Below are 57,671 nucleotides of genomic sequence, written 5' to 3' on the forward strand. Positions count from 1 at the left end.
CCGGGGACCTGGGCTGGCTGCGGAAGGCGCCCCCCACGGCGGCGTCCGCCACGGGGGCCGCCTTCCGCAGCCAGCCCAGGTCCCCGGCGTCCGTGTTCATCGAGACGACCTCGGGCCGCCCCGCGCCGTAGCGGATGATCGACACCGACGCCGGTCCGACGCTGAGCCTCTGGAACAGGTCGAGGTGCATGCCGAGCGCGTCCGCGAGGATCGCCTTGATCGTGTCTCCGTGGCTGACCGCCGCCCACACCGCGCCGGCCCCGTGCTCCTCCGCCACCGCCGCGTCGTGCCGGCGGATCGCGGACACGGCCCGGGCCTGCATCGCGAGCATCCCCTCGCCGCCGGGGAACACCACCGCGGAGGGCTGGTTCTGCACCGTCGCCCAGAGCGGCTCCGTCGCGAGATCCCGCAGCGAGCGCCCCGACCAGTCGCCGTAGTCGCACTCGGTGATGCCCTTGTCGATCACCGTCGCCGGCGATCCCGTCTGCCGCTCGAGGACGAAGCGCGTGGTCTGCCGGCACCGCTCGAGCGGGCTCGACACCACGGTCGCGAGCTCGACCGCCGCCAGCCGCTCCCCGGTGCGCGCCGCCTGCGTGCGTCCGACGTCGTCGAGCCGCACTCCGGCGGTGCGTCCGGCGAGGATCCCCGCGGTGTTCGCGGTGGTGCGTCCGTGCCGGACGAGGAGGAGCGTGGGCATGGGGCCAGCGTAGGCGGCCGTGCTCCGCCCCGCCCCGTCGAGCCGCCGGGGCCGCGCCGGTGCGTTCCGCGCGACTCCATCGCGGGACGGATGCCCCGACCGCAGCGCCTGCCTAGGGTGGAGGAGCGGCCGCCCACCGCGGCCCGGAAGGGACACACATGGACGGGACGACGCCCCCCGGCATTCCCCAGGACGGCACGGACACCGAGAGCCACGCCGCGCACACCGCCGCCGACGGCACCGCTGATCACGCCGACTCCGCGCACACCGACTCCGCGACCCCCGCATGGGCCGCCCCCGAGGCCTCCGGCCGCCACGGCGAGGTCGCCCTGCGGATCCGCGGCCTCCGCAAGCGCTTCGGCGACAAGGAGGCCGTGAAGGACATCGACCTCGACGTCCCCGCCGGCTCCTTCTTCGGGCTCGTCGGCCCCAACGGCGCGGGCAAGACGACGACCCTCTCGATGGCCACGGCCCTGCTCCGCCCCGACAGCGGCGTCGTCACGATCCACGAGGTCGACGTCTGGAAGGACACCCTCGAGGCGAAGCGGCTGATCGGCGTCCTCGCCGACGGCGTCAAGCTGTTCGACCGCCTCACCGGTCTCCAGCTCGTCACCTACTACGGCCTGCTCTGCGGGCTCGAGCGCTCCGTCGTCGTCGAGCGGACCGACGACCTCCTCGCCCTGCTCGGCCTCGATCCGGCCGACCGCACGCTCGTCGTGGACTACTCCGCGGGCATGACCAAGAAGATCGCGCTCGCCTGCGCGCTCGTGCGCGCCCCGCGCCTCCTGGTGCTCGACGAGCCGTTCGAGTCGGTCGACCCGGTCTCGGCGGCGAACATCCGCGACATCCTGACCGGCTTCGTCGCGTCGGGCGGCACGGTCATCGTCTCGTCCCACTCCATGGACCTCGTCGAGCGGATGTGCGACCGGGTCGCCGTCATCGCCGACGGCCGCGTGCTCGCCTCCGGCACCCTCGAGGAGGTCCGCGCCGGCTCCAGCCTCGAGGAGCGCTTCGTCGAGCTGGTCGGCGGCCGCACCCACCAGGAGGGACCGGCATGGTTGCGCATCTCCTGAGGCTGCGGCTGCTCCTGCTCCGCAACTCGCTGACGCGGAACGTGTGGCAGCTGATCGGCGTGATCCTCGGCGGTCTCTACGCGATCGCAGTGCTCGGCCTGGTCGCGGCCGGCCTGGTCGCGCTCGGAGGCACGGACCCGGCGTTCGCGAACGTCGCGATCGTCCTCGGCGGCTCCGCTCTGATCCTCGGCTGGGTGCTCGGGCCGATCTTCCTGTCCGGCTCCGACCAGAGCCTCGACCTGCCCACCCTCGCGACCTTCCCGATCCCGCTGCGCACCCTCCTCCTCGGGCTCGCCGCCGCGGGCCTCGCGGGCATCCCCGGCGTGGTGACCACGCTCGGGTCGCTCGCCTCCGCGGCTGCCTGGTGGAGCCGTCCGATCGGCATCCTGCCCGGCCTCGTCGCCGCGGTGATCGGCGTCGCGACCTGCGTGGTCGCGTCGCGCCTGATCGGCGCGCTCACCACGGGCCTGGGCTCGAGCCGCCGCTACCGCGAGGTGATCGGCGGCGTCGTGCTCGTCGTCGTCATCCTGCTCGGACCGCTCTTCTTCGGCCTGACCAACGTGATCCGCGACGGCCTGGACGTCCTGCCCGTGATCGCGGGCGCCCTCGGCTGGTCGCCGCTCGGCGCGATCTGGGCCGTCCCCGGATCCGTCGTCGCGGGCGACTGGGTCGCGGCGATCGCGCGCCTGCTGATCGGGCTCGCGACGCTGGCCGTCCTCGTCTGGGCGTGGGCCCGGGCGCTGCGGCAGGCGCTCGCGGAGCCCGCCGCGTCCGGCGCGCACTCCGCCTCCGGATCCGCGGGCCTCGGCCTGTTCGGGCGCTTCCCCGGCACCCCGACCGGCGCCGTCGCCGCGCGTGCCCTCGGCTACTGGTGGCGCGACCCGCGCTACAGCCGCGGGCTCCTCGTCATCCCCGCCGTCGTCGTCCTCGCGGTGTTCTACTCCGCGATCGGCAGCGGCGGCGACACCTTCGTGCTGCTCTCGGCCGTGCTCGTCGGCCTGATCTTCGGCGTGACCCTCTGCGCCGACGTGTCGTACGACGGCACCGCCTGGGCGGCGCACGTCAGCTCCGGAGTGACGGGGTCGGCCGACCGCGCCGGTCGCGTCGTCGCCGCCGCGATCATCGGCGTCCCTGCGGTGGTCGTCGTGGCGGTGGGCACCGCGCTGTACGCGGGACGCGCCGACGCGATCCCGGCCGTGCTGGGCATGGCGCTGGCCCTCGTTCTCAGCGGGTTCGGAGTGTCGAGCGTCGCCTCGTCGCTCGTCGTCTACCCCGTGCCCGGGCCGGGGGACAGCCCGCTGAAGACGCCGCCGGGCTCCGGGATGATCTCGAGCGTCGTGATGCTGGGGAGCATGGCCGCGACCGGTCTGCTGGCGCTCCCGTCGATCGTCCTCGGCGCGATCTCGCTCATCGGCGGCGACCCGGCCTTCGGCCTGATCGGACTGGCGGCCGCCCTCGTGCTGGGCACCGTCTTCGCGCTGGTGGGCATCCGCGTCGGCGGTCGGATCGTCGACCGCCGAGCGCCGGAGCTGTTCGCCGCCCTCGTGACGATCGGCTGACGCGGGTGGCGGGGCGCGGGGCCGGCGGTGCCCGCCCGCTCCCCGTCTCCGCCCCGCTCCCCGCCCCCGCGAGTGCGCGGAAGTCGTCGCACTCGAGCTCGAGTGCGACGACTCCTGCACACTCGCGGGAGTCGTCGAGGACCGTGCGCACCCGCGAGTGGCCGCGCGCCCGCGAAGGCCCGCACACAGGAGCCGCGGCAGAATGTGGACATGCGCAGCCTCGAAGTCCTCCTCGATCCGGAGTCGGAGGCTCGCGTCCGCACCCAGTGGGAGGCGCTCGAGGCGGCCGGCATCCCGAGCCTCGCCCTGCACACGTCCGCCAGCAACCGCCCGCACCTCACCCTGGTCGCCGGGCCCGAGCTGACCGCCCCGGAGCCGGGCGCGCTCGGTCCGCTTCCGGCGACGGCCGACCTGGGCGCCGTCCTCCTCTTCCCGCACGCCGGGCGCTTCGTCCTCGCCTGGGGAGTGGTCCGCTCGCCCGCCCTCGACGCGCTGCACGGCCGTGCCACGCGCCTCGTGCCGGGCGGCGTCGACACCTCGCTGCCGGACGCCTGGACGCCGCACATCAGCGTCTCGCGCCGCCTCCGCGCCGAGCAGCTCGGCGACGCCGTCCCCCTCCTCGGCGAGCCGTTCACCGTCGGCCTCGCGGGCGTCCGCTTCTGGGACGGCGACACCCGAACCCTCACCGACCTCTGATCCGGGCGCCGCAGAAGCCCCCCGACGCTCCTTGCAGCCGCCTCCCCAGCTCCCTCCCTGCAGCCCTTCTCCACAGTTCCCCGGACCCCCGGGGCGGCGTCGGAGGCGGCGGGTAGAGTTCCCCGGGTGACAGAGCCCACCGCGACAGCCCTCCCCGCCCCGCCGCTCGCCGACCCCTCGGCGGAGTCCCGCGGCGGCGTCCGGAGCGACGCGGCGAGCGGCGCCCCGGGATCCGGATCCTCCGAGGCGCAGGCGATCCTCGAGAAGGTCTTCGGCTACGGCTCCTTCCGCGGCGAGCAGCAGGCCATCGTCGAGCAGGTCATCGGAGGCGGCGACGCCGTCGTCCTGATGCCCACCGGCGGCGGCAAGTCGCTCTGCTATCAGATCCCCGCCATCGTGCGCCCCGGCACCGGCGTGGTCGTGTCCCCGCTCATCGCGCTGATGCAGGACCAGGTCGACGCCCTCCGCGCGAACGGCGTCCGCGCCGAGTTCCTCAACTCCACCCAGGACGCGGGCGAGCGCAGCCGCGTCGAGCGCGCCTACCTCGACGGCGAGCTCGACCTGCTCTACGTCGCCCCGGAGCGCCTGGGCAACGAGGGCATGAAGCAGTTCCTCGCCCGCGGCCGGATCGCCCTCTTCGCGATCGACGAGGCCCACTGCGTCAGCCAGTGGGGCCACGACTTCCGCCCCGACTACCTCGCACTGGGCGAGCTCGCCGAGCGCTGGCCCGACGTCCCGCGCATCGCCCTCACCGCGACCGCCACCGAGGCGACGCACCGCGAGATCACCTCGCGCCTGCACCTCGGCGCCGCCCGCCACTTCGTCTCGAGCTTCGACCGCCCGAACATCCAGTACCGGATCGTCAACAAGGTCGAGCCGCGCAAGCAGCTGATCGACTTCCTGCGGCGCGAGCACGCGCACGACGCGGGCATCGTCTACGCCCTCTCCCGCAAGAGCGTCGAGGCGACGGCCGAGGCGCTGCGCTCGGCGGGCTTCGACGCCGTCGCGTACCACGCGGGCCTCGACTCGCGGGTGCGCGCCGCCGCCCAGTCGCGGTTCCTCCGCGAGGAGGGCGTCATCGTCTGCGCGACCATCGCCTTCGGCATGGGGATCGACAAGCCGGACGTGCGGTTCGTCGCGCACATCGATCTGCCCAAGTCGGTCGAGGGCTACTACCAGGAGACGGGTCGCGCCGGCCGCGACGGACTGCCGTCCACCGCCTGGCTCGCCTACGGCCTGCAGGACGTGGTGCAGCAGCGCCGGATGATCGACGAGTCGCCGGGAGACCTGGCGCACCGTCGGCGGATGTCCGCGCACCTGGACGCGATGCTCGCGCTCTCCGAGACGGTCCAGTGCCGCCGGGTGAACCTGCTCGCCTACTTCGGCCAGGAGAGCACCGCCTGCGGCAACTGCGACACCTGCCTCGAGCCGCCCGCCTCCTGGGACGGCACCGTCGCGGCGCAGAAGTTCCTGTCGACGGTCGTCCGCCTCAAGCGGGAGCGCAACCAGCAGTTCGGCGCCGGACACATCATCGACGTCCTCCGCGGCAAGACCACGCCGCGCACCACCCAGCACCAGCACGACGGCCTCGCCACCTGGGGCATCGGCGCCGAGCTCAGCGACACCCAGTGGCGCGGAGTCGCCCGCCAGCTCCTCGCGCAGGGCCTTCTCGGCGTGAACGACGACGGCTTCGGCACGCTCGTGCTCACGCCCGCGTCCGGCTCCGTCCTCAGCGGCGAGCGGAAGGTCGAGCTGCGGCAGGAGCCGGAGAAGCCGGCTCGCTCCAGCGGATCCTCCCGCTCCGGACGGTCCACCGTGGCCGAGCTGTCGGGCGAGGCTCAGCCGCTGTTCGAGCGGCTCCGGGAGTGGCGCGCCGCGCAGGCCCGCGCGCAGGCGGTCCCGGCCTACATCGTCTTCAACGACGCGACCCTCCGCGAGATCGCGACCGCCGAGCCGGCGACGATGGACGCGCTCAGCATCATCGGCGGCGTCGGCCAGAAGAAGCTGCTCACCTACGGCGAGGCCGTGCTCGCCGTCGTCGCGGGGGAGAGCCCCGAGATCGCCGTCCCGGAACCCGGTGAGGAGGCTCCCGCTCCCCGCCGCGCGCCGGTTGCCCGTGGCGGGTCGTCCCGCTCGCAAGGGGCGAAGCCCTCGTTCGGCCGCGAATCGTCCGGTCCGCCGGTGTCCGCCGCGCAGCCGCCGGAGGACGACTGGGTGCCGCCGGACGAGCCCGACTGGGAGCCCGGCTGGGACAGCTACTGATCCATCGCTGAGGCGCGCGGTTCACCGCCCGCGACGGAGGCGGGCGCCGGCGCGAGCGATCGTGTTCCGGCGCCCGCGTCGGCGATCGTGCCCACCTCGGCACCGACGCGAGCGTCCTCGGTCCGAGGCGTCGGCGAGCGCCCTCAGCCGTTCGCGCCGGTCGACGCCATCCAGCCGCCGAGCAGCGTGCAGCAGAACGACACCGCGAGACCCGCCACCGGCACCCAGAACGCGATGCGCCGCCGCACCAGCAGCACGATCGAGACGACCAGCGCCGCGACGAACGGCACCCACACTCCTCCTGCGGCGAGGACCATCCCGCCCTCGATGAGGCCGATGTCGCAGGCGTTCGATCCGCCGCACGAGTCGCTGGCCATCGCGAAGAACAGCCCGAAGAACGACAGCAGCAGCGTCACCGCGGAGGCCACGAGGATCAGCACGATCGTCAGCACCAGGTCCCAGACGCGGACCGGGCGCCGATGCGGCACCCCGGATCCCGGCGCGGCCGGAGGCGCGGGAGGCGCGGCCGCGACGTCCACGGGCGGCGCACCCGGAGTCCGGGGAGGCGCTGCCGCGACGTCCGCGGGCGGGCCGGCCGCCGGGTGTCTGGCGGGCGGAGGGGGAGGCAGCGGCGGCTCGCTCATGCCGAGAGACTAGCGACGCGTCCTCCGATGAGGCGCCCTCCTCGGCAGAAGCAGCCCGTTCAGCACACGGACGAGCCGCCCCCTCCTCCGCTCCCGTCGGCAGGGACAGCCCTTCCAGCGCACAGACGAGGCGCCCCGCCTCCGCCTGGTCGGTTCCGACAACGCGCTTCCGCCTCCGCCCGGCGCCGTTTGTGCCCGGGCGACGGAACGTTTCCGCCGCGCCTTCGCGCGACCTACCGTGCGAGGACCGCCTCCGCTGCCGCGCCCGTCGGCGCACGACGCACCGGGAGCGGCCCGAACCGCAGACGGTCGAAGGGACACGAACACCATGGTCAGCACCGCTCCCCACCCCCGCTCCGCCGCCGACGCCGCCGACCGGGCGGCCACCGGACGCACGCGGGCCCGGCGCTCCCGCTCGGGCTCCATCGCGCCCACGCCGCCGGTGGACTCCCTCGGCTCCGAGGTCGACGCGCGCCTGGACGAGGACGGCGCCCCCGCTGTCGACGTCGCCGCCCTCGGGGAGACCCTGCTCGGCGCCTGGCGCGAGCAGCGCCTCGCCAGCCGCGCTCTGACCGCCCGCCCCGAGCTGCACCGCACCGACGGCCTCCCGATGAAGGAGCACCGCCTCCGCGTCTCGGAGCAGATGCGCGTGCTCGCGGCCGAGGGCGGCGTGCACCGCGCCTTCCCGGTCGACCTCGGCGGCGAGGCCGATCACGGCGGCAACATCGCCGGCTTCGAGGAGCTGGTCACCGCCGACCCCTCGCTGCAGATCAAGTCCGGCGTGCAGTGGGGGCTCTTCGGCGCCGCGGTCCTGCACCTGGGCACCCGCCCGCACCACGAGAAGTGGCTGCCGGGGATCATGAGCCTCGAGATCCCGGGCGCTTTCGCGATGACCGAGACCGGGCACGGATCCGACGTCGCGTCGATCGCCACGACCGCCACCTACGAGGACGGCGAGTTCGTGCTGCGGACGCCGTTCCGCGCGGCCTGGAAGGACTACCTCGGCAACGCGGCGGTGGACGGGCGCGCGGCGGTCGTCTTCGCGCAGCTGGTCACCCTAGGGGTGAACCACGGCGTCCACGCCTTCTTCGTCCCGATCCGCGATGAGCAGGGCGCGTTCCTGCCCGGCGTCGGCGGGGAGGACGACGGCCTCAAGGGCGGTCTGAACGGGATCGACAACGGCCGCCTCCACTTCGACGGCGTCCGCGTCCCTCGCGAGAACCTGCTGAACCGCTACGGCGACGTCGCCGCCGACGGCACCTACTCCTCGCCGATCGCGAGCCCGGGCCGCCGCTTCTTCACCATGCTCGGCACGCTCGTGCAGGGCCGTGTCTCGCTCGACGGAGCCTCGGTCGCCGCGGCGAAGATCGCGCTGACGGTCGCCGTCACCTACGGCGATCAGCGCCGCCAGTTCACCGGCGGCGGCGAGCGGGAGGAGGTGCTGCTCGACTACCAGCGGCACCAGCGCCGCCTCCTGCCGCGCCTGGCCACCACCTACGCCGCCGCCTTCGCGCACGAGAAGCTGCTGACGGCGTTCGACGAGGTCTTCTCCGGCGCGAACGACACCGAGCAGTCGCGGCAGGACCTCGAGACCCTCGCCGCGGGGCTGAAGGCGCTCTCGACCTGGCACGCTCTCGACACGCTGCAGGAGGCGCGCGAGGCCTGCGGAGGCGCGGGCTTCCTCGCGGAGAACCGGCTCACGCAGCTGCGCGCCGACCTCGACGTGTACGCGACCTTCGAGGGCGACAACACCGTGCTCCTCCAGCTGGTCGCCAAGCGCCTGCTGACCGACGTCGGACGCCGCTTCAAGGGCGCCCAGCCCGCGGAGCTGGCGCGGTACGCCGCCTCGCAGGTCGCGGGGGCGACCGTCGACAACTCGGGTCTGCGCCGTCTGGCCCAGGTCGTCGCCGATCGCGGATCGACGGCCCGCTCGGTCGGCCAGCTGCGGGAGGACCAGCGCGAGCTGCTCACCGGCCGCGTCGAGAGCATGGTCGCGGGGATCGCCTCACGGCTGCGCCCGGCGTCGAAGCTGCCCTCCGACGAGGCGGCACGCCTGTTCAACGCGCACCAGAGCGAGCTCATCGAGGCGGCGCGCGCGCACGCCGAGCTGCTGCAGTGGGAGGCGTTCACGGAGGCGCTCGCCGGCGTCGAGGACGCGGGCACGCGCACCGTCCTCACCTGGCTCCGCGACCTGTTCGGCCTGGGCCTGATCGAGAAGCACCTCGACTGGTACCTCATCCACGGGCGCCTGTCGTCGCAGCGAGCGGTCGCGGTGACGTCCTACATCGACCGCCTGCTCGCGCGCATCCGCCCGCACGCCGCCGACCTGGTCGCGTCGTTCGGCTACGGGCCCGAGCACGTGCGCGCGGCGATCGCGACCGGCGCCGAGGCGGAGCGCCAGGAGGAGGCGCACGCCTGGTACGAGGCCGCCCGCGCCTCCGGCACCCTCCCCACTCCGGAGAAGCGCCGCTGAGCCCCTCCGCGGGATGCCGCTCCGGTACGCGACACGCCGCGCGAGGCGCACCGGAGTGGCATCCCGCGGAGACAGGACGGGCAGGGGCGCGTCAGGACGCGAGGAACGCCAGTGCCTGGTCGCGCTCGGCGCGCAGCTCGAGCACGGACTCGTCGATGCGCGCGCGGGAGTGCGCGTCGATCTCGAGTCCCTCGACGATCCGCCACTCGCCGTCGACGGAGCGGACCGGGAACGAGGAGATCAGCCCCTCCTCCACCCCGTAGGAGCCGTCCGACTCGACGGCGGCCGAGGTCCACGACGTGCCGTCGACCCAGTCGCGCACGTGGTCGATCGCGGCGGAGGCGGCGGACGCGGCCGAGGAGGCGCCGCGGACCTCGATGATCTCGGCGCCGCGCTTGGCGACCCGCGGCTCGAACTCCGTGTGCAGCCACTCGGCGTCGACCAGCTCGGGCACCGGACGTCCGCCGACGGTGGCGTGCGTCGCGTCCGGGTACTGCGAGGCGGAGTGGTTGCCCCAGATCGCGACGCCCTCGATCGCGTCGACGGGGGCGTCGAGCTTCGCGGCGAGCTGCGCGACCGCCCGGTTGTGGTCGAGGCGCGTCATCGCGGTGAAGCGGCCGGCGGGGATGTCGGGGGCGCTGCGCCGCGCGATCCAGGCGTTGGTGTTCGCCGGGTTGCCGACGACCAGCACGCGGATGTCGGAGGCGGCGTGCGCGTTCAGCGCGGCGCCCTGGGGTCCGAAGATGCCCGCGTTCGCGGCGAGCAGGTCGGCGCGCTCCATGCCCGCGCTGCGCGGCCGGGCGCCCACCAGGAGGGCGACGCTCGCGCCGTCGAACGCGGCGGCCGGGTCGTCCGTCGCCTCGATCCCGCGGAGGAGGGGGAAGGCGCCGTCCTGCAGCTCGAGCGCCGTGCCCGCGGCCGCGCGGAGGCCGGAGGGGATCTCGAGCAGGTTCAGGCGGACGGGGACGTCCGGCCCGAGGAGCTGACCCGAGGCGATGCGGAACAGGAGCGCATAGCCGATGGCGCCCCCCGCTCCCGTGACCGTGACCGTGACCGGAGTGCGCTGCTGGTTCATGCGCCGAGCGTATTCCCGCCGGCTGGGGGAGGGGGAGGAGTCAGCCGGACGGCGGGCCCTCGGCGGGAGGCGCCGTCGACCCGCGGAGCACGAGCTTGTTGCGCAGCCGCACGTGCGGCTCGGCCACGCTCCCGCCGTCGATCAGCGTCAGGAGCGCCCGGGCGGCCGCGCGCCCCACGCGGTGCAGCGGCTGCCTCACCGTCGTGAGCGCGGGGACCACCCGGGAGGCGTCGGGCACGTCGTCGTAGCCCACGACCGACAGCTGCCCCGGCACCGAGAGGCCCAGCGCCCGGGCCGCCTCGATCACGGCGATGGCGGAGGCGTCGTTCGCGGCGAAGACCGCGGTCGGGCGGTCGGGCAGCAGCAGCAGCTCGTGGGCGGCGAGGAGGGAGGGGTCGTGCCGGTAGTAGCCGACCCGTACGAGCGCGGGGTCGTAGGGGAGGCCGGCGTCCGCGAGCGCCCGTTGGTAGCCGGCGCCGCGCCGGTGCGACGACTCCAGGTCGGGGCGGCCCGCGACGAAGCCGATGCGGCGGTGGCCGAGCCCGATCAGGTGGCTCGTCGCCAGCTGCGCTCCGCCGAAGTCGTCGGTCGCCACCGAGTGCAGCTCGGTCTGCGCGGTCAGCGGATCCACGACGACGAGCGGCAGGTCCGACGAGGGGATCACGCCGGAGGGAGTCACCAGGATCGCTCCCGCTACGTGCGCCTCGGTGAGGCGCCGCAGGGACTCCTGCTCCCATCCCGCCCGGCCCCGGCGGCTCGCCCCGCTGCCGGCGAGGAGGTCGAACCGGGTCCCCCGGAGCGCCGTCGCCACTCCCTGCAGCACCTCCGTGCCGAACGGCTCGAAGTCGCCCAGGAGCACGCCGATGACGCCCGAGCGCTCCGTCGTCGCGACCTCCTGCTCGGCCTCCGCCGTCGCCGCCCCTGCGGACATCCTCGTCCCCTCCCGCCGTCCCCGCCCGGCCGCGGCGGAACGCGGTGATCGCCTCGCTGCGCTGCTCCGGACGGTTGAGAACACGTCCTTGCAATCGGGAATGTTCCCGGTAACATTGCCCGCAAGACTAGCTGAGGGAAAGCTCAGCAGTCGAGAGAGACGAGTGTCGGGCAGCCTTTCTCCCCTCAGTGCTGAGGGGGTCGAGAGCTGGAGCTCGCGTGGCCACGCTGTGGAAGCCGCCGCGCACGAGCCGTCCGCCGCTCTCCGCGCGTCCTGCGCTCCAGGCGCGGCCGAACGCCCTCGGGCTGCGCCGCGCTCCGTCCTCTCGCGGCCTCGGGCCGCGCCACCACTCCGCGCCGTCCGGCGCTCGACCTGATCGGCGACGGTGCCGATCGAGTGAGGAACACCATGTCCACGCGACGCACCCCCCGACCCCTCTGGCTCGTCCGCTCGGGCGCCGCTCTCGCCGGCTGCCTTCTCCTGTCCGGCGTCGCCGCCGCGGCCGCGGCCGCCGACACCGAGTACGGCTCCGACGACGTCGACGTGAACGTCAGCATCGAGGAGCTGGAGCAGCCCGGCGCGCTCTCGATGTCGATCGACGGCACCTCCGCCACGCTCGCCGAGGAGGGCTCCACCCCGACCGTGCGCGCCTTCACGGGGCAGCTGCCCGACGTGACCGTGACGGACACCCGGACCGTCGACGAGATCCCGGCCGGAGCCGGCTGGTACGTCCTCGGCTCGGCGAGCGCCTTCACCGGCGACGCGGACCAGGAGGACATCTCCTCCGACCACCTCGGCTGGACGCCCGTCCTCGTGGACGGCGGCGAGTCGGGCCTCGTGTCCGAGGGCGACCCGGTCGACACGATCCTCGACGAGGGCGCCGACGCCGTGGGCCTGTTCGACCAGGAGCTGCTCGCGCTGTCGCTCGACTCGCAGGAGACCGCGACGGACGGGTCCTGGACCGTGTCCGCGGGCCTCACCCTGAAGACCGAGGCCGACGTCGCCCCCGGCGACTACTCCTCCGTCCTGACGCTGTCGCTGTTCGAATGACCCCGATGCGCGCAGTCGCCTCCACGGCGATCGGCGCCCTCCTCGCGGCGGGCCTGCTCGCCTCCGGCGCGGCTCCGGCGACCGCGGCCGGCGCCTGGTCGCCGAAGGCCTCCTACACGTCGACGGACCGCGGCGACGGCACCTACTCCGTGCCGCTGCTGAACGCCGACGTGCCCGACGTCAGCGTCGAGCGCGTGCCCGCGTCCGAGAACGACGAGGGCCGCGACATCTACTACATGATCAGCACCACGATGCACCTGAGCCCGGGCGCCCCGATCATGAAGTCCTACGACCTCGTCAACTGGGAGATCGTCAACTACGTCTTCGACCGGCTCGAGATCGGCGACCGCTTCTCGCTCCGGAACGGGCAGAACTCCTACGGCAACGGCCAGTGGGCCTCGTCGCTCCGGTACCACGACGGCCGCTACTACGCGGTCTTCAACACCAACAACCTCGGCGGCTCCTACCTCTACTCGACCGACGACATCGAGGACGGAGCCTGGACCCGCACGGCCCTCGGCCGCGCCTTCCACGACCCGTCGCTCTTCTTCGACGACGCGGACGGCGGCACGCCGTACATCTTCTACGGCTCCGGATCCACCAGCGCCGTGAAGCTCAGCGAGGACCTGACGACCGTCGTCGCCGAGTACCCGAACATCCTCCGCACCTCCGACTACCCGGGAGCCGGCTACCTCGGCGGCCTGTTCGAGGGCGCGCAGGTGCAGTACATCGACGGGCAGTACTACATCGTCATCATCACCTGGCCCTCGGGCCAGGGCCGCCAGGTGGCGCTGTTCCGCTCGTCCGAGCTGCTGGGCCGCTACGCGACCGCCGACGGCAGCAACCCCTACGAGGGCAAGGGCGTGCTGAACTCCAGCGGGTTCGCCCAGGGGAGCCTCGTGCCGATCGCGAAGGAGGACGGCTCGACCGCCTGGCACGGCATGTTCTTCCGCGACAGCTTCCCGACCGGACGCATCCCCGGGCTCATTCCGGCGACGTGGAAGGACGGCTGGCCGACGTTCGGGACGAACGGCTCGGTGCCGGTGGGCGGGAGCTTCCCGAAGCCGATCCGCCTCAGCCCCGAGGAGGAGCTGTTCGAGCGGCAGAAGAGCATCGTCGTCTCGGACGACTTCGACAACGACGCCCCGGCGAAGGCCTACCAGGACGAGTCGTGGACGATCCCGCCCGCGCCCGCCTACGACGCGTCGCTGCTCGGCGTGCAGCTGCTCCAGAACCCGGGAGCGGAGTCGGGGACGGCGCCGTGGGCAGGCCAGTTCGGCGCGACGCTGTCGGCCGACACGACCGACCCGGCGTCCGGTACCGCCGCGCTCCGCGTGGGCACCCGCACGCTCAACGGCTCAGGCCCGAGCCAGGTGCTGGCGAACAAGCTGCAGCGCGGCGTGACCTACACCGTGTCCGCGAAGGTGAAGTACACGACCGGCCCCGCGTCGGTCCGCTTCAACCTCTGCGCCGACTTCGGCGCGGGACCCGTGACGATGGCCTCCGCCGCCGTCACGCAGGGGCAGTGGACGACGATCACGGGGACCTACACGGTGCCCGAGACCGCGAACGTCGGCAGCGTGAAGTTCGCCGTCGAGACGCCGTGGGGCAACCCGCAGCCGGCGTCCTCGAGCACCGAGTACCTGCTCGACGACGTCTCGCTCGTCGGAGCCGCCCCCACCCTCGAGCGCCCGACGGCCGCCGAGATCCAGCCGAACGGCTCGACCCTCGCCCTCCCCTGGCAGTGGAACCACGCCCCCGACAACCGCTACTGGTCGCTGACCGAGCGCGAGGGCTGGCTCCGCCTCACCAACGGGAAGGTGCTCAGCGGAACGGCCGCGCACACGCGTCTCTCGGGCTCGCCCGAGATGACGTACCTGGAGGAGGCGCGCAACACGCTCTCCCAGCGCATCGTGGCTCCGAAGCAGTCGGCGGAGGCGGCGTTCGACGTCTCCGGGATGAAGGACGGCGACGTCGCCGGCCTCGCGGCCTACAACCGCGGCTTCTCCTACGTCGCGGTCAAGCGCGTGGACGGCGTCACCACCGTCGGCGTCGTGAACCGCAGCCAGCCGTTCGCGACCACGTTCGACCAGGCGGCCGTGGAGTCCTTCCTCCCCGGCTCCACCGCCGCTCTCGGCGACGCCTCGCAGGTGCGCCTGAAGGCCGATCTCGAGCTCTCGGCCCCGGCCGGACAGCTCTGGACGACCTTCTCGTACAGCCTCGACGGGACGAGCTGGACGAAGCTCGGCAGCCGCGTCGGCCCGCAGACCCTCGACGGTCAGCTCACGCACTTCATGGGCCACCGCCTCGGGCTGTTCAGCTACGCGACGAAGACCGCCGGCGGCCACGTCGACGTCGACGAGTTCCTCCTGAGCGACACCCTCTCCTCGGAGGGGAAGGCGCTCGACCGCTCGCAGCTCGACGCGGCCGTCGCCCACGCGGCGACGCTCCGCTCCGACGACTACCCGGCCGACGCCTGGTCCGACCTCCAGTCGGTCCTCGCGAAGGCGCAGGCGGTCGGCACCGCGGGAACGCAGAACCAGATCGACGCCCCGGAGCGCGCGCTCAGCTACCAGCTGGCCCGCCTCGGGACGCTGAAGGAGGCGTCGCTCGATGTGACCGCCGCCGCCGCGACCCGCTGCATCGCCGGGAAGGTCGTCGTGACCGTGCGGGCGACCAACGCCGACGACGTGCCCGTCGCCCTCCGGATGGAGAGCGCCTCCGGCACGAAGACGGTCGCCGCGCTCGCACCCGGCGCCACGACGAGCCACGCCTTCACCACGCGGGCGGCCTCGGTCCCCGCCGCCGAGGTGGTCGTGACCGCGACCGCCACCCTCGACGGCGAGCCGGTGACGACCACGGTGAGAGCGCCCCACCCGGCCGCGTCCTGCGGCTGAGCACCCCGGGGGCGGCCCGCGCGGCCGCCCCCGCCCCCGAACGCGTCAGCGGCACCCGTCGCCGACGATCTCCTGCACGACACGATCAAGGAGGATCCGTGAGATCACCACAACGAGAAGCCGCTCCGAAGGGGCGGTTGCGGCTGAGGCTGCTGGCCACGGCCGCGCTGACCGCGCTCCTGGTGGCACCCTTCGCCGCCCAGACCTCGTCCGCCGCTGAGGCGGAGCTCATCGTCAACGGCGGCTTCGAGAGCGGCATCAGCAGCTGGTTCGTCAACAACGGCAACGCCGCCGACGCCGGCACCATCGCGACGACCACGGACGCGCGCACCGGCTCCGCCGCAGCGCTCGTCACCGGCCGCACGACCACCGGCGCGGGCGCCATGCAGGACCTCAGCGGCAAGGTCGTCGCCGGCCAGACCTACCAGGTCAAGGCGCAGATCAAGTACGAGAACGCCGCGAGCCCCGCGACCAAGCAGTTCTTCGCCACCATGCACTACGGCGGAGGCACCTACACGAACCTCGCGAGCGTCACCGCCACGAAGGGGCAGTGGGCGACGATCAACGGATCGTTCACCATCCCCGCCGGGCAGAGCGTCGCCACCGCGCGCCTCTTCTTCGAGACGCCGTGGACCGCGACTCCGTCGGCCGCGCCCGAGACGCACCTCATGGACTACAAGCTCGACGACGTCTCGCTGGTCGGAGCGGCGCCTCCCGCGCCCGCCTCGCGCACCATCGAGGTCGTGGGCAAGATCCCGGGCGACCACAACCCGCTCATGGGCTGGAAGTTCGGCGCCGACGGCTTCGGCTTCGTCGAGAACGGCCGCGTGTACATGTACATGACGAACGACACCCAGGGCTACGCTCCGAACCCCGCCACGGGCGTCTCGGCGGGCATCGACTACGGCAAGATCAACCAGATCACCGTGATCTCCTCGGACGACCTCGTCAACTGGACCGACCACGGCGAGATCCAGGTCGCCGGCTCCACCGGAGTCGCGCCCTACACCGGCAACTCGTGGGCTCCCGGCATGGCGAAGAAGACCGTGAACGGCGTCGACAAGTACTTCCTCTACTACGCCAACGGCGGCGGCTCCAGCAACGTGATCACCGGCGACTCGCCGGTGGGCCCGTGGACCAGCCAGCGCACCTCCACGCTCATCAACGCGTCCACCCCGGGCGCCGAGGCGGTCGCGTGGAAGTTCGACCCGGCACCGCTCGTCGACGACGACGGCCAGGGCTACCTGTTCTTCGGAGGCGGACCCGCCTCGACCGCGCTCCCCGCGGCCGAGCGCTTCAACAACCCGAAGAACATCCGCGTGATCGAGCTCGGCGACGACATGATCTCGACCCAGGGCACCTCCGCCGTCGTGGACGCGCCCGTCGCGTTCGAGGCGGCCCAGGTGTTCAAGCGCCAGGACAAGTACTACCTCTCGTACTCGTCCCACTTCGGCGGCAACGACTTCGGCGGCAACCAGACCCGCGAGCCCGGCTACCCGGGCGGCGGCGAGATCGGCTACATGATCTCGGACGACCCGATGTCCTGGCCCAAGGAGAACTACGCCGGCGTGATGTTCCCGAACCAGAGCCGCTTCTTCGGAGCCGGCACCGGCGGCAACAACCACCAGTCGGTCTTCGAGCTGGGCGGCAAGTACTACTTCACCTACCACGCGCCGACGCTCAACAAGCGGATCAACGGCGACACCACCCAGGGGTACCGCAGCCCGCACATCCAGGAGCTGCAGTTCAACGCCGACGGCACGGTGCAGCAGGTGGTCGGCGACTACAAGGGCGTCGACCAGGTGAAGGACTTCGATCCGTACCGCACCTTCCCGGCCGAGACCATCGGCTGGAGCAAGGGCATCGCCACGGCGCCGCTCGGCACCCCCGCCGCGGGCGCGACGCAGAACCTCGTGCTGAAGGACCTCGACAACGGCGACTGGACCGCGCTGTCCGCCGTCGACTTCGGGGACACCGGAGCCGCGACGTTCACCGCGAAGGCCAAGGCGCTGCAGGCCGGCGGCACCATCACCGTCCGCCTCGACTCCGAGACCGGGCCCGTCGCGGGCACCGTCGCGGTGAACGGGACGACCGGTGAGTGGACCGACGTCAGCGCCGCGCTGACCGGAGCGACGGGAGTGCACGACGTGTTCTTCAGCTACTCCGGACCCTCCGGCGACCTGTTCGAGCTCGACACCTTCGCCTTCACCGAGGGCGAGGCGGCTCCGGCGCTCGACATCACGGCGAGCGCGGCGACCCGCTGCATCGCGGGCAAGGCGATCGTCACCGTCCAGGCGAGCAACGGCTCCGACGTCCCCGTCGGCGTGACCTTCACGTCGACGTCCGGCACGAAGTCGTTCACCTCGGTGGCGCCCGGCAAGACCGTGTCGCACGCCTTCACCACCCGTCAGGCGAACCTGCCCGCCGGTGCGGTGACCGTCGAGGCCACGGCCACGATGAACGGCGCCCCCGTCGAGACGGAGGTGAGCGCTCCGTACGCGGCGCGCCCGTGCTCGTAGCGCACGGCTGAACCACCGGGGAGCGCCCCCGGCCCTGCGGGGCCGGGGGCGCTCCTGCGCGTGCGGGGGGATCTCGATACGCCCTCCGGGGCTGCTCGATCAGCATGTCCGCCGTCCTGCTGGTCGAGCAGCGGCGCCTCTAGACCCCCGCTCGGTCAGCGGCTGTCGGCCAGGCGCATCGTGCCGCCGGCCTGGGCGGCGAAGGCGCGGGCGGTCGCCGTGATGGTGCGCTGCATGACCCGCGCCGCGGCGGTCGGCGCGAGGTCCGCCGGGCGCGCGAGGCTGATCGTCCGGGTCAGCGTGGGCTTCTCGAGCGTCGGCTCCTCGATGCGGATCGAGCGCAGGCCCGGGCGCCCCTGCAGCACCATCGCCGGGACGACCGCGACGCCGAGGCCCCGCTCGGCGAAGCGCAGCACCGCGTCCATCTCGGCGCCCTCCAGCACCACGTCCGGCTCCAGGCCCGCGGCGGCGAACGCGGCGTCGGTCGTGCGGCGCAGGTCGTAGCTGGAGTTGAAGACGATCTGCGGGAGGCGGGCGACCGCCGCCAGATCGAGCGCGCCGGTCGCGGCGAGGGGAGGCTCCGCGGCGGAGGAGACCACGACGAGCTCCTCGACGAGCAGCGGGGTCACCGTGAAGGCGCCGGGAGCGGCCGCGGTCGAGGTCGTCACCAGCGCCAGGTCGAGCTCGCCCCGTGCCAGCCGGTCGAAGAGGCTCCGCGACCCGTCCTCGGCGAGGTGCAGCTCCACGGCGGGATGCGCGGAGTGGAACGCGTGCAGCACCTCCGCGACGAGGCTGATGCAGAGCGTCGGCGTCGCGCCGAACCGCACCCGGCCGCGCTCGAGTCCGGCCAGCTCGGCCAGCTCGCGGCGCACCGATCCGGCGTCGGCGAGCATGCGCCGGGCGAGCGGCAGCAGCAGCTCCCCGGCCGGTGTGAGGGTGCTGCCGGAGCGCGCCCGGTGGAAGAGCTCGGAGCCGAGGTCCTGCTCCAGCGCGGCGATCCGGCGGCTCAGCGAGGGCTGCGCGAGATGCAGCTCCTCGGCGGCGCGGGTGAAGCTGCCGAGGCGGGCGACCTCGACGAATCCGATGAGCTGCTCGAGATCCACATGCATACCCTATGCGCATGGCCGTGCCCAGCATTATGCATTGGAGTAATCGAAGCGCCGTGCCTAGCGTGGAGGCATGACCACTTCAGAGACCACCGCACCGGAGCGTCGGATCTCCACCTCCGTCCTCGTCATCGGCACCGGCGGATCGGGCCTGCGCGCCGCGATCGAGCTCGCCGAGGCGGGCGTCGACGTCCTCGCGCTCGGCAAGCGCTCGAAGTCGGACGCGCACACCTCCCTCGCCGCCGGCGGCATCAACGCCGCCCTCGCCACGATGGACCCCGACGACAGCTGGCAGCAGCACGCGGCCGACACCATCACCGAGTCCTACCAGCTCGCCAACCCGCACACGGTCGAGATCGTCACCTCCAACGCCGCCCGCGGCATCCAGGACCTCGAGCGCTACGGCATGCCGTTCGCCCGCGAGGACGACGGCCGCATCTCGCAGCGCTTCTTCGGCGCGCACACCTACCGCCGGACCGCCTTCGCGGGCGACTACACCGGCCTCGAGATCCAGCGCACGCTCGTCAACCGGGCCGCCCAACTCGAGATCCCGATCCTGGACACCGTGTACGTCACGCGCATCCTCGTCAACGAGGACGGAGCAGTGTTCGGCGCCTACGGCTTCGACCTCGTCGACGGCACCCGCTACCTGATCCACGCGGATGCGGTGATCCTCGCCGCGGGCGGGCACAACCGCATCTGGCGCCGCACCTCCTCCCGCCGCGACGAGAACACGGGCGACTCGTTCCGCCTGGCCGTCGAGGCCGGCGGCCGCCTGCGCGACCCCGAGCTCGTCCAGTTCCACCCGTCGGGCATCATCGAGCCCGAGAACGCGGCCGGGACGCTGATCTCCGAGGCCGCGCGCGGCGAGGGCGGCATCCTCCGCAACGGCCTCGGCGAGCGCTTCATGGGCAAGTACGACGCCGAGCGCCTCGAGCTCTCGACCCGCGACCGCGTCGCCCTCGCCTGCTACACCGAGATCAAGGAGGGTCGCGGCACGCCGAACGGCGGGGTCTGGCTCGACGTCTCGCACCTGCCGCGCGAGACGATCATGACCCGGCTGCCGCGGGTGTACCAGACGATGCTCGAGCTGCAGATGCTCGACATCACGAAGGACCCGATCGAGATCGCGCCCACGGCGCACTACTCGATGGGCGGGGTCTGGGTGCGCTCGGACGACCACAGCACCGACGTCCCCGGGCTCTACGCGATCGGAGAGGCCTCCAGTGGACTGCACGGCGCCAACCGCCTCGGCGGCAACTCGCTGATCGAGCTGCTGGTGTTCGGCCGCATCGTCGGGCAGGCGGCGGCGGAGTACTCCGCCTCACTGACCGCCCAGACGCGCTCGGCCGCGTCCGTCCAGGTCGCCCGCGACGAGATCGCCGGCCTGCTCGCGGCCGACGGCACCGAGAACGTCCGCGCCCTGCAGCGCGCGATCCGCAACACGATGACCGAGCACGCCGGAGTCGTCCGCGACGAGGAGGGCCTGCTCGCCGGGCTCGCCGAGCTGGACGCGATCGAGGCGCGCATCGCCGACATCGGCGTGCACCCGGACATCGCCGGCTTCCAGGACCTCGCCCACGCCTTCGACCTCAAGTCGGCCGCGATGGCCGCGCGGGCCACCCTCGAGGCAGCGCTCGAGCGCCGGGAGAGCCGCGGCTGCCACAACCGCAGCGACTACCCGGACATCGACCCGGCCCTCCAGGTGAACCTCGTCTGGTCGCCCTCCACGGGGATCACGCGCGAGGAGATCCCCGCGGTGCCGGAGGAGATCCAGGCGCTGATCAGCGGCGAGGTCGCCACCGCGGGCAAGCTGCTCGAGTAGCCGGAACCGCGACGGCACGACGCCGGTCGCCCTCACCGCCTGCTCGCCGGGCACCACCGGCGCCCAGGCGCCCCCCGGGATCCTCCTGGGGACCACGGACAAGGTCACCGCCCTGGATCCCGCCGGCTCCTGGGACCTCGGCTCGGCGACGCTGCAGAACCAGGTCTTCTCCTGGCTGCTGACCTCCGCCCCCGGATCGACGGATCCCGTGCCGGACCTCGCGGCCTCGGCCGAGTTCACCGACCCGACCCACTACCGCGTCGCCCTGCGCGAGGACGCCGCCTTCGCCAACGGCAATCCGCTCACCGCCTCGGACGTGGTCTTCACCTTCGAGCGCCAGGTGGCGATCGCCGCTCCGAACGGCCCCTCGTCGCTGCTCTCGGACATGGTCTCGGTCGAGGCGGAGGACGACTCCACCGTCGTCTTCACACTGGCCACCCCGGACAACGCCCTCTGGCCCCAGATCCTCACCAGCCCCGCCGCCGCGATCGTCGACGAGGACGTCTTCTCGGCCGACTCCCTCACCACCGACGACGACATCGTCGCCGGCGACGCCTTCAGCGGGCAGTACTCCATCACGAGCTACAAGCTGAACTCGCTCGTGCAGCTCACCCGCAACGACTCCTACGACGGCCTCCTCGGCGCCGCCGCCAACGAGTCCGTGATCGTCCGCTACTACGCGGACGAGAGCAACCTCAAGCTCGACATCCAGCGCGGCGAGATCGCGGTCGCCTACCGCACGCTGAACGCGACCGACACGGAGGACCTCCGCGGCGAGGAGGGCCTGACGGTGCACTCCGGTCCCGGTGCCGAGATGCGCTTCCTGGTCTTCAACCCCGAGACCATGCCCTACGGCTCCGCCACCTCCGAGGCCGACGCCGACAAGGCGCTCGCCGTCCGCACCGCCGTCGCCGACCTGATCGACCGCGACGAGCTGTCGGACCAGGTCTACAAGGGCACCTACGCGCCGGTCTACTCGATCGTCCCCAGCGCCCTGACCGGATCGACGCCGGCGTACGAGCAGGCCTTCGGTGACGGGAGCGGCGGTCCCAGCGCGGACGAGGCCGCCGCCGCGCTCCAGGCGGCCGGGATCACCGGTCCCGTCGACCTCAAGCTGCAGTACAACACCGACCACTACGGCTCCAGCACCTCGGACGAGTACGCGCTCATCAAGAACCAGCTCGAGCGCAGCGGGCTGTTCACGGTCGACTTGCAGTCGACGGAGTGGACGCAGTACGTGAAGGAGAAGTCGACCTCCTACCCGCTCTACCAGCAGGGCTGGTTCGCGGACTACCCGGACTCGGACAACTACCTGAACCTGCTCTACGGCACCGACGAGGTCCCTTCCATCCTCGGCGCCGCCGTGAAGGACGACGCCTACAACGAGGTCGTGCTGCGCGAGCGGAGCCTGGCCCCCGGCGACGAGCGCACCGCGGCGATCGAGGAGGCGCAGCGCCTCGCGGCGGAGAAGGCGATCACCGTGCCGCTCCTCGAGGGCACGGAGACCGTCATCGCCTCCTCCACGATCTCGGGCATCGACGACACGCTCGACGGCTCCGGCCGGTTCCGCTTCGGGCTGCTCCGGAGCGAGTGATCGGGGCGCGCTGATCGGCCGGACGGGCCGCGGCGCCGCAGGAGGGGGAGACCCTCGGCGGCCGCCGCGGCCCGTCCGTGCGTCCGGGGTCTCTGTCAGGGCCGTGCTGCCGGGCGGGGCACCCGGATCGATCAGCGCGCCAGCGCCGCCAGCTCCGCCCGGGTGCGGGCGCCGGCCTTGCGCAGCAGGTTCGACACGTGGAACTTCACCGTGTTGCCGCTGATGCCGAGGTCGTCCGCGATCTGCTGGTTCGAGGCGCCGAGCGTGATCAGGTTCAGCACCTCCCGCTCGCGCGCACTGAGCTCGGCGAGGTCGAGCCCGTCGGGCTGCGCCGGCGGATCGAGGGGGAGGCGGATCGACAGGGTCGACCCCCAGCCCGCGGTCGACGCGACCGAGAGCTCCCCGTCGAGCCCGCGCACGCGCTCGGCGATCGGGCGCAGGGCGTCGTCGCGGGTCGTCAGCTCGCCCCGGCCGTCGTCGCGGATCTCGATGAGCAGGTTGAGCCCGTCGCAGTCCCACTGGATCCGCACCCGGCGCGTCTGCTCCGACTCCACGAACGCCAGCACGGCGCTCCGCACGATCGCGCGGGCCGCGTGCGCCACTTCGCCGGGGAGGGCGCGCCCGGTGGCGGGCGGCTCGACGAACTGCACGTCGAGGTCGCCGAAGCGGACGAGCGGGCGCAGGTCGCTCCGGAGCCGCGCGAACGCGCCCACGACGGGCTCCAGCATCGCGCTGCGCTGCTCGTCCGAGGCGGTGCGCAGCTCGACCAGGGCGTTCGCGGCGATGTCGATCGCGACGGTGCGGGCCGCACGGTCGTCGAGGCGCTCGGCGCGCAGGGCGGCGAGCACCGACTCCAGCGCCACCGCGTGCCGGTCGGCCTGCTCGGCCACCGTGCGGGCGTGCTGCTGCAGCAGGGTGCGGGAGGCGGGGGACTCGGCGGGATCCATCCCCCGAACCTACCCGTCCTACCCGCGAGCGGCACCGCCCACCCGATCGGGTAGGCGGACCTCCTCGATCAGGTGGCGCGCGGATCCGGCCGCCGGGCGCACTGTGGACCCATGCCCGCTGACGACCGCACCACCGACCCCGCAGAGGCGCTCGCCGTGATCGCCGCCGAGGTGTCCGCCGCGACCTCCTCGCTGACGACCGACCGCCTCGAGCCCGTCCTCGAGCTGCTCGCCGGCGCCGACCGCGTCTTCGTCCACGGCGCCGGCCGCTCCGGCCTCGCCCTGCGGATGACCGCCATGCGCCTCATGCACCTCGGACTCGTGGTGCACGTGGTCGGCGACGTGACGACTCCGGCGATCCGCGGCGGCGACGTGCTGCTCACCGCGAGCGGCTCCGGCACCACCGGGGGCATCGTCCGCGCCGCGCAGGCCGCCGTCGACGCCGGAGCGCGGGTCGCGGCGATCACGACCGCCGCCGACTCCCCGCTGGCCGGGCTCGCCTCCGCCGTGGTGGTCGTGCCCGCCGCCGACAAGCTCGACCGCTCCGGGGCCGCCTCGGCGCAGTACTCCGGCGGGCTCTTCGAGCAGGTCGTCGTGCTCACCGGCGACGCCCTGTTCCACGCGCTCTGGCAGCGCCGCGGCGACAGCGCCGACGAGCTCTGGCCGCGCCACGCGAACCTCGAATGACCCGACTCCCCACCTCGACAGGAAGAAGAACCCCGTGAAGCTCCAGTTCGCCATGGACACCCTCAGCACCGACGCCGCCCTCGAGCTCGCCGCTGCCGCCGCCCCGCACGTCGACATCCTCGAGCTGGGCACCCCGCTCATCAAGAGCGCCGGCCTCTCCGCCATCACCGCCATCAAGGAGGCGCACCCCGACAAGACGGTCTTCGCCGACCTCAAGACGATGGACGCGGGCGAGCTCGAGGCCGACATGGCCTTCGCGGCCGGCGCCGACCTCGTGACGGTCCTCGGCGTCGCCGGCGACAGCACCATCGCCGGCGCGATCGCCGCCGGGAGGAAGCACGGCAAGGGCGTCGTCGTCGACCTCATCGGCGTGCCCGACAAGGCCGCCCGCGCCCGCGAGGTCGTCGCCCTCGGCGCCGAGTTCGTCGAGATGCACGCCGGTCTGGACGAGCAGGCGGAGGAGGGCTTCACCTTCGAGACCCTGCTGCGCGACGGCGAGTCCTCGGGCGTGCCGTTCTCGGTCGCGGGCGGCGTGAGCACCGCCACCATCGAGTCGGTGCAGCGCGCCGGCGCCCTCGTGGCCGTCGCGGGCGGGGCCATCTACGGCGCCCCGGACGTCGGCGAGGCCGCCGCGGCCCTCCGCGCCGCCATCGTCTGACCCGTCGGCGCCGCCGCCCCCGGGGCCCGCTGATCCGGGTCGCGAGGGCGGCGGCGCCCTCGTTCCGCGCGGGAGGCGGCAGCGCATCCCCGCCGGACGCCCGGCCCCTCTCGACTCGCCGACGGCGCGGTCCTACAGTGGCTGCGACGACCCTCGACTCCCGCCGCGGGACCGACGGCGCCGTCGCGAGCGGAGGGAAGCCGTGTCCTCGACCGCCCCCGTGCCCGGAGCCGCCGTCGACGCCTCGACGAGGCTCCGCGACTTCCACCAGATCCTCCTCAACACCGCCGTCGCGAACGTGACGACGAGCTTCCTCTGGTTCGCGCTCACGTTCTGGGTGTACCTCGAGACGCGCTCCGTCCTGGCGACAGGGATCATCGGCGGCGCCTACATGCTGCTCGTCGCGGTCTTCGCGATGGCCTTCGGCACGATCGTGGACCGGCACCGCAAGTTCCGCGTCATGGTGTTCGCCGGCGCGGTCACGCTCGTGTCCTTCGGCGTCGCGGGCGGTCTCTTCCTCGCGCTGCCCGAGGCGGCGCTCCTGGACTTCCGCGCCCCCTGGTTCTGGGTGTTCTCGGGCACGATCCTCTTCGGCGCCGTCATCGAGAACATGCGCAACATCGCCCTGTCCACGACGGTGACCCTGCTGGTCCCGGTGGAGGGGCACGCCCGCGCGAACGGCCTCGTCGGCACGGTCCAGGGCCTCGCCTTCGTGGTGACGAGCGTCTTCAGCGGGCTCGCCATCGGCCTGCTCGGCATGGGGTGGACGCTGGTGATCGCGATCGGCCTCTCCGCCGCTGCGCTCCTGCACCTCCTCTTCCTGCGCATCCCGGAGGACCGGCCCGCGCCGACGGGGGAGAGGGCGCCGCTGATCGATCTCCGCGGCAGCATCACCGCGGTGCGGGCGGCGACCGGGCTGTTCGCGCTCATCGTCTTCTCGACGTTCAACAACCTGATCGGCGGCGTCTACATGGCGCTGATGGACCCGTACGGCCTCGAGCTGTTCCCGGTCGAGCTGTGGGGCGTCGTGCTCGGAGTGACGGCGACCGGCTTCGTCATCGGCGGTCTGCTCGTCGCGAGGTTCGGGCTCGGGAGGAACCCCATCCGGACGATGCTGCTGCTCGTGATGGCGATGGGCCTGATCGGCGCGGTCTTCACCCTCCGCGACTGGTGGTGGCTCTACGCCGGCGGCATCTGGATCTACATGACCCTGATCCCGGCGGTCGAGGCCGCCGAGCAGACGGTGATCCAGAAGGTCGTCCCCTTCGAGACCCAGGGGCGCGTCTTCGGCTTCGCGGCGGCGTTCGAGTCGGCCGCCGCTCCGATCACGTCGTTCCTCATCGCCCCGATCGCCGAGTTCGCGATCATCCCGTACATGGAGTCGCCGGCCGGGCGCTCGGCGTTCGGCGGACTGCTCGGCGACGGCATCGGCCGGGGGATCGCTCTGGTGTTCCTGGTCGGCGGAGTCGTCATGATCATCGCGGCCGGCGCGGCGATGCTCACCCGCTCCTACCGCGTCATGTCGGCGCAGTACCTGCGGGAGGCCGCGGCGAGCGGAGAGGCGGAACCGGTCGGCACCGAGGCGCCGGACACGGATCGGACCGCTCCGACCACCCTCGAGCAGAACCGCTAGCGCCCGCAGAGTCCGCCCGTCCTGCGCCTCCGTGGCGTCCGGCGGACCGGACGGAGCGGAAACGAGGAAGACGTGCCGGACGCCCCCTCCCCAGGGTGCGGCGTCCGGCACGTCGGCTGCGACCACCCGGTCGAGGGGCCCTCCTCGACTCCCGAGCGCTCCGCTGCCCAGCGCCTCCGGATGGAGGCGTCCGGGCATCCGGCGCCGGCGGGGAGGGGGGCTCTGGTTCCCCTCCCCGCCGGACCGGCCGCCCGCGAGGGGCGACGGGGTGCTCGTTCGGGCGTGCCTCGAGTGACGGCTACATGCCGTCACTGAGCATGGACTGCACCAGCTTGGTGTGGCGCTCGAAGTTCAGCTCGCTGAACTCGGTGTTGTAGTTGAGGCCGTAGGGGTAGAAGTGGACCCCGGAGCAGTTGAGGGTCGCGCCCGCTCCGTCCCAGGTGCGCAGCAGTGCCTGGGAGGAGACCCAGCCGTTGTTCTGGCAGTTGGAGGTGAAGCCGGACGACGTGCCCACGCCCACGGTGTGCGACATCTCGTGAAGCGCCGTGCCCTCCACCATGTAGGTGCGGTTCGAGCCGAAGCGCATCTGACCGTAGATGTTCGCGTCGGCCGTCGGCGTGCCGGGGCTGTAGGAGACGGTCAGGTGGCGGGAGATGTTGTTGAGGCGGTTGTAGCGGGCCACGGCGCGGTCCATGGCGGCGGTGATGCGGGTGTAGGCGTCGGCCTCGTCAGCGGTCGGGGTCGCCGAGCGGTTCAGCGTGTAGGTGATCTTCTGCACGGTCGGGTCGGTCAGGGCCCAGCGCTGCGCCTTGGAGCCGGTGCAGGTCCACTGCTGGACGGGGGAGCCGTCGAGCTGGCCGAAGTCCTTGTCATCGAGGCAGAGGTTGCTGTGGCGGTTGGCGATCTCGGCGTAGCCCCCGCCGACGGAGGTGATCCGCCACTGCTGCGCGGTGCTGCCGTTGCAGCTCCACTGGCGCACTTCCGCACCGGGCGTGGTGCCGAAGTCGAAGTCGTCGAGGCAGAGGTTGCTGAACGTGTTCTTGATCTCGGCGTAGCCGGTGCCCAGGTCGGTGACCTGCCAGCGCTGATTGCTCGACTCGCTGCAGCTCCACTGGCGCACCTCGGCGCCGGGTTGAGTGATGAAGTCGTAGTCGTCGAGGCACATGCTGCTGTGCTGGTTGCGGATCTCCTGAGCCGCTCCGAGGCCGACCGGGGCGGTGGCTGCGGAGGCGGGCGTGCTGAAGCCGAGCGTCGTGATTCCGACGACGGCCGTGATCAGAGCTCCGATCAGGCGCTTGGAGGGGTGGGACTTCGTTGTCCGGGACATGGGTGCCTTTCACAGACATCCGGCGTCCCCGAAGGGACGCGGGTGAGGGTCGCAGGAAGGAGCCGTGTCCGAAGGGGTCGGAGCACGGCAGAGGATGCGCCGGAGCGACCGGGATGGTGATCCGGTCGTCCCGCCGCGGGACGCGTCAGCGCCGACGCTCCGAGTGGGATGGGAAGCTGATCACGACCTGCATGTTGACGTGGACAACCATCGACCGGTCGCGGAGCCGGTGTCAAGTGCCGGTCTCGAGCGGATCCGGTCCGAGCCCCGCCGGGCGAGGGTGATCCGTCCACGCGGATCCTCGTGCTCGCAGGGAGAGAGCGCTCACACCCGCCGTCGCTGCGGCATCGCCCGGGAATCCGCCATTGTTACCGTTAACAAAAGTCGGTACGGTGACACCTGAAGTGGGCAAGCGCGTCCTCGCGCCTCGCGTCCCACTCCGACCGGTTCGAAGGCGAACCTGAGAGGAACGTCGATGATGACGACAGCACCACCCTCCCGCCGCACCCTCCCGCCGCAGGCCCACGCCCGGCCCCGATGACTGTCGGCCCGGCCGACACCTCCCACGCGGTGACCGCGGTCGGCGCCCGCAGCGCGCGACGTCTCGTCCTCGCACCCACGTCGACCTCCGCCTCCCGATCACGGGTCGCCAGGCCCGCGTCCCGGGCCGCCTTCCGGCGATTCCCTCCCCGCCAGACGGACGCCGGACTCACCACTCCGCCGGCCGATCGCGCGGGCTCCGTCCTCCCCCTCCGACCCCTCACCTGAAGGACCCCCCATGTCACGAACCCCCCGGCAGGAGCGCACCCGGCGCTCACGCCTCCCTCGAGCGGGCGCCGCGCTGACGCTCGCCATCGCCTGCCTCGGCGGCGTCCTCGGACCGATCGGGGCCGCCGGTGCCGCCGAGACGGTCCCCGCTCCCGCGCTGCAGTACTCGTTCGACGGCATCGGCGCGACGCTCGCCAACGGAGCCGTCGTCGCCGACTCCGCTCCGGGCAACCACCCCGGGACCCTGATCAACTCCGGCGCGACCAGCGTCGCCGGCCCCTCCGGCGCCTCCACCGACCGTGCTCTCTCGCTCCCGGGCGGATCCAGCACGTCGGCCGCCCCCCATGTCCGGATCGCCCCGGGCCTGATCCCCGCCGGCACGCAGGACGTCACGATGTCCGCCTGGCTGCGCTGGAGCGGTGCTCCCGACTGCACCTGGCCCTTCACGCTCGGCTCCAGCGTCGACTCCCACGTCCTCTCCACCACGAAGTGCGGACCGGCCGGCTTCGGCGCGATCAAGAGCGGCTCCGAGGTGCGGGCCGCAGGCACCACTCCGGTCGCCGCGAACCGCTGGGTGCACATGGCGGTCGTCGTCAAGGGCGGCCAGTCGGTCTCGACCTACTTCGACGGAACCCTCGTCGGCCAGGGCAGCACGACCTTCACCGCCGCCTCGGCGATCGGCACCTCCACGTTCTCCGGCTTCCTCGGCAAGTCCTTCTACGGCGCGGACGCCTACTGGGCCGGCGCGATCGACGACATGCAGGTCTGGACCTCCGCGCTCACCGCCGGCCAGGTGCAGCAGAGCGCCGCGTCCGTGCACTCGGTGCTCGCGAACCAGGACGCCGCCGTCTCGCTCGGTGACACCTCGAACGTCACCTCGAACCTCACTCTCCCCACGACCGGCGCCAACGGCTCCACGATCACCTGGACGTCGAGCGCCCCCGGCGTCGTCAGCACCAGCGGCGTCGTCACCCGGCCCGCCGCGGGCAGCCCGGACGCCACCGTCACGCTGACCCCGACCGCCGTCCACGGCGGCATCACCGTCGTCGGCCGAGCGACCACCGTCTCCGTCCCGGCGTACGCCGCCGGTGACAGCGCCGAGGCCGAGCTCGCCCGGGCCGTCGCCGACGGCATCGCCAACGATCCCGCCCTCGCCGGACCGGTGCGCGGCAGCCTGAACCTGCCCTCGACCGGAGCCGACGTCGCCACCACCGCCGCGCGCGCGAACAGCGCCAGCGCCGTGGTGACCTGGACCTCGTCGAACGAGGCCGTCATCACCTCCGCCGACAAGGGCACCGCGCCGAACGTCGTCGCCAAGGGCTCGCTCACGCGTCCGTCCACCGACACCACCGTCACCCTCACCGCGACGATCACCGTCCCCGGCACCACGCCCCTCGTCCGGACCCTCACGCGCACCGTTCCGGCCGCGGCCCCCGTCGCCGCGAGCGACCTCGACGCGTACCTGTTCGCGTACTTCACCGGCGACAGCATCGAGGGCGAGAAGATCCGCTTCGCGACCTCCGACGGCAACGACTCGCTCAAGTGGAAGACCCTGAACGACGCGCAGCCGATCCTCACCTCGACCCTGGGCACGAAGGGCCTGCGCGACCCGTTCATCTTCCGCTCTAAGGAGGGCGACCGCTTCTTCCTGATGGCCACCGACCTCTCCGTCGGCACCACCGGCTTCGGCGGCTCGACCAACCGCGGCAGCCGCTACCTCGAGATCTGGGAGTCCACGGACCTCGTCAACTGGGGCCAGCAGCGCCACGTCGAGGTCAACCTGCCGAACGCGGGCATGACCTGGGCGCCGGAGGCCACCTACGACCCCACCATCGACGCGTACGTCGTCTACTGGACCTCGGCCCTCTTCACCGACAGCACCCGCAACGTCGAGGACGGCAACGGACCCCAGATCCTCACCTCCACCACCCGCGACTTCCGGGAGTTCACCACCCCCGAGGTCTGGTTCAAGGCCGCCGACGTCCCCTCGCTCAACAGCCGCAACGGGCTGATCGACGCCACGATGCTCAAGGACGGCGACACCTACTACCGCTTCACGAAGGCGACCGAGACCAGCGGCTGCCCCTCGCCCGACATCATCGGACAGAAGTCGACGAACCTGCGGGCCACCACCGCCTCCGGCGCGTGGAGCCTGATCGACACCTGCATCGGCCGCACCGCCGGAACGCCGGAGGTCGAGGGTCCCGAGATCTTCAAGACCAACGAGGGTGACCGGGCGGGCTACAAGTACTTCCTCTGGACCGACAACTACGGCGGACGCGGCTACATCCCGCTCGGCACGAACTCGCTCGAGGGCGACATCCAGTGGACGATCCCCAGCAGCTTCTCGCTGCCGACGTCGCCCCGCCACGGATCCGTCGTCTCCATCACCGCGAAGGAGCGCGACGCGCTGGCCGCGAAGTGGAACCCGTCGCTCCTGGTGACCTCGATCGACGCCGTGGCGCGGACCGTGCAGGCCGGATCGACCACCGTCGACCTGCCCGCCACGGTGGGCGCGACGTTCAAGGACGGCCACCGCGAGACGGTCGCCGTGACGTGGGAGACGGCCGATCTCAGCTCGCTGAAGAAGGCCGGCGACACCGTGCAGGTGCGCGGACAGCTCGCCAATTCGGCGGCGACTCCGGCCATCGCCACCATCACCGCCACGGCTCCTCCCGGACCGTCGCTGACGGCCTCGGCCTCGAGCCGCTGCGTCGCCGGCAAGGTGACGGTCACCGCGACCGGGACCAACACGAGCGGCTCCACGGTCGAGATGACCGTCGGCTCGCAGTGGGGGAGCAGGACCTTCACCGGGGTCGCTCCCGGCAAGTCCGTGTCCGCCGCCTTCACCACCCGGGCGACCTCGGTCGCCGCGGGCGAGGTGAGCGTCGCCTCGAAGGACGCGAACGGCACCAGGACGGCCGCCGCGCCGTACTCGGCGCTCACCTGCCGCTAGGCCGGTGACAGGGGGAGGGGCGGCTCCGAGCCGCCCCTCCCCTGATCTCCTCTCGCTCCGGGGCCTCCGGCCACCGGAGCAGGGAGCACGGACCCCGTGTCCGTTCTCCCCGGATCCACCTCTCCCACGGAAGTAGACGAACAATGCGGTTCCGACGCACGACGGCCCTCCTGGTCGCCGCGAGCCTGACAGCGGGAGGGGCTGCGCTCGGCGCGGCACCCGCACAGGCCGCGGTGCCCAGCCCGGTCCTCTCCTACGACTTCTCCTCGTCCGCCGCTGTCGGCTCCGCCGTGGGCGCGGGCACGACCCTGACCGACTCCGCTGCCGGCCGCTCCGCCACCGTGCGCGGGACCGGAGCGACGACCGTCGCCGGTCCGCGCGGCGGCACCGACCGCGCACTGCGCCTCCCCGGCGGTGCCGCGGGCAGCTCCGCCGCCTACGCCGAGATCGCGCCCGGACTGACCACGGCGGCCACCACCGATGTGACCATGTCGGCCTGGCTGCGCTGGGAGGGGAACCAGAGCTGCAGCTGGGCGTACGCGCTCGGGCAGTCGACCGAGCGGTACCTCTTCACCACGCCCCAGTGCGGAGGCAACCTGATCGGCGCCGTGAAGAACGGCTCGGAGCAGCGTGCGGCCGACTCCGGTCCCGCCGCCACCGGTCGCTGGAGCCACGTCGCCGTGGTCCTGCGCAGCGGCGTCAGCGTCTCGACCTACGTCGACGGCCGGCTCGCCCAGACCACCCCGACCTCCGCGACCGGAGCGGCGACTGTCGGCACCTCCGCCTTCTCCGGCCTCCTCGGCAAGTCGTTCTACGGCCCCGACCCCCTCTTCGCCGGGGCGATGGACGACGTGCACGTCTACTCCTCCGCCCTGACCCAGGACCAGGTGCGCGAGGACGCGGCTCCGGCCGCCGCCGCGATCGCCGCATCGGACGCCGCCGCGGCGACCATCGCCGTCACCGGACCCGTCACCAGCGACCTCCCCCTGCCGACCCGCGGCGCGGGCGGCTCCGTCCTCACCTGGGCGAGCAGCGACCCCGCGGTGATCGGCACCGACGGCTCCGTGCGCCGCCCGGCACCCGGATCGGCGAACGCCACCGTGACCCTGACCCCGACCGCGACCTTCGCCGGATCCGCCGCCACCGGCACCGCGCGCAGTGTCACCGTCGCCGCGGACACCGAGGCCGACGCCACGGCGCGCCTGCGCACCGCCCTCGTCGTCCCGCCGACCGTCGCCTCCGGAACCGCTCTGCCCACGGTCGCCGGCTACACCGTGTCGTGGAGTGCGGACGGCGCCGGCCTGTCCGGCGGCCGCCTCGTGAACGACACGGCGACCGACCGGGCGCTCGCGCTCACCGCCTCCGTGAAGGTCGGCACCACCACGCTGACGAAGACCTTCCGCACCACCGTCCTCAGCGCTTCCACGGCGAAGACCGTGGTGTCGTACACCCGGACGCCGACCGGCGACGACAAGGCGAACCAGGACACGGTCGCCCGCAGTCTCCACCTGGCGCTGGGCTCGTCCGTCGCCGACGCGGCACCGCTCTCGGGCAACTCGGGAGTCCTCTTCGCCGACGGCGTCTTCTCCGGGACCGACAAGGCCGACGCCCGCGGCCTCGCGAACCCCGCGCTGTTCACCTTCGCCGACGGCACCGTCGGCGTGATCGCCACCCGCGTCCTGCAGTCGGGCGCGTCCGACGGCACCGGGACCTCGAGCGCTCTGGTCTTCAAGGCCACGGACGCCACCGCGTCCGACTTCACCGAGCTCGGCCTCATCGACCTCGGCACCACCGGCGGCGTCGTCGGGCCGAAGGCGGTCTACGACACCGACCAGAACCGCTACCTCGTCTCCTGGACGGACTCCTCCGGGGCTGCGAAGTACACGACCGTCACGGATCTCGCCCGCACCGAGCTCCGTGCGCAGGCGTTCTGGCCGAAGGACGGCGGCCGTCGCAGCGTCGTCGTGACCGACGGGAACCGCGGAGCGGTCCTCGGAGGAAGCCCCGCCACCGTCGCCGCTCCCGACCTCTCCGGAGTCCCGGGCCGCGTCGCGGACGCTCTGCCGGGCGGCGCGCTGACCGTCTCCGGCTCCGTCGCCGACTCGCTCGCGAAGAGGTTCGGCCGCACGGTCAACACCGGATCCTCGGTCGCACCGCAGACGATCGATCAGGGCGACACCTCCGCCCTGTCCGGAGTGAAGGCGCAGCTCTCGTACAACGACGGCTCGACCGGCAGCCTCGGCATCGACTGGAACCAGCAGCAGCTCGCCGACCTCGCCGCGAAGGGCCCGGGAATGTACGACCTCTCCGGGACCGTCCGCCAGCGGCAGTACAACGAGCCGTTCGCCTACAACCGCGCGGATCCGACGATCCACCGCTACGAGCGCAACGGGAAGACGCAGTACCTCTTCACCGCCACGGACGACACGAACAACAACAACGTCGCCTCGCAGCACCTGCCGATCCGGGTCGCCGACAGCATCGACCAGCTCAGCGACGACAACGGTGGACGCGCCCGTGAGGTGGACCTCCTCAACCGCACCACGCGGATGGACCGCACCGCCGAGGGCAAGGTGATCGCGGGCTGCTACTGGGCCCCCGAGATCCACGAGATCGGCGGCAAGCTCTCGATCCTGTTCGCCCCGTGCTTCAACCCGGACAACGACCAGTCGAACCAGGGCGGTCAGTGGTTCACGGTGCAGGCGCACATCATGCAGCTGCGCGACGGCGGAGACCCCGCGAACCCCTCCGACTGGAGCGCGCCGCGCGCCGTCCTGAAGAGCGACGGGAGCGCCCTCGCACGCCCCGGCACGGGCCGCAACATCAGCCTCGACATGAGCTACTTCGAGTCCGGTGGGACCGCGTACTACGCCTGGTCCCAGCGCTACGTCGACAACGGAGCGAGCGACCCGGCGACCTGGATCGCCAAGGTCGATCCCGCGAACCCCACCCGCGTCATCGGCGAGCCGACCCCGATCATCGTGCCCTCGCTGACGTTCGAGGACCGCCTGGCCGAGGGAGCGTTCGCGATCCAGCGGAACGGGAGGATCACGCTCGTCTACTCCAGCAGCGCCGTCAGCCCGAAGTACATCGTGGGCGGCGCCTGGGCGGAGGAGGGCAGCGACCTGACCGACATCGCGAGCTGGACGAAGTACGACGCCCCGCTCCTGCAGAGCGTCCCCATGCCCGACGGCGTCGTCGACTACCGCACCTACGAGCAGGGTCCCGGCCACGGAGCCGTGACCCAGGACGAGGACGGCAACGACCTGTACGTCTACCACACCTGGGGCAACGGAGTCGGGGGTGACGGCCGCGACACCCGTCTCGCCCGCATCCACTACGCCGCCGACGGCCGGCCGGTCTTCGATCTGACGCCGACGGAGGAGGTCGCACCCGCGTACCGGACTGTGACCGCGAAGGTCACCGTCACGTCGCCGCTGACCGTGACAGCCACGGCGTCGACCCGCTGCGTCAGCGGGAAGGTCGTCCTGACCACTGCGGTCAAGAACGACAGCCGCTCGATCATGGACATCACGACGGTCACCGCCTTCGGCTCGAAGACCGTGACCGGAGTCGCGCCGGGAGCGTCCGCCTCGAGCGCCGTCACCACCCGCGCGGTCTCGATCCCCGCGGGGTCGGTGGCCGCGACAGGGAGGGCCGTCGTCGACGGGAAGACGGTCAGCACGCAGACGAGCGTCGACTACCCGGCGCGCAGCTGCCGCTGAGACGGTGAGGGAGCGGGCGCCACGATCGCCCGCTCCCTCGTCGCCCCGCCCCCGACCGGCACTGCGCCGCCCTGCAGTGCCGCCACCTCAGAAGGACGACCGACGAGATGCACCACAGAGTGAGAACCGGGACGGTCCCGACCATCGGGCCCGTGCTGACGAAGGTCGCGCAGTCGCACACCCTCACCGAGGAGAAGGACGACGGAGCGGCCGGCAGCGCAGCTGCGGTCGGAGGACACGACCTCCTGCTGATCAACGGCAACGCCCTCCCTCTCTCCTGAGTCCCCCTGAGCGGTACGGGTGGGTCCACGGCCCTGATCGCCCGACGATTCCGCCGAGCCGACCTCACCACCGGCTGCAGACCGGGGTGGTGATCGGGCCGGATTCTGCTGTCCGGGCCGATCGCTGATGCGTGGAGCGCTCCTGAGGCGACTCCCGGACGCGCGCCGGCGGTGACCGGCCCAGCCCCTTCCTCCCGTTGCAGCAGGAGACCGCCGTTCCCCAGGAGACACCCGTGATGCGCCTCGATCGATTCCTCGTGTCCCTCGCACGCCCTGCGCGGTGCACGAACCGCTGCGGAGCCTGCGGGCTCGACTGCAGCACCGACGTCTTCATCCTGATCGCGCTCGCGACCGGCGAGAACCGCGACGAGTCCCGCCTCCGACAGGTTCTCGACCACCGCTCCGGCGACCGTGTCGATGTCGTCGAGGTGCGCAAGCGCCTCCTCCGGCTCTCACGCCACGGTCTGGTGCTCCTCGAGAGAGGCAGGAGGACCCCGCTGCAGCGCATCGAGCGCTTCTCGATCACGCGCGACGGCCGGGCCTTCCTGGCGTCCCACGCCAGAGCACTGGACCTCCTCGCCGAGGAGATCCACGTCGCGCTGCTGTCCCGCTGACGAGCCGAGCGCCTGCGCGGGCGCGTCGAGTCTGTTCGGCGTCGATCCGGGGATCCGACGCGCCGGGTCGCAGGCAGGTCCCGGCCTCGCGGTCCCCTCGCTCGTGACCGCGTCACACCCGCTCAGGATCACGAGGCAGACCGCAGCCGGAGGCACTGCCGACGCGAATCCCGACGAGCTGTGCGAGCTCGCCGCCGGCGCGCGCTCAGGCACGGCTCGCCCGTGACGACGCCCCCGCGGAGCACCAGTCGCCGCTCAGGGCTCCGGCGACTCCACGCCGGCCGTTGCCGCCCCTTCACCCTGCGTCGTGCGCGAGGTGGCGCGATCCTGATTCATGCCGCCGACGGCGCCGTCATGATCGGGGCCGTCCTCTCTCTCGCGTTCCACTTCCAGATCGTTCTCGGAACGGGACCGCTGGGGCCGGGCTCGCGAACCTCGCCCTGACCGTCGCGGTCACGGCGTTCTCGCCCGTCGCCATCGGATTCCTCCTCATCCGAGGGAGGAAGGAGGACCTCGACCGCGCCTGGGACGAGGCGGAGGACGCCTCGTCCAGTGAGACGATGCCGAAGGGGCGGGCCGGTTCGTGCAGAAGCGACAGATCGGCTCGCCCATTCGAGTCCGATTCACGACACCCCGTACCTCGTCGAGCGACGACCTCCCCCCCCCGATGAGGAGTGACTCGTGGATCGCAACGGTGCGGTCGTGCGACGCTGCCGCTTCATCCGGTGGGTCTCCTCCCGCGATGCCGGCGGCACCGCCGAGAGATCATCGAGGGTCGCGACCCGGTCGTTCGGCACATCACCGCAGATCGGAACGACGACGCCCGGCCGCCCTCGTGTGAGGGACGGCCGGGCGTCGTCGTTCGCGGAAGCGGGTCAGGTCATCCGCAGCGGAGCGCCGGGTAGGCGGCGCTCACGGGAGCGGAGGCACTGCCGACGGTGGCGACTCCCTGGACGGTCCCGGCGGTGACCGAGGCGGCCCGCGTGGTCACGGCCAGCGAGGCGGTCCGGCCCGCATCGATCTGCTGCGTCTTCGCGCCCCACAGGGTGCTCCAGCGGAGGTCGGCGGTCGACGCGGCCCTGTTGACGGTGGTCAGGGTGACCACCACCTTGCCCGCGACGCAGCGAGCCGCGGCGGTGGCGGTGACGGGCACAGCCGGCGCCTTCACGGTGATCGTCGCCGTGACGGTGCGGTTGGCCGAGGCCACCTCCTGCTCCTTCGAGAGGGAGAGGTCGAGTCGGCCGCTCGCGCGGATGTTGACGCCCTTGAACCAGGTGTTGCGGTCCGAGTCGAACAGGCCGCCCGCGTTCTGCGGGTCGGTCGCCGTGTGCGGGTCCGGGTAGGGGCGGGCGTGGTAGGCGAGGAGCAGGTTGCCCGACTCGTCCTCGACGAACGAGTTGTGCCCGGTGCCGGCCTGCTGGCGCGAGAAGTACTGCGTCTCGTCGGCGCCGAGGCGGCCCAGGTAGGTGTCCTCGGTGTCCAGCACGGGGAACGCGGTCTGCGTCCACGTCGCGGGGTTGAGGAGGTCGGCGCTCGCGTCGGCCGTGAGCAGGCCGAGCGAGTAGTACTTGTCGACCGTTCCACCCGAGTAGGTGAGGTACAGGCGTCCCCCCTTCGACACGATGAACGGCGCCTCGACGATGCCCTGGTCGCTTCCCTCGGTGGTGTCGGACGGGGTCGGCGAGCGCTTGCCCGACTCCCACGGCTGGCTCTCGCCGTAGATGCGGCTGACCGCACCGGAGATCAGCGGGACGGTGCCCTTGGGCCCCATGGTCGCCTTGGCGAGCGAGAGCGTGCCGCCGTTGGGCAGGACCCAGTAGCCCTGGGCGGCGCCGTTCTCCTGGCGCTCGATGTAGCTGACGTCGAAGGCCGCGCCCTCGAGGACGACCGGCTCGCCCCACTTCGTCTGGTCGAGGAATCCGCCCGCGGCGATCGAGGCGTCGGTCCCGGTGTAGGGGATCAGGACGGTGTTGTCGCACCAGCCGCCCACGGGCGCGTAGCCCTTGTTCATGCCGGCGACGATCCACCAGGTGCCGTTGATCTTGTGGAACTCCTGCGCCCAGATGTATCCGCCCCAGCCGTAGAAGGTGTTCGGGTACTGGCTCTGTCGGCCGGGCGTGCCGGCGTCGGGGTCGATCACGATCTGCTCGGGAGCGGAGTCGAGACCGGCGATGGTCTTCGAGCGCTTGAGGCCGATCTTGCGGTAGCTGGAGCTCTCCTCGATCGGGCCGAGCGAGTCCTGGCCGTAGTGCGAGCCCGTGAGGTAGTAGTAGCCGTCGTCCTCATTGAAGAAGACGTGCGGATCCGCGCGGGCCTCGTTGACCATCGCCTCGGGGTCCTGCTGGACGGAGCCGGTGACCCGGTAGGTGCCGGGACGCGAGGTGTCGACGGCAGTGGTCAGGTCGTCCTGCCAGTCGACGTTGAGCGACTTGGTCGAGCCGTCGTTGTACTCCATCACGGCCTGCCCCGGGAGCGCGGCGGCGATCGCCGCGGATCCGGCGCCGGAGTCGACGGAGCCGCTGAGCGCCTTCACGCCGGTGTTCTTCAGGTCGACGTACTCGCGGTAGAACGTGCCGAACTCGGTCGAGGTCAGCGCGGTCTCGCCGGCCTGGCCCTGGGTGAACCAGGCGGGGAGACCCGAGCCCTGGACACCGGGGACGCGGGCGTCGGCGCGGGTGGTCGCTCCGGGAGCGGTGCCGGAGGCCAGGTCCGTGAACAGCGTCACGCGGCCCTCGGTGGTGAGCAGGTCGGTCCAGAACAGCTTGTAGACGCCCAGGGCGGAGTCGAAGACGATCCGCGGGTCGGTCACGACCGAGCCCGGCGCGACCCGGAGGACGCGCTGGTCGCGGAAGGTGCGGCCGTCGGAGGAGCTCCAGAGGTAGACCGAGTCCGTCGCGTTGTTCTGCGACGAGACCGCGCCGAGGGAGCCGTCCTTCGAGCGGAACAGCAGCGGCGAGCCCATCTGGGCGTTCGGGCGCTGCGCCTGATCGCCGTCCTTGAGGACGGAGAGGATCGACTGCGAGCGGTTCAGCGGCTCCCAGGCGGTCGCGCCGGCGGGCAGTGCGGCCGTGAAGAGCGAGTCCGCGCGACGGTCGTCGTTGTAGGCCAGCGGGTCGTCCTTCACTCCGTTCGTCGTGGTGACGGTCTTGACGGAGGTGGCGATGCGTCCGCCGGGCACGGCGAGGGTGCTGTCCCACGCGTAGGTCTGCCCGGCGACGGCTGCCTGGAGGCGGACGGCGACGGGAGCGGTGAGGCCCGCGAGGTCCACGGCGCCGGTGGAGGAGACGCGCGCGGCGCCGGCGCCGGAGGCGGTCCAGGTCACGGTGCTCCCGAGCACCTGCGCGGGCAGGTCGCCGAGCACGGTCGTGGGGACGTCGAGTGCGGCGCGCAGGTCGGTCGCCACGGTGCTGCTCGTCGCGCCCAGCTCGGCCCCGGTCAGGGCGCGGTCGTAGACGCGCAGATTGTCGAGGAGTCCGGTGAAGTACTCCCCGCCGCCCCAGTTGGCCTTGCCGACCTGAAGGACTCCGCCGGTCGATCCGAGGACCGTCGCGAGCGAGGGGCCGGCCGTCGTGACGGCCACGGGCTTCGCGTCGACGTAGAGACGGGCGGTGCCGGCGCTCAGGACGAGATCGACGTGCTTCCACTCCGTGCTGCTCGGGCCGGTGAGGTTGCCCGACGCGTCGCGGGCGCCGCTGTTGGCGTACCGCTCGACGGTGATGCCGGTCGTCCTGTCGAGGACGCCGACGTACTTCTCCTGGGCGTAGTCCTGGGTCGCGGCCGAGCGAGCGGCGAAGACCGACCAGCCGACGTTGTTCGCGGCGGCGGGCTTGGAGTCGTACGACAGGGTGACGGAGTCGCGCCCCTTCAGCAGCGGCTGCCCGTCGGTCGCGGTGAGGTCGAGCCAGAACGAGGACGACAGCGACACGGCGCTGCCCTGCCCGGTGCGCCCGGCGACGAGGGTCGGCGTCCCCTTCACGGCGGCGCGGGTCGACCGGTCGGTGAAGGCGCCTCCGCTCGGGGCGGTGTCGAAGGTGAAGTCCGCGAGCAGGCTCTGCGCGGGGGTGGTCGCCGCTGTCGCGGCGACGGCGACCGGCACGGCGGAGCCGGCGGCGAGGGCGATCGTCGCGGAGGCGGCGAGGGTGGCGGCGAGCAGGCGCGAGCGCCTGCCTCCGCCCGGGGGTCGTGACGTCATCGTCGACGTGTCCTCTCGGGTTCTGCAGCGAACCGGTGGGCGGACGGGGGATCCCGCCTGCGGTGTGGTCTCCGCACGGTACCGGCGATTGTTCACGGTAACAAGAGAGCACGACCATCAGTTGCGAAACTCCCACACCCGTCGGGCAACTCGGGCGAGCAGAACGCCGCACCGGGCGGGCCGGCCGCCTCTGAGCCCGCCCCGCCCGGGTCAGTGCCCGCGCGCGATCCACTCCTCGCGGTGCGGCGCCTCCGCTCCGATCGTCGTCGAGTCGCCGTGGCCGGTCCGGACGACCGTCGCGGCGGGCAGCGTCAGCAGGCGCTCCGTGATCGAGTCGATGATCGTCGGGAAGTCGCTGTAGGAGCGGCCGGTGGCCCCCGGCCCGCCCTGGAAGAGCGTGTCGCCGGTGAACACCGTGCCGAGCGCCTCGGCGACGAAGCAGACGGCGCCGGGGGTGTGGCCCGGGGTGTGCCGCACCTCGAGCTCGACGCCGGCGACGGGCACGATCCGTCCGTCGACCAGGGCGCCGCTCGGGGCCGTGCCGGGGTGCACGGCGTCCCAGAGCATCCGGTCGGCCTCGTGGAGCAGCACCGGGGCGCCGGTCGCAGCGCGGACTCCCTCGACCGCGTCGAGGTGGTCGTCGTGCCCGTGGGTCAGCAGCACGGCGAGGAGCCGACGCTCGCCGACGGCCGCGAGGATCGCGTCCGCGTCGTGGGCCGCGTCGATGACGACGCACTCGGAGTCGTCGCCGACGATCCAGACGTTGTTGTCGACGTCCCAGGTGCCGCCGTCGAGGCTGAAGGTGCCGCTCGTGACGAGCTGCTCGATCCGCGCGCCCATCAGAGCACCACCACCGAGCGGAGCACGTCGCCGCCGGCCATCGTGGCGAAGGCCTCCTCGATGTCCTCGATCCCGATCCGCTCGCTCACGAACTCGTCCAGGGGCAGGCGGCCCTGGAGGTAGAGGCCGGTCAGCATCGGGAAGTCCCTCTCCGGCAGGCAGTCGCCGTACCAGCTCGACTTCAGCGATCCGCCGCGGCCGAAGACATCGAGCAGGGGGATCTCGAGCGTCATCTCGGGAGTCGGCACCCCGACCAGCACCACGGTCCCGGCGAGGTCGCGGGCGTAGAACGCCTGGCGCCAGGTCTCGGGGCGGCCCACGGCGTCGATGACGACGTCCGCTCCGAAGCCGTTCGTCAGGGCCTGCACGGCGGCGACGACGCCCGCCTCGTCGAGGCCGCTGGAGTCGATGACGTGCGTGGCGCCGAGCTTCTCGGCCGCGACCAGCTTCTTGGGGTCCCGGTCGATCGCGATGACCGTGCCGGCGCCCGCGAGAGCGGCGCCGACCACGGCGGCCGTGCCGACTCCTCCGCAGCCGATGACCGCGACGGAGTCGCCGCGCGTCACGTTCCCGGTGTTCATCGCCGCGCCGAGGCCGGCCATGATCCCGCAGCCGAGCAGGCCGACCGCGGCGGGGTCCGCCTCCGGATCGACCTTCGTGCACTGCTTCGCGTGCACGAGGGTCTTCTCGGCGAAGGCCCCGATCCCGAGGGCGGGGCTGAGCTCGGTTCCGTCCTCCAGGGTCATCCGCTGCGTCGCGTTGAAGGTGTCGAAGCAGTACCAGGGCTCGGCCCGGGTGCAGGCCCGGCACTCGCCGCAGACCGCGCGCCAGTTGAGGACCACGAAGTCGCCGACCGCGACGTGGGTGACTCCCTCTCCGATCGCGCTGACCCGTCCGGCCGCCTCGTGACCGAGGAGGAAGGGGAAGTCGTCGCTGATCCCGCCCTCGCGGTAGTGGAAGTCGGTGTGGCAGACGCCGCAGGTCTCGATGTCGACCACGGCCTCGCCCGGGCCCGGGTCGGGGACGACGATGTCGACGAGCTCCACGGGAGCGCCCTTCGACCGGGCGATGACGCCGCGCACAGTGGTGGGCATGGGGGGCTCCTTCGACGGGGGCGTGCAGGTCCGCTCCACAGTAACGACCGCGGGAGGCGGGTGCGCCGGGTGGACGCGGGCGCTCCCGGCCTCTCCTGTGCCGGGCCGCCCGCCTCGCGGACCGCGACCCTGACAGTCGGTAGGGTGCGGGCCATGCGCACTCTGTACCCCGAGATCGAGCCCCACGACTCCGGCATGCTCGACGTCGGCGACGGCCACTCGCTCTACTGGGAGGTCTCGGGCAACCCCGAGGGCAAGCCCGTCGTGTTCCTGCACGGCGGCCCCGGAGCCGGCACCTCGCCCGCCCACCGCCGGCTGTTCGACCCCGAGAAGTACCGCATCGTGCTGTTCGACCAGCGGATGTGCGGCCGCTCCACCCCGCACGCCGGCGAGCCGGAGGCCGACCTCTCGACCAACACCACCTGGTACCTCGTCGCCGACATCGAGCGCCTCCGCGAGCACCTCGGCGTCGAGCGCTGGCTCGTGCTCGGCGGCTCCTGGGGCTCGACCCTCGCCCTCGCCTACGCCGAGACCCACCCCGAGCGGGTCAGCGAGATCGTCCTCCGCGGGATCTTCACCCTCCGCCGCGCCGAGCTCGAGTGGTTCTACGAGGGAGGCGCCGCCGCGGTCTACCCGGATCTCTGGGAGGGCTACACCTCCGTCGTCCCGGCCGGCGAGCGGGGCAGCCTCATCGAGGCGTACTACCGCCTCCTCCACGACGCGGACCCCGCCGTGCACGGCCCCGCCGGTGTCGCCTGGACCACTTGGGAGGCGTCGACCATCACCCTCCTGCAGAAGCCGGAGCTGATCGCGGACTGGTCCGATCCCGTCTTCGCGCTCGCCTTCGCCCGCATCGAGAACCACTTCTTCGTGCACAGGGGCTGGCTGGAGGAGGGGCAGCTGATCCGCGACGCCGGTGTCCTCCGCGACATCCCGGCCGTCATCGTGCAGGGCCGCTACGACATGTGCACCCCGGCCTTCACCGCCTGGGACCTGCACCGGGCCTGGCCCGAGGCCGACTTCCGGATGATCGCCGACGCGGGCCACGCCTTCGACGAGCCGGGGATCCTCGACGCGCTGATCGAGGCCACGGACCGCTTCGCGTCCTGACGGGCGGGGCGGTCCGCACCTCGCGGCCGGGATGCTCGGGCGCCCGTGCCTGAGCGTCCCGCGCCCGGCGCCGTCGTGCCCCGGGAGCGGGTCTACCCTGATCAGATGCGCGCGGACGACGCCTCCGGGATGGAGGACTGGCCCACCGGCCGGCTGCTCTCCACCGCCTCCCGGATGGTCGAGCACGCCTGGCACGGCGCCCTCGCCGAGATCGGCCTCACCCACGCCGGCCTGATCGTGCTGCACCTCCTGCAGGTGGGTCCCGTCGCGCAGAAGGACCTGGCCGCCGCGGCCCACGTCGAGGTGCAGACCATGTCGCGCACCATCGAGCGCCTCGAGCGCGAGGGCCACGTCTCGCGCACCACGGATCCGTCGGACCGCCGCCGGCAGCTCGTCGCGCTCACCGACGCGGGCGGCGAGGCCTGGCGCCGGGCGCACCGCCTCGAGGTCGACATGTTCCCGGGCTCGCTCGAGCACGGCCCCCTGCGCGAGGCGCTGCTCGAGATCATCCGCTCGGCCAGCGAGTCGCGCTGGGGCTGACCGCAAGCCCGAGCGGAGCCCGTCCGCGGAGCGCTAGCTTCGTCGGCATGACCTTCAACGACGACTCCCAGCTCAGCGGCGGCAAGGTCCGCCGTCGCGGCCGCACCACCGGCATCGCCGTCGGCGGGGGCGCGGTGGGCGTGGTCGTGCTCGCGCTGCTCTCGCAGCTGCTCGGCGTGAACCTCTCGGGCCTCGGCGAGGTGTTCGGCGGAGGCGGGTCCTCGCCGGAGGGCGTCACCTCCACCGCGGTGGCCTGCGACAGCGGCGCCGACGCGAACACGCAGGTCGACTGCCGCCTCGAGGGTGCGGCCGAGTCGCTCGACCGCTACTGGGGCGAGCAGACGCCGACCCTCGGAGTCGCCTACACGACCCCGACCGGCGTCGACCTGTTCGAGGACAGCACCACTACCGGCTGCGGGAGCGCGACCGCCGCGGTCGGCCCGTTCTACTGCCCGCCGGACCGGACGATCTACCTCGACACCGACTTCTTCGACGAGCTGCGCACCCGGTTCGACACCTCGGGCGGATCGCTCGCGCAGATGTACATCCTCGCCCACGAGTGGGGCCACCACATCCAGAACCTGACCGGCGCGATGGAGTCGGCGGACCGCTCCGGCACCGGCCCCGAGTCGGACTCGGTGCGCCTCGAGCTGCAGGCCGACTGCTTCGCCGGAGCCTGGGTGGGCGACGCCTCGACGGTGCCCGACGAGACCGGCACGCCCTACCTCAAGCCGGTGACGGCGCAGGAGTACCAGGACGCGCTCGGCGCCGCGGCCGCCGTCGGCGACGACCGCATCCAGGAGCAGGCCACCGGCACCGTCGATCCGGAGGGGTGGACGCACGGCTCTGCCGAGCAGCGCCAGCGCTGGTTCCAGGCCGGCTTCGAGGGCGACGCCACCAGCTGCGACACCTTCGCGGCCGCGCAGCTCTGACCTGGCGCCGCTGAGGGCTCCTCGCCGCTGCCTGCGGACTCCCGCGGGTCAGGACACGGAGTCGGCCGGCTCCTCCATGTACCACTCGGTGAACGAGCGCGCCCGCCCGTCGGGGGCGAAGCGGATGACCCAGAGGTTCAGGTAGGTGCGGTCGCCCGGGTAGACGGTGCGCGCCTCCACCACGGCGGTCTCCTCCGTCAGCGCGACCAGGCCCCACGCGAACGTCGGGTCGGCGGGCTCCTCCTCCGCCAGCCACCACTCGACGATCGCGTCGCGCGGAGTGATCGCGTCGCGGTGCGGCGCCGTGAAGTACTCGGCGTCCTCGGTGAACAGTGCGGCCACGTCGGCCGCGTCGTCCGTGGCCCAGGCCTTCTCGTAGCCGGCGATCCAGCTCTCGATGTCGATCATCCGCCCATCCTCGTCCTGCCCGACGCGCGCGGGAAGGAGGAGGAGGGAACAAAGCGGCGGCCCGTGCTGTTGAGCCCCGAGCCGGTCGAAAGCAGAGCCGAGCGATACGATCCCGCCGACGACGGCCCGCCCGCCGCTGCGGTCCGGGTGCGCGTCCGCCGCCGACACGAAGGACAGCCGTGCCCGACTCCGACAGACGCTCCCTGACCCGCTCGCCGGACCCGCGCCTCATCACCGCCGTCCTCGCCTTCGCGGGGATGAGCGCCTCCTTCATGCAGACGCTGGTCGTGCCGATCCAGTCCGAGCTGCCGACGCTGCTCGGCGCCGACCGCACCGAGACCGCGTGGGTGATCACCGCGACGCTGCTCAGCGCCTGCATCCTCACCCCGGTCTCCGGCCGCCTCGGCGACCTCTACGGCAAGCGGCGGATGGCCGTGGCCGCGCTGGTCGTGCTCGTGATCGGCTCGATCGTGTGCGCCTTCGCGGGGGACGTGTGGACGCTGGTCGTGGGCCGGGCCCTCCAGGGCGCGGTGATGGGCGTCATCCCGCTCGGCATCTCGATCCTCCGCGACACCCTCCACCGCGACCGGCTCCCCGGCGCGATCGCCCTGGTCAGCGCGACCCTCGGCATCGGCGGCGCGCTCGGCCTGCCGCTCAGCGCCCTCATCGCGCAGAACACCGACTGGCACGTCCTGTTCTGGATGTCCGCGGGCCTCGGCGTCCTCGACATCGTCCTCGTCCTCCTGGTCGTGCCGGTGTCGACGCTGCGCTCGCCCGGCACCTTCGACGTGGTCGGCACGATCGGCCTCGCCCTCGGGCTGAGCGGCGTGCTGATCGCCGTCTCGCGCGGCAACGACTCCGGCTGGACGAGCCCCGCGATCCTCGGCTCCGGCCTCGGCGGCATCGCCGTCCTGCTCCTCTGGGGCTGGTACGAGCTGCGGCAGGAGAGCCCGCTCGTCGACCTCCGGGTGGCCGCCCGCCCCGCCGTGCTCTTCACCAACCTCGCCTCGGTGGCGGTCGGCTTCGCGTTCTTCGGCGCCCAGATCACGTTGCCGCAGCGCCTCGAGCTGCCGGCCGCGTCGGGCGTCGGCTTCGGCCTGAGCCTGATCGTGGCGAGCCTCGTGCTCGCGCCCTCGGGCCTGGCGATGATGGCGACGTCCCCGCTCGCCGCCCGCCTCTCGGCGCAGTCCGGGCCGCGGCTCGTGCTGATCGCCGGCTCCGGGCTGATCGCGGTCTCGTACCTGCTGATCCTCCCGTTCGGCGGCGAGGTGTGGCAGATCCTGGTGATCAACGCCCTCATCGGGGTCGGCCTGGGCCTCGCCTACGCCGCGATGCCGACGCTCATCATGCACGCCGTCCCCGCCTCGGAGACCGCCGCCGCGAACGGGCTGAACTCGCTGATGCGCACCCTCGGCACGACGCTCTCCTCCGCCGTGACCGCGGGCGTGCTCGCGCAGCTGACCGTGTCGGTCGGCGACGTGCAGCTGCCGAGTTCGCAGGGCTTCGAGACCACGTTCGTGATCGGCGCGATCGGAGCGCTGATCGCCGTCGCCCTCGGCCTGCTCATCCCGCGGGCGCCCCGCCCGGAGGCGCGACCCGCTCTGCCGTGACCGGACCGCGCGTCGTCGGCCGCGACTGCTCCTCGCCGAGGACCTGATCGCGGCCGGCGTCGCGCGTCCGCTACTCGTCCTCGAGCAGCATCCGCTCGATCTGCAGCTCGCGCAGCCTCGTCGAGGCCTGCAGGTTCTCGCGCGCGGCGAGCACCAGGCGGCACAGCAGCACCAGCAGCACGATCGCGAGCACCGCGACCGCCGTCACGACGACTCCGTACAGCGCGGTCAGGACTCCCCAGGTCTGGATCATCCCTCGACGCTACGGAGCCGCACCCGCCCTCGCATCCCCCGCCCGACGGAGGGCGCGGGGCGAGGCGAGCGGCCCGTGCAGGGGCAGCGGACGCGCAGAGCCCGGCCCGCGACGGCTCAGCCCGCGAACGCCCCGCGGTACGCCCGCGCCGGGTGCGTCGCCGGCAGCTCGTCCGTCCCGAACAGCTTGCGGCGCAGCGTCCCCTCGGCGTACTCGGTCTGCGCGAGGCCCCGCTCCTGGAGCACCGGCATCACCCGGTCGACGAACTCCTCGTAGCTGCCGGGCAGGATCCAGTTGACGACGTTGATCCCGTCGATCCCCGCGTCGCGCCAGCCCGCCAGGTGGTCGGCGATCTGCTCCGGTGTGCCGACGACCCGTCCGCGCAGCTTCGCCGAGAGCCGGGCCAGATCGCGGACGGTCGGCTCGCGGTCGGGGGAGGCGTCGCGGATCCACTGCAGGTGGCTCTGGCCGGCGTAGGTCTCGATCGCCGAGAGCGGCAGGTCGGGGTCGAGCTTCTCGCCCGTCGCCGGGTCGAAGCCGAGGTTCGAGTGCACGAGGAAGGCGTCGGAGGAGAGGTACTCGTCGATCTCGCGCTCAGCGCGGCGCGCCTCCTCCTCCGTGTCGCCGGTGATGAAGGAGAGCCCCAGGTAGAAGGAGGGCGCACCCGCTCCGCGACCGGCCGCCGCGGCGAGGGCCCGCGTGTCCTCGATCAGCTCGCGGGTCTTCTCCGGCGACCCCGAGAACACGAACTGCGCCTCCGCGTTCCGCGCGGCGAAGCGCCGGCCCGCGGGGGAGGAGCCGGCCTGGAAGAGCACGGGCGTGCGCTGGGGCGACGGAGCCGAGAGGTGCGGCCCCTGCACGCGGTAGCGCTTCCCGACGTGGTCGATGCGGTGGATGCGCGACGGGTCGGCGAAGGAGCCGCTCTTGTCGCGCAGGAGCGCACCGTCGTCCCACGAGCCCTCCCACAGCTTGTAGACCACGTCGAGGTACTCCTGCGCCCAGGCGTAGCGCTCGTCGTGCTCCTCGAGCCGGTCGTAGCCGAAGTTGCGGGCCGCGCCGTCGAGGGCGCTGGTGACGATGTTCCAGGCGATCCGCCCCTTCGAGAGGTGGTCGAGGGTCGAGACCTTCCGGGCGAAGTCGAACGGATGCGACTGCAGCACCGAGCTCGTGAACGCGAAGCCGAGGTGCTCGGTGCTCACCGCCAGGGCCGAGAGCAGCACGGACGGGTCGTTGCTGGGCAGCTGCAGCCCCTCGCGGGCGTTGACGTCCCAGTCGCCGTCCGCCGGACCGTAGAGCCCCGCCACGTCGGCGAAGAACATCGCGTCGAAGCGGCCGCGCTCCAGCGTCCGGGCGAGGTCGATCCAGAGCTGCACGTCGTCGAACTCGTGCTGCCGGGCGTCGGGGTGGCGCCAGAGGCCGTGCTGGATGTGGGAGGCGGTGTTCATGACGAACGCGCAGAAGCGCAGCGGGCGGGGCTCGGTGATCACGCTCCCAGGCTAGGCCGGGTGCCTCCCTCCGGTCTCGAACGACTCCGCGCGTAGGGTGTCCGACTGTGGAATCCCGCATCCCCGAACCCGCGCACGCCGTCCCTCCGCTGACGGACGCCGTCGCCGAGGCGCTCGACGCCACCACCGTCGCCGAGATCCGCGCTCTGCGCGACGACTTCGCGCGCTTCATGCTCCAGTACAAGTTCGGGATGGACGAGATCGTCACGAAGGTGTCGATCCTGCAGGAGGAGTTCCGCGAGCTGCAGGAGTACAACCCGATCGAGCACGTCACCAGCCGGCTCAAGTCGGCCGACAGCCTGATCGAGAAGATCGAGCGCAAGGGCTGCGAGACGACCTTCGAGGGCATCGCCGACGCGATCACCGACATCGCCGGCGTGCGGATCACCTGCAGCTTCGTCTCGGACGTCTACCGCGTCTTCGACCTGCTCACCTCGCAGTCCGACGTGACGGTGCTCGAGGTGAAGGACTACATCGCCGAGCCGAAGGAGAACGGCTACAAGAGCCTGCACGCGATCGTCGAGGTGCCGGTGTTCCTCTCCGGCGGATCGGTCGACGTCTGCGTCGAGGTGCAGTTCCGGACCATCGCGATGGACTTCTGGGCGAGCCTGGAGCACAAGATCTACTACAAGTACGACCGCCAGGTCCCGCAGGAGCTCCTCGACGGCCTCGCCGACGCGGCCCGCACCGCCGCCACCCTCGACGCCGACATGGAGCGCCTCCACCGCCAGGTCCGCGGCCCGCTGCCCGGGGCGCGCACCTACGACGTCTGACGGGCCGCCCCACGCCGCCGATCGGGCCGCTCCGACTCCTGCCGATCGAGCAGCCCGCGCAGCGGGCGTCTCGAGATCCCCCCTTACGGAGTCAGCAGCGGCAGCAGCGCCAGCAGCAGCACCGCGGAGCCGTTCAGCGTCGCGTGCGAGACGATCGCCGCTCCGAGCCGCCCGGTGATCGTCGCGATCCAGCCGTGCGCGAGTCCCGCGGTGACCGTCGTCACGCCGAGCGTCACGATCGTCGCCGGGTTTACCATCTGGTGCCCGTGCAGCAGGGCGAAGACCGCCGTGGACGTCAGGATGCTGAACACCATCGCCCAGACGCGGCGGCCGCGGGTGGGCGGCGCCGACTCCGCGGAGCCCCGGAGCATCCGGTTCCGCACCGCGCGCATCACGACGCCGCGGCAGAGGACCTCCTCGACCAGCGGCGCGACGACGACGGGGATGAGGACCGAGCTCAGCACGAACCACAGCGGATCGGGGTCGATGTCGAGGTTCCCCTGCGCGTCCTGGAGGAGCGGAGCGAACGCGGCGAGCACGAACAGGATCACGACGCGCACCGCGATGCCGAGCCCGATCCCGATGGGCACGTCGATCCAGCGGAACCGCAGTCCGAAGTCGGCCGCCATCGTGCCCAGCCCGCGCAGCCGAGACGCCGCGAACGGGACGATCAGCGCGACGAGATAGCTCGCGAGCGCCCCCGCGAAGGCGAGTCCGGCGGAGTAGGGGAGCACGCCGAACCCGAACAGCAGGATGAGCACGGCCAGCGGCAGGACGATCCCGACGATCGTGAGCACGGCGGTCGGCAGGCCCCAGCGGACCCGAGGATCGGGCAGGTAGAGGAGAGAGGAGTAGGGCGCGTGGACCGAGGGGAGGGGCTCGACCGGCCACGAGGGCGCCGCAGCGGAGTCGGGCGCGAGCGTCGCGGGATCGGGCGGCGGGAAGGCGTCGGGTTGCATGGCCGGGCCAGCCTACGCAGACCGCCTGGACGGGATCCGGGCTGCAGTCACTGCTCGGCGCGGGCCGGAACGGGAGGGATGTGCGGCGGATCGCGGCGGCGGGAACCTCCGGGTACGAAGAAACCCCCGCCATGTAGAAGCTAGGCGAGGGTTCCAGTGGCTCCGACGGGCGTCGATCCCGTGACCTCACGATTTTCAGTCGTGCGCTCTACCAACTGAGCTACAGAGCCGTTGCGACGTGATGTCGCTGGAGAGGTGATCTCCTGAAAAAGGCCCTTCCTCTCGGAAGGGCCTCTTTGCGACCCTGACGGGACTTGAACCCGCGACCTCCGCCGTGACAGGGCGGCACGCTAACCAACTGCGCTACAGGGCCTCGTTGCGAAGACAAGCATACTGCCTTCGAGGCTGTTCTATTTTCACGCCCCGACCCTCGCGAGCCGATGCACTTTCCGGTGGTGCTGGTACTTCTGGTGGTGCTGGTAGTACCGACCCATCCGTGACCCCAACGGGATTCGAACCCGTGCTGCCGCCGTGAAAGGGCGGTGTCCTAGGCCACTAAACGATGGGGCCGGAGACTCGCGGGGCGACCCTGCGGCCGACCCCCCATGACTACCGACACGCAAGCATAGGGGGCCGCGGCGCAGGATGCAAAATCGACGGTTCCGCAGGCGGCGTGCACCCCGTCCGGGGTTGACCCGGGTCTAGGAGATCGGGCAGGGCCGCGGTTAGGGTGGGGCGGAATCGCTCTTCCCCCCACCCGCGCGCCGGAGCCGCACCGCCGCGGAGGGAGGGCCCCCTATCCCCGAGGTCCCATGCCCCACTCCCTGCGCCGTCCGCGTCCCGCCCGCCTCCCCGGCGCGCCGCGACTCGGGCGACTCCGAGGTGCTGCCCTGGCCTCCGCCGTCGTCGCGCTCGTCGCCGGCCTGCTCGTCGCCACTCCCGCCCAGGCGGTCGAGTACCCGTCGTGGGCCGACGTCGAGGCGGCGAAGGGCGACACCGCCGCCGCGGCCGCTCAGGTCGACCGGATCACGTCCCTGATCGGCGACCTCCAGAGCGAGGTCGCCTCCGCCCAGCAGCTCGCGCAGCAGCGCGGCGACGAGCACTTCGCCGCTCAGCAGGCGTTCGACGAGGCCTCGGACCAGTCGAAGAAGCTCGAGGACCGTGCCGCCGCCAGCGCCGAGGAGGCCGACAAGGCCTCGCAGCAGGCGGGCCTGCTCGCCGCGCAGCTCTACCGCAGCACCGGCACCGACCTGTCCGTCAACATCTTCCTCGACCAGAAGGCCGGCCAGGCCGACCAGCTGCTGTCGAAGATCGGGAGCATGACCAAGCTGGTCGAGCGCTCCTCCGCGATCTACGAGCAGGCCAGCACCGCCCGGAACACCGCGTCGTCCCTCGCCGACCAGGCCGAGGTCGCGCAGACGGAGCGCGAGCGCCTCCGCGTCGCCGCCGAGCAGAAGCTGGCCGAGGCGACCGCCGCTCAGGAGGCGTCCGAGGCCGCGCTCGCCGAGCAGCAGGAGCAGAGCGTCGTGCTCGAGCAGCAGCTCGCCGCGCTCCGCGACACCGAGTCGAAGACCGTGGCCGAGTACGAGGCCGGCGTCGCCGCCCGCGAGGCCGAGCGCCTCCGGAAGCTCGCCGAGGAGGAGGCCGCCCGTCAGGCCGCCGCCCAGGCCGAGGCCGCGCGCCGCGAGGCCGCTCGGGCCGCAGCCGCATCCAGCGGCGGCAGCGGTGGCGGTGGCGGGTACGTCGCCCCCTCGGGCGGCGGCGGCTCCAGCGCCGTCAGCGACTCCGGCTGGGTCCGCCCTGCCGGAGGCCGCATCACCGGCACCTTCGGCCCGCGCGACAGCATCTCGACCGGCGGAGGATCCTCCGGCTCGTACCATCGCGGCACCGACCTCGCGGGCGGCTGCGGCATCCCGATCTTCGCGGCGCACAGCGGCACCGTCTCCTACGCGGGCCCCAACGGCACCTACGGCAACTGGGTTCTGATCGACCACGGCAGCGGCATCAGCACCGGCTACGCCCACATCATGTCCGGCGGGATCTTCGTCCGCGTCGGCCAGCAGGTCCAGGCGGGCGAGCAGATCGCCGCCGTCGGCTCGACCGGCGCCTCCACCGGCTGCCACCTGCACTTCGAGACCCGCGTCAACGGCTCCGCCGTCGACGCCCAACCTTTCATGGCCCAACGAGGAGTCACCCTTGGCTGACGCACAGACGACCGCACGCACCTTCACCCCGGCACCCCGGGAGCGCGCCTGGAAGGGCCGCCTCCCGCTCGTCATCTCCGCCGCCTTCGCGGTCACGGCGGTCACCGCGTCCCTCGGCATCACCCCGGCCCTCGCCGACGACGCGAAGTACCCCTCGTGGGACGACGTGCAGAACGCCAAGAAGAACGAGGCGAGCAAGCAGGCCGAGATCGACTCGATCGCCGGCCTCATCGCGAGCCTGCAGACCGCGGTCGACGAGAAGTCGATCACCGCGATGAAGAAGGCCGAGGCCTGGCGCCAGGCCAAGGAGGCGCTCGACGCCGCTGCGAAGGCCGTCGCCGACCTCGAGGAGAAGGCGACCACCGCCTCCGCCAAGGCCCAGACCTCGAAGATGCGCGCCGGCCTGCTGGCCGCGCACCTCTCTCGCGCCGCCGGTGGCGACCTCTCCGCCAGCCTCGTGGCCAAGGGCAAGGACGCGGGCGACCTGCTCTACCAGCTCGGCGCGATGTCGCAGCTCTCGGAGCAGTCGCAGAAGGTCTACGCCGACGCCCTCGCCGACAAGCAGAACGCGGAGTCGCTCGGCGACCAGGCCGACCGCGCTGTCACCGAGCACCAGGCGCTCTCGGACGAGGCCGACGCCGCCCGCAAGGACGCCGACGCCGCCGCCGAGTCGGCCCGCGCGTCGCTCTCGGCGCAGGAGGAGAAGTCGCAGGAGCTGGTCGCCCAGCTCGCGCTGCTGAAGGACTCCTCGGTCGAGGCCGAGACCCAGTACCTCGCGGGCGAGCAGAAGCGCCAGGCCGACGAGGCCGCCGCTCAGGCGCAGGCCGAGGCGGAGGCCGCCGCTCAGGCGCGGTCCACCGCCCGCTCCGCCCAGCAGCAGTCCTCGGCGCAGGCCGACACCGCCGCCCCGTCGCGTCAGACCGCGTCCCTCCCGCAGCCCGCCGCGCCGCAGCCCGCGCAGCAGCAGCCCGCTCCTGCTCCGGCCCAGCCCGCTGCTCAGCCGGTCGCCCAGCCGGCGGCTCAGCCGCTCCCGCAGCCGGTGACCGCTCCGGTCCTGGTGCCGACCAGCGGCGCCGTCGAGAACGCGATCTCGTACGCGATGGCTCAGCTCGGCGAGGAGTACGTCCTCGGCGGCATGGGCCCGGACCAGTGGGACTGCTCGGGCCTCACCAAGGCCTCGTACGCGTCCTCGGGCATCTACATCGGCACCCACTCGGCGACGAACCAGTACAACACCATGGCCGGCGCCGGCAAGCTCGTCCCCTACAGCCAGCGCCAGCGCGGCGACCTGATCTTCTGGGGCGGCGGCGGGGACTACTACCACGTGGCCATCTACCTCGGGAACAACCAGATCATCGAGGCCGCCGACTACGGCAAGCCCGTGCGCATCTGGAACACCTGGGGCACGCCCGCCGGCATGGTCGGCCGCCCGGCCGCCTGAGCCGCGGCCGCACAGCACAACGAGAGAACCCCCTCCTGTCGAGACGACGGGAGGGGGTTCCTTCGTTGATGCGAGGGGTCAGTGACCCTCTTCGGCCAGCTTCTTGATGCCGTCCTGGACGATCTGCTCCGCCTCGGCGGCGTCGCCCCACGCGTCGACCTTGACCCACTTGCCGGGCTCGAGGTCCTTGTAGCGCTCGAAGAAGTGCTTGATCTCGTTCTTCGTCTGCTCCGGGACGTCGCCGATGTCCTGGATGTGCTGCCAGCGCGGGTCCTTCGCGGGGACGACGATCACCTTCGCGTCGGAGCCGGCCTCGTCGCTCATGTTGAGCACGCCGACCGGGCGGACGGAGACGCCCACGCCCGGGAAGACGGGGTACTCGAGCAGCACCAGCGCGTCGACGGGGTCGCCGTCGAGGCCGAGGGTGTTCTCGAAGTACCCGTAGTCCGTCGGGTAGACGAAGGAGGTGAAGAGCACGCGGTCGAGGTAGACGCGACCGGTCTCGTGGTCGACCTCGTACTTGTTGCGGCTCCCCTTGGGGATCTCGACGACGACGTCGTATGCGGCCATGCTCTCTCCTTGAGTCGGTGGCGCCGTGAGCGGCGCATCGGCGGACGGATCGGCCTCCGGAACGCTCGCGCGGGTGCGCGCGCGGGAGGGGCGGATCGCTGGCATTACGTTACTTGATGTGCCCGATCGCCCCCGCCTGACCCCCGCCGTCGCCGATCTGCGGCGGGCGGTGCGCGAGAGCCTCGACGGGCTCGACCCCGGAGCGCTCGTGCTGGTCGCGCTGAGCGGGGGAGCGGACTCGCTCGCGCTCGCGGCGGCGGTCGCCTTCGAGGCCCCGCGGGGCGGGAGGCGGGCCGGCGCGGTGATCGTCGATCACGGGCTGCAGGAGGCGTCTGCGGAGGTCGCGCGGCGGGCCGCGGAGCAGGCGCACGGGCTGGGGCTCGCGCCGGTGCTGCGCGAGGTGGTGACGGTGTCCGCCGAGGGCGGTCCGGAGGCGGCCGCCCGCAGCGCGCGCTACCGCGCCTTCGACGACGCGCTGACCGCGACGGGCGCCGCCGCGATCCTCCTGGGCCACACCCTCGACGACCAGGCCGAGACGGTGCTGCTGGGCCTGGCACGAGGAGCCGGTGCGGCCTCGCTGCACGGGATGGCGCCGGTCAGTGGGCCGCTGCGTCGGCCGATTCTGGGCCTGCGGCGCGAGACGACCCGCCTCGCCTGCTCCGACCAGGGGCTCGTGCCGTGGGACGACCCGCACAACGACGACCCCCGCTACTCGCGGGTCCGGGTGCGGAACCGCGTGCTGCCCGTGCTGGAGGACGAGCTCGGGCCGGGAGTGGCGCAGGCCCTGGCGCGCACGGCCGAGCAGCTGCGGGAGGACGGGGACGCGCTCGACGCGCTCGCCCTCGACTGGGCGCTCGAGCTGGTGGGCCAGGACGAGGCGGGGCACGTCACGGTCGACGCGCGCGGGCTCGCCGTGGACCCGCCGGCGCTGCGGCAGCGGATCATCCGCCTAGTCGTGGCGAACGAGTTCGGAGTCGCGCTCTCGCGCTCGCAGACGCTGGCGGTCGCCGCGCTGGTCACCGACTGGCACGGCCAGAAGGGCGTCGACCTCCCCGGCGTCCTCGCCACCCGCCGCGGCACCACCCTCGTCTTCGCACCCGCGGCCCCCTGACCCCGTCCCCGCGACGCCGGTCCCCGCGAGACGCCCGGCCCCTCCCCGCGAGACGCCGCTCCGGCACGCGACTCGCCGACGGAGGTGTACGAGAGCGGAGTCTCGCGGAGGGGAGACGGGGGCCGGGCACCCGTAGAGTGGCCGGGTGGAAGCAGCCGACATCGCCGACGACATCACCGAGGTCCTCTACACCGAGGCCGAGATCCACGAGCGGATCCGCGACCTGGCCCGCGCCATCGAGCGCGACTACGCGGGCGAGAACCTGCTCATCGTCGGGGTGCTGCGCGGCGCCGTGATGGTGATGGCCGATCTGGCCCGCGAGCTCAAGCTCGACATCGTCATGGACTGGATGGCCGTCTCGTCCTACGGGAGCGGCACCAAGTCCTCCGGCGTCGTGCGGATCCTGAAGGACCTCGACTCCGACATCACGAACCGCAAGGTGCTGATCGTCGAGGACATCATCGACTCCGGCCTCACGCTCTCGTGGCTGCAGGGCAACCTCCGCAGCCGCGGCGCCGAGTCCGTCGAGATCTGCGCGCTGTTCCGCAAGCCCGCGGCCGCCAAGGTCGAGGTCGACGTGGCCTACGTCGGCTTCGACATCCCGAACGAGTTCGTGATCGGGTACGGGCTCGACTACGCCGAGCGCTACCGCAACCTCCGCGATGTCGCCGTCCTCGCCCCGCACGTCTACGAGTAGCCCCGCGGACACCGCGCAGGAGAGCCTCGAGCGGCTCTTCGCGGTGCCGCTGCTGGGCTATCACATGAGCTACCCGACCTCGCTGCGGGCCGACCTCGAGTTCAACTACTGGTGGCTCGCGCACGCGATCGACGCGGCCGTCGACGCCTTCGCGCGCACGGGCGACGAGGCGCACCTGGAGCGTGCCCGGCGGATCCACCGCGCGATCCGGCTCCGCAACGGCGGGCGCCTGGTGAACGGCTACTTCGACGACATGATGTGGCTCGGCGGCGCGCTCGCCCGCCTCGGGGAGGCCTCGGGCGACCCGCGGTTCCTCGACCGGGCCGACCGCCTCTGGCGCTTCGCCGTCGCGAAGGGCTGGAACCTCCGCCACGGTGCGAGCCTCGCCTGGCGCCGCCGGCAGCTGGACTACAAGAACGCGCCCGCGAACGGCCCGTTCGCGATCCTCGGCGCGCGCCTGGAGCGGCTGCGGCCGGACGGCCGGGAGGAGCTCTCGCGCGCCGCCCTCGACTGGATGCACGTGCGCCTCCGCGACGACGACACCGGCTTCGTCGCCGACGGCATCGGCCGCGAGGGCGGCTCTGCCCGCGACGACTGGGCATTCAGCTACAACCACGCCGTCTACATCGGCGCGGCGCTCGCCCTGCACCGCCTGCGGCCCGACCCCCGCCTGGTGGCCCACGCCTCCCGCACGGCCGAGGACCTGCTGGACCGGCTCGCCCCCGACGGCGTCTTCGTCGACCAGGGATCGGGGGACGGCGCCCTGTTCGGCGGCATCGCCTACCGGCACCTCGTCGACCTCGCCACGACGAGCGGAGTCGCGCCCGCGGTGGCCGCCCGCCTCCGCGGCTTCGTCGCCGGCAGCGTCGCCGCGCTGCAGAGCTCGAGCGTCCGCCGCGGCGTGCTGCTGGCCGGGCCCCGCTGGGACGCGCCTCCGTCGCTGCCCGCCACGCTCTCGGCCGAGATCGGCGCCGTGCTCGCCCTGGAGGCGTCAGCGCGACTGGACCGGTCGCCGGTGCCGTCAGACTGACGGGGTGAAGGCACCCGAGAAGCGCACCGTCGCCGTCGTGATCAACCCGAGCAAGTTCGACGACGTCGGCGCCGCGGAGGACCTGGTCGCGACGATCGCGCGCCGCCACGGCTGGAACGAGCCGCTCTGGTTCGAGACCAGCCCGGGCGACTCCGGTGCCGCCGCGGCCCGCGCCGCACTCGAGGCGGGCCCGGACCTGGTCTGCTCGATGGGCGGCGACGGCACCGTCCGCGCCGTCGCCACGGTGCTGCGCGGGACCGGCGTCCCCTACGGCCTGCTGCCCAGCGGCACGGGCAACCTCCTCGCGCGGAACCTCGGGATCCCGCTCGGCTCGCTGCCCGAGGCGGTCGAGATCGCCCTGCTCGGGCAGGACCGCGCCATCGACGTGGGCACGGCCGCGTTCGA

The 57,671-nt window shown here is 72.6% G+C and carries 43 protein-coding genes and 3 tRNA genes (1 of these 46 running past the window's edge); 28 read left to right on the top strand and 18 right to left on the bottom strand.

Annotated features, from left to right (window positions below; translation table 11 throughout):
- Positions 1-697 (bottom strand): histidine phosphatase family protein (locus C5D66_RS10200; RefSeq protein ID WP_104326897.1); only part of this gene is annotated, 697 nt, incomplete at its 3' end.
- A 158-nt stretch (positions 698-855) separates the two neighbouring features.
- Between C5D66_RS10200 and C5D66_RS10205 the strand changes: the two genes are divergently transcribed.
- From C5D66_RS10205 to recQ, 4 genes are all read left to right on the top strand, one after another.
- On the top strand, positions 856-1,770 hold the full coding sequence (locus tag C5D66_RS10205; protein ID WP_104255506.1) for an ABC transporter ATP-binding protein: 915 nt from the start codon (positions 856-858) through the stop codon (positions 1,768-1,770).
- Entirely contained in the window at positions 1,752-3,329 is a 1,578-nt protein-coding gene (locus C5D66_RS10210) for a transporter (RefSeq protein ID WP_104255507.1), read from the top strand. Before C5D66_RS10205 ends, C5D66_RS10210 begins: the two co-directional genes overlap by 19 nt.
- A 210-nt stretch (positions 3,330-3,539) precedes the next feature.
- Complete coding sequence (locus C5D66_RS10215) at positions 3,540-4,025, top strand: hypothetical protein (protein ID WP_104255508.1); 486 nt, start codon at positions 3,540-3,542, stop codon at positions 4,023-4,025.
- A gap of 126 nt (positions 4,026-4,151) precedes the next feature.
- Positions 4,152-6,287 (top strand): DNA helicase RecQ, encoded by a 2,136-nt coding sequence (recQ, locus tag C5D66_RS10220; protein ID WP_181067899.1) that lies wholly within the window; start codon positions 4,152-4,154, stop codon positions 6,285-6,287.
- A 143-nt stretch (positions 6,288-6,430) separates the two neighbouring features.
- Here the strand turns inward: recQ and C5D66_RS10225 are convergent, their stop codons facing one another.
- Positions 6,431-6,931 (bottom strand): DUF6264 family protein, encoded by a 501-nt coding sequence (locus tag C5D66_RS10225; RefSeq protein WP_219814254.1) that lies wholly within the window; start codon positions 6,929-6,931, stop codon positions 6,431-6,433.
- 328 nt (positions 6,932-7,259) lie between these two features.
- Here C5D66_RS10225 and C5D66_RS10230 point away from each other — a divergent pair, with 328 nt between their 5' ends.
- Complete coding sequence (locus tag C5D66_RS10230) at positions 7,260-9,404, top strand: acyl-CoA dehydrogenase (RefSeq protein ID WP_104255511.1); 2,145 nt, start codon at positions 7,260-7,262, stop codon at positions 9,402-9,404.
- Positions 9,405-9,495: 91 nt separating this feature from the next.
- Here the strand turns inward: C5D66_RS10230 and C5D66_RS10235 are convergent, their stop codons facing one another.
- Both C5D66_RS10235 and C5D66_RS10240 read right to left on the bottom strand, forming a co-directional pair.
- Entirely contained in the window at positions 9,496-10,479 is a 984-nt protein-coding gene (locus C5D66_RS10235) for a malate dehydrogenase (RefSeq protein WP_104226035.1), read from the bottom strand.
- Positions 10,480-10,519: 40 nt separating this feature from the next.
- Positions 10,520-11,410: a LacI family DNA-binding transcriptional regulator gene (locus tag C5D66_RS10240; RefSeq protein ID WP_104255512.1), complete on the bottom strand. Its 891-nt coding sequence runs from the start codon at positions 11,408-11,410 to the stop codon at positions 10,520-10,522.
- Between the two features lie 408 nt (positions 11,411-11,818).
- On the opposite strand from C5D66_RS10240, the gene C5D66_RS10245 reads away from it, so the two are divergent.
- The 3 genes from C5D66_RS10245 (at position 11,819) to C5D66_RS10255 (ending at position 17,876) form a co-directional block, all read left to right on the top strand.
- Positions 11,819-12,460 carry a hypothetical protein gene (locus tag C5D66_RS10245; protein WP_104233676.1) on the top strand — a complete coding sequence of 214 codons (642 nt, stop codon included), beginning with the start codon at positions 11,819-11,821 and terminating at the stop codon, positions 12,458-12,460.
- A 5-nt stretch (positions 12,461-12,465) separates the two neighbouring features.
- The gene (locus tag C5D66_RS10250; RefSeq protein WP_258061327.1) at positions 12,466-15,357 is read left to right on the top strand and encodes a family 43 glycosylhydrolase; all 2,892 of its coding nucleotides are present in this window, start codon (positions 12,466-12,468) and stop codon (positions 15,355-15,357) included.
- 98 nt (positions 15,358-15,455) lie between these two features.
- The gene (locus tag C5D66_RS10255; RefSeq protein WP_219814253.1) at positions 15,456-17,876 is read left to right on the top strand and encodes a family 43 glycosylhydrolase; all 2,421 of its coding nucleotides are present in this window, start codon (positions 15,456-15,458) and stop codon (positions 17,874-17,876) included.
- A gap of 155 nt (positions 17,877-18,031) precedes the next feature.
- On the opposite strand, the gene C5D66_RS10260 is transcribed toward C5D66_RS10255, so the two are convergent.
- A complete protein-coding gene (locus C5D66_RS10260; RefSeq protein ID WP_104255515.1) occupies positions 18,032-18,985 on the bottom strand; it encodes a LysR family transcriptional regulator in 954 nt (317 codons plus the stop codon).
- A 70-nt stretch (positions 18,986-19,055) separates the two neighbouring features.
- Here C5D66_RS10260 and C5D66_RS10265 point away from each other — a divergent pair, with 70 nt between their 5' ends.
- Positions 19,056-20,807 (top strand): L-aspartate oxidase, encoded by a 1,752-nt coding sequence (locus C5D66_RS10265; RefSeq protein ID WP_104224384.1) that lies wholly within the window; start codon positions 19,056-19,058, stop codon positions 20,805-20,807.
- 208 nt (positions 20,808-21,015) lie between these two features.
- Positions 21,016-22,401 (top strand): ABC transporter substrate-binding protein, encoded by a 1,386-nt coding sequence (locus C5D66_RS10270; protein WP_258063872.1) that lies wholly within the window; start codon positions 21,016-21,018, stop codon positions 22,399-22,401.
- 131 nt (positions 22,402-22,532) lie between these two features.
- On the opposite strand, the gene C5D66_RS10275 is transcribed toward C5D66_RS10270, so the two are convergent.
- Positions 22,533-23,348: a LuxR C-terminal-related transcriptional regulator gene (locus C5D66_RS10275; protein WP_104255517.1), complete on the bottom strand. Its 816-nt coding sequence runs from the start codon at positions 23,346-23,348 to the stop codon at positions 22,533-22,535.
- Positions 23,349-23,459: 111 nt separating this feature from the next.
- Between C5D66_RS10275 and hxlB the strand changes: the two genes are divergently transcribed.
- From hxlB to C5D66_RS10290, 3 genes are all read left to right on the top strand, one after another.
- The gene (gene hxlB, locus C5D66_RS10280) at positions 23,460-24,035 is read left to right on the top strand and encodes a 6-phospho-3-hexuloisomerase (RefSeq protein ID WP_104255518.1); all 576 of its coding nucleotides are present in this window, start codon (positions 23,460-23,462) and stop codon (positions 24,033-24,035) included.
- Positions 24,036-24,069: 34 nt separating this feature from the next.
- Complete coding sequence (hxlA, locus tag C5D66_RS10285; protein ID WP_104224387.1) at positions 24,070-24,693, top strand: 3-hexulose-6-phosphate synthase; 624 nt, start codon at positions 24,070-24,072, stop codon at positions 24,691-24,693.
- A gap of 202 nt (positions 24,694-24,895) precedes the next feature.
- The gene (locus C5D66_RS10290) at positions 24,896-26,326 is read left to right on the top strand and encodes an MFS transporter (protein ID WP_104255519.1); all 1,431 of its coding nucleotides are present in this window, start codon (positions 24,896-24,898) and stop codon (positions 26,324-26,326) included.
- Positions 26,327-26,624: 298 nt separating this feature from the next.
- On the opposite strand, the gene C5D66_RS10295 is transcribed toward C5D66_RS10290, so the two are convergent.
- The gene (locus tag C5D66_RS10295) at positions 26,625-27,653 is read right to left on the bottom strand and encodes an RICIN domain-containing protein (RefSeq protein ID WP_104255520.1); all 1,029 of its coding nucleotides are present in this window, start codon (positions 27,651-27,653) and stop codon (positions 26,625-26,627) included.
- A gap of 778 nt (positions 27,654-28,431) precedes the next feature.
- Here C5D66_RS10295 and C5D66_RS10300 point away from each other — a divergent pair.
- The 4 genes from C5D66_RS10300 to C5D66_RS10310 all read left to right on the top strand — a co-directional run bounded on the left by C5D66_RS10300 (position 28,432) and on the right by C5D66_RS10310 (position 35,997).
- Positions 28,432-31,377, top strand: a complete 2,946-nt coding sequence (locus C5D66_RS10300; protein WP_104255521.1) for an immunoglobulin-like domain-containing protein — start codon at positions 28,432-28,434, stop codon at positions 31,375-31,377.
- Between the two features lie 143 nt (positions 31,378-31,520).
- Complete coding sequence (locus tag C5D66_RS10305; protein WP_104255522.1) at positions 31,521-35,102, top strand: LamG-like jellyroll fold domain-containing protein; 3,582 nt, start codon at positions 31,521-31,523, stop codon at positions 35,100-35,102.
- Positions 35,103-35,221: 119 nt separating this feature from the next.
- Positions 35,222-35,383, top strand: coding sequence for a hypothetical protein (locus C5D66_RS17165; protein ID WP_181067898.1), 162 nt, complete (start codon positions 35,222-35,224; stop codon positions 35,381-35,383).
- A gap of 233 nt (positions 35,384-35,616) precedes the next feature.
- Positions 35,617-35,997 carry a hypothetical protein gene (locus C5D66_RS10310; RefSeq protein ID WP_104340708.1) on the top strand — a complete coding sequence of 127 codons (381 nt, stop codon included), beginning with the start codon at positions 35,617-35,619 and terminating at the stop codon, positions 35,995-35,997.
- Between the two features lie 880 nt (positions 35,998-36,877).
- Here the strand turns inward: C5D66_RS10310 and C5D66_RS10315 are convergent.
- The 3 genes from C5D66_RS10315 to C5D66_RS10325 form a co-directional block, all read right to left on the bottom strand.
- Positions 36,878-40,189 (bottom strand): family 43 glycosylhydrolase, encoded by a 3,312-nt coding sequence (locus C5D66_RS10315; RefSeq protein WP_104255524.1) that lies wholly within the window; start codon positions 40,187-40,189, stop codon positions 36,878-36,880.
- A gap of 210 nt (positions 40,190-40,399) precedes the next feature.
- A complete protein-coding gene (locus C5D66_RS10320; protein ID WP_104224396.1) occupies positions 40,400-41,029 on the bottom strand; it encodes an MBL fold metallo-hydrolase in 630 nt (209 codons plus the stop codon).
- Complete coding sequence (locus C5D66_RS10325) at positions 41,029-42,123, bottom strand: S-(hydroxymethyl)mycothiol dehydrogenase (protein WP_104226021.1); 1,095 nt, start codon at positions 42,121-42,123, stop codon at positions 41,029-41,031. The genes C5D66_RS10320 and C5D66_RS10325 overlap by 1 nt, the downstream gene beginning before the upstream one ends.
- Positions 42,124-42,276: 153 nt before the next feature.
- Here C5D66_RS10325 and pip point away from each other — a divergent pair, with 153 nt between their 5' ends.
- From pip to C5D66_RS10340, 3 genes are all read left to right on the top strand, one after another.
- Positions 42,277-43,233 carry a prolyl aminopeptidase gene (gene pip, locus C5D66_RS10330; RefSeq protein WP_104226020.1) on the top strand — a complete coding sequence of 319 codons (957 nt, stop codon included), beginning with the start codon at positions 42,277-42,279 and terminating at the stop codon, positions 43,231-43,233.
- A 105-nt stretch (positions 43,234-43,338) separates the two neighbouring features.
- Positions 43,339-43,773, top strand: coding sequence for a MarR family winged helix-turn-helix transcriptional regulator (locus tag C5D66_RS10335; protein WP_104255525.1), 435 nt, complete (start codon positions 43,339-43,341; stop codon positions 43,771-43,773).
- A gap of 47 nt (positions 43,774-43,820) precedes the next feature.
- Complete coding sequence (locus C5D66_RS10340; protein WP_104224400.1) at positions 43,821-44,705, top strand: neutral zinc metallopeptidase; 885 nt, start codon at positions 43,821-43,823, stop codon at positions 44,703-44,705.
- Between the two features lie 48 nt (positions 44,706-44,753).
- On the opposite strand, the gene C5D66_RS10345 is transcribed toward C5D66_RS10340, so the two are convergent.
- Complete coding sequence (locus C5D66_RS10345; protein ID WP_104255526.1) at positions 44,754-45,113, bottom strand: nuclear transport factor 2 family protein; 360 nt, start codon at positions 45,111-45,113, stop codon at positions 44,754-44,756.
- Between the two features lie 179 nt (positions 45,114-45,292).
- On the opposite strand from C5D66_RS10345, the gene C5D66_RS10350 reads away from it, so the two are divergent.
- The gene (locus C5D66_RS10350) at positions 45,293-46,723 is read left to right on the top strand and encodes an MFS transporter (RefSeq protein ID WP_258061326.1); all 1,431 of its coding nucleotides are present in this window, start codon (positions 45,293-45,295) and stop codon (positions 46,721-46,723) included.
- Positions 46,724-46,793: 70 nt separating this feature from the next.
- On the opposite strand, the gene C5D66_RS10355 is transcribed toward C5D66_RS10350, so the two are convergent.
- Together C5D66_RS10355 and C5D66_RS10360 are read right to left on the bottom strand one after the other, a co-directional pair.
- Positions 46,794-46,976 (bottom strand): hypothetical protein, encoded by a 183-nt coding sequence (locus C5D66_RS10355; protein WP_104224402.1) that lies wholly within the window; start codon positions 46,974-46,976, stop codon positions 46,794-46,796.
- Positions 46,977-47,092: 116 nt separating this feature from the next.
- Positions 47,093-48,421: an NtaA/DmoA family FMN-dependent monooxygenase gene (locus C5D66_RS10360; RefSeq protein ID WP_374953323.1), complete on the bottom strand. Its 1,329-nt coding sequence runs from the start codon at positions 48,419-48,421 to the stop codon at positions 47,093-47,095.
- Positions 48,422-48,651: 230 nt separating this feature from the next.
- Here C5D66_RS10360 and C5D66_RS10365 point away from each other — a divergent pair, with 230 nt between their 5' ends.
- Positions 48,652-49,254, top strand: coding sequence for a GTP pyrophosphokinase family protein (locus C5D66_RS10365; RefSeq protein ID WP_104234325.1), 603 nt, complete (start codon positions 48,652-48,654; stop codon positions 49,252-49,254).
- A gap of 83 nt (positions 49,255-49,337) precedes the next feature.
- Here the strand turns inward: C5D66_RS10365 and C5D66_RS10370 are convergent, their stop codons facing one another.
- From C5D66_RS10370 to C5D66_RS10385, 4 genes are all read right to left on the bottom strand, one after another.
- Complete coding sequence (locus C5D66_RS10370) at positions 49,338-50,213, bottom strand: CPBP family intramembrane glutamic endopeptidase (RefSeq protein ID WP_104255527.1); 876 nt, start codon at positions 50,211-50,213, stop codon at positions 49,338-49,340.
- A 157-nt stretch (positions 50,214-50,370) separates the two neighbouring features.
- Positions 50,371-50,443, bottom strand: a tRNA-Phe gene (locus tag C5D66_RS10375).
- Between the two features lie 69 nt (positions 50,444-50,512).
- Positions 50,513-50,586, bottom strand: a tRNA-Asp gene (locus C5D66_RS10380).
- 124 nt (positions 50,587-50,710) lie between these two features.
- Positions 50,711-50,783 (bottom strand) — tRNA-Glu (locus C5D66_RS10385).
- Positions 50,784-51,025: 242 nt separating this feature from the next.
- Between C5D66_RS10385 and C5D66_RS10390 the strand changes: the two genes are divergently transcribed.
- Positions 51,026-52,417, top strand: coding sequence for a peptidoglycan DD-metalloendopeptidase family protein (locus C5D66_RS10390; protein ID WP_104255528.1), 1,392 nt, complete (start codon positions 51,026-51,028; stop codon positions 52,415-52,417).
- Positions 52,410-53,858 (top strand): C40 family peptidase, encoded by a 1,449-nt coding sequence (locus C5D66_RS10395; RefSeq protein WP_258063970.1) that lies wholly within the window; start codon positions 52,410-52,412, stop codon positions 53,856-53,858. The genes C5D66_RS10390 and C5D66_RS10395 overlap by 8 nt, the downstream gene beginning before the upstream one ends.
- Before the next feature lie 78 nt (positions 53,859-53,936).
- Here the strand turns inward: C5D66_RS10395 and ppa are convergent, their stop codons facing one another.
- Complete coding sequence (gene ppa / locus C5D66_RS10400) at positions 53,937-54,428, bottom strand: inorganic diphosphatase (RefSeq protein WP_068255683.1); 492 nt, start codon at positions 54,426-54,428, stop codon at positions 53,937-53,939.
- Between the two features lie 118 nt (positions 54,429-54,546).
- Between ppa and tilS the strand changes: the two genes are divergently transcribed.
- From tilS to C5D66_RS10420, 4 genes are all read left to right on the top strand, one after another.
- On the top strand, positions 54,547-55,539 hold the full coding sequence (gene tilS / locus C5D66_RS10405) for a tRNA lysidine(34) synthetase TilS (RefSeq protein WP_104255529.1): 993 nt from the start codon (positions 54,547-54,549) through the stop codon (positions 55,537-55,539).
- A gap of 145 nt (positions 55,540-55,684) precedes the next feature.
- Positions 55,685-56,236, top strand: coding sequence for a hypoxanthine phosphoribosyltransferase (gene hpt, locus C5D66_RS10410; RefSeq protein WP_104224109.1), 552 nt, complete (start codon positions 55,685-55,687; stop codon positions 56,234-56,236).
- Between the two features lie 64 nt (positions 56,237-56,300).
- Positions 56,301-57,266: a glycoside hydrolase family 76 protein gene (locus tag C5D66_RS10415; protein ID WP_181067947.1), complete on the top strand. Its 966-nt coding sequence runs from the start codon at positions 56,301-56,303 to the stop codon at positions 57,264-57,266.
- A gap of 4 nt (positions 57,267-57,270) precedes the next feature.
- Positions 57,271-57,671 carry the 5' portion of a diacylglycerol kinase family protein gene (locus tag C5D66_RS10420; protein ID WP_104234307.1) on the top strand. The gene runs 592 nt beyond the window's last position, so the window shows 401 of its 993 coding nt (coding positions 1-401); the start codon lies at positions 57,271-57,273; its stop codon lies off the right edge, out of view.

It is taken from the genome of Rathayibacter sp. AY1B4 (assembly GCF_002932815.1).
Taxonomy (GTDB): domain Bacteria; phylum Actinomycetota; class Actinomycetes; order Actinomycetales; family Microbacteriaceae; genus Rathayibacter.

Excerpts from the sequence above, each read along its gene's own strand:
- C5D66_RS10335 (WP_104255525.1), top strand. The coding sequence starts at position 43,339 with ATGCGCGCGGACGACGCCTCCGGGATGGAGGACTGGCCCACCGGCCGG.
- C5D66_RS10215 (WP_104255508.1), top strand. The coding sequence starts at position 3,540 with ATGCGCAGCCTCGAAGTCCTCCTCGATCCGGAGTCGGAGGCTCGCGTC.
- C5D66_RS10245 (WP_104233676.1), top strand. The coding sequence starts at position 11,819 with ATGTCCACGCGACGCACCCCCCGACCCCTCTGGCTCGTCCGCTCGGGC.
- C5D66_RS10240 (WP_104255512.1), bottom strand. The coding sequence starts at position 11,410 with ATGTCCGCAGGGGCGGCGACGGCGGAGGCCGAGCAGGAGGTCGCGACG.
- C5D66_RS10230 (WP_104255511.1), top strand. The coding sequence starts at position 7,260 with ATGGTCAGCACCGCTCCCCACCCCCGCTCCGCCGCCGACGCCGCCGAC.
- C5D66_RS10275 (WP_104255517.1), bottom strand. The coding sequence starts at position 23,348 with ATGGATCCCGCCGAGTCCCCCGCCTCCCGCACCCTGCTGCAGCAGCAC.
- ppa (WP_068255683.1), bottom strand. The coding sequence starts at position 54,428 with ATGGCCGCATACGACGTCGTCGTCGAGATCCCCAAGGGGAGCCGCAAC.
- C5D66_RS10260 (WP_104255515.1), bottom strand. The coding sequence starts at position 18,985 with ATGCATGTGGATCTCGAGCAGCTCATCGGATTCGTCGAGGTCGCCCGC.
- C5D66_RS10235 (WP_104226035.1), bottom strand. The coding sequence starts at position 10,479 with ATGAACCAGCAGCGCACTCCGGTCACGGTCACGGTCACGGGAGCGGGG.
- C5D66_RS10390 (WP_104255528.1), top strand. The coding sequence starts at position 51,026 with ATGCCCCACTCCCTGCGCCGTCCGCGTCCCGCCCGCCTCCCCGGCGCG.
- C5D66_RS10365 (WP_104234325.1), top strand. The coding sequence starts at position 48,652 with ATGCTCCAGTACAAGTTCGGGATGGACGAGATCGTCACGAAGGTGTCG.
- hxlB (WP_104255518.1), top strand. The coding sequence starts at position 23,460 with ATGCCCGCTGACGACCGCACCACCGACCCCGCAGAGGCGCTCGCCGTG.
- C5D66_RS10265 (WP_104224384.1), top strand. The coding sequence starts at position 19,056 with ATGACCACTTCAGAGACCACCGCACCGGAGCGTCGGATCTCCACCTCC.
- C5D66_RS10345 (WP_104255526.1), bottom strand. The coding sequence starts at position 45,113 with ATGATCGACATCGAGAGCTGGATCGCCGGCTACGAGAAGGCCTGGGCC.
- C5D66_RS10295 (WP_104255520.1), bottom strand. The coding sequence starts at position 27,653 with ATGTCCCGGACAACGAAGTCCCACCCCTCCAAGCGCCTGATCGGAGCT.
- C5D66_RS10210 (WP_104255507.1), top strand. The coding sequence starts at position 1,752 with ATGGTTGCGCATCTCCTGAGGCTGCGGCTGCTCCTGCTCCGCAACTCG.
- C5D66_RS10305 (WP_104255522.1), top strand. The coding sequence starts at position 31,521 with ATGCGGTTCCGACGCACGACGGCCCTCCTGGTCGCCGCGAGCCTGACA.
- C5D66_RS10315 (WP_104255524.1), bottom strand. The coding sequence starts at position 40,189 with ATGACGTCACGACCCCCGGGCGGAGGCAGGCGCTCGCGCCTGCTCGCC.
- C5D66_RS10250 (WP_258061327.1), top strand. The coding sequence starts at position 12,466 with ATGCGCGCAGTCGCCTCCACGGCGATCGGCGCCCTCCTCGCGGCGGGC.
- C5D66_RS10300 (WP_104255521.1), top strand. The coding sequence starts at position 28,432 with ATGTCACGAACCCCCCGGCAGGAGCGCACCCGGCGCTCACGCCTCCCT.
- C5D66_RS10325 (WP_104226021.1), bottom strand. The coding sequence starts at position 42,123 with ATGCCCACCACTGTGCGCGGCGTCATCGCCCGGTCGAAGGGCGCTCCC.
- C5D66_RS10340 (WP_104224400.1), top strand. The coding sequence starts at position 43,821 with ATGACCTTCAACGACGACTCCCAGCTCAGCGGCGGCAAGGTCCGCCGT.
- C5D66_RS10370 (WP_104255527.1), bottom strand. The coding sequence starts at position 50,213 with ATGCAACCCGACGCCTTCCCGCCGCCCGATCCCGCGACGCTCGCGCCC.
- pip (WP_104226020.1), top strand. The coding sequence starts at position 42,277 with ATGCGCACTCTGTACCCCGAGATCGAGCCCCACGACTCCGGCATGCTC.
- C5D66_RS10415 (WP_181067947.1), top strand. The coding sequence starts at position 56,301 with ATGAGCTACCCGACCTCGCTGCGGGCCGACCTCGAGTTCAACTACTGG.
- C5D66_RS10360 (WP_374953323.1), bottom strand. The coding sequence starts at position 48,421 with ATGAACACCGCCTCCCACATCCAGCACGGCCTCTGGCGCCACCCCGAC.
- C5D66_RS10320 (WP_104224396.1), bottom strand. The coding sequence starts at position 41,029 with ATGGGCGCGCGGATCGAGCAGCTCGTCACGAGCGGCACCTTCAGCCTC.
- C5D66_RS10225 (WP_219814254.1), bottom strand. The coding sequence starts at position 6,931 with ATGAGCGAGCCGCCGCTGCCTCCCCCTCCGCCCGCCAGACACCCGGCG.
- C5D66_RS10355 (WP_104224402.1), bottom strand. The coding sequence starts at position 46,976 with ATGATCCAGACCTGGGGAGTCCTGACCGCGCTGTACGGAGTCGTCGTG.
- C5D66_RS10205 (WP_104255506.1), top strand. The coding sequence starts at position 856 with ATGGACGGGACGACGCCCCCCGGCATTCCCCAGGACGGCACGGACACC.